Origin of the sequence: Arthrobacter sp. B2a2-09, assembly GCF_027587375.1 — a bacterium.
Classification (GTDB): Bacteria; Actinomycetota; Actinomycetes; order Actinomycetales; family Micrococcaceae; genus Arthrobacter.
In genome coordinates, this window is the sequence record NZ_JAMXIC010000015.1 from 74,174 (window position 1) to 123,196 (window position 49,023).

Below are 49,023 nucleotides of genomic sequence, written 5' to 3' on the forward strand. Positions count from 1 at the left end.
TGAGCTTCCTGTCGATGGCGATCGAGCCCCTTCAGTTCCTGCTGCCGATCGGGCGCTTCGGTGGCTTGCTCTGGCTGGTTGCTGCTGGCTTCCTGCTCCCGCGCACCCGGGCAGCCGCGAACCAAGAGCCCCGGGCGCACGCGCCCGGCGGAAGCCAAATGCACGGCACAAGCCAAATGCACGGCCCAAGCCGGACAGCGCCATGACGACGGCGGATCCTACCCGGCCACTGTCCGGCAGGGTCGCGCTCGTCACGGGAGCGAGCCGCGGAATCGGTGCGGAGATCGCGACTGCGATGGCTGGCGCCGGTGCAGACGTTGTCCTTGCCGCGCGTGACAGTGCGGGGCTGTCCCAGCAGCTCGCCGCCATTACTTCGGGCGGCGGGAATGCCGTGGCCATGGCCGTGGATGTGGGCAACGAGGACTCGGTGAAGTCCCTGATGGCCCAGATCCGGGACCGCTTCGGCCGGCTCGACGCCGCGGTCAACAATGCCGCAGGCGGCGGGCGGGCCCCGGCACCGCTGGCCGAGTGGGCGAGCGCGGAGTTCGACAGCGCAATCTCGGTCAACCTGCGCGGTGTGTTCCTCTGCCTGAAATACGAAATCGAGCTCATGCTGGCAAGCGGAAACGGCGGGGCGATCGTCAACATGTCCTCCACCGCGGGCGAACAAGGCGTCGCGGGCATGAGCGGCTACGTGGCGAGCAAGTTCGGCGTAGGCGGCCTGACACGGGTGGCCGCGCTCGACTACGCCTCCCACGGGATCCGGGTCAACGCGATCGCTCCCGGCCCCATCCTCACCGAGCGACTCGCCGGCGCGGGCCAAGCCGCCCAAGACCATGTGGCTGCCGCCGTGCCGCTGGGGCGGATCGGTTCCACGGCCGAGGTTGCTGCCGCCGCACTCTGGCTCTGCTCGGGCCAGTCCTCGTTCGTCACGGGAACCGTACTCGCCGTCGACGGCGGCCGGCTGGCAGGAACGCCTGCGTTCAACACCAGCAGAAAGGGAACCCAGCCGTGAATGACCTCCATTCCGACATCGAAGAGCTCAGCTTTCTCTGGGCAAGAGCGGAGCGAAACGCTGACGCGGCGGCACTGGACAAGCTACTGGCGGAAGACTTCACCGCCGTCGGCCCCCGCGGATTCCTACTCGCACGGGCCCAGTGGCTCCAGCGTTATCAGGAAGCGGCCCTCGTCAACGAACAGTTCGAGTGGAGCATCAACACCGTCCGCACATACGGCGACTCGGCCGTCCTCATCGGGATCCAAAACCAACGGGCCAGCTATCTTGGCCATCCTTCCAATGGCCAGTTCCGCGTTACGCAGATCATGATCCGGAAGGACGAGCGGTGGCAGCTCGCAGGCCTGCACTTGTCACCCATGGCACAGCCCGAGCCTCCTGCCGCATAAGGGCGGCCGGCATCGCGGTCCCGGCCTAGCCCAATCCGCTCCAGATGCGACGCCACCACGGCCGCTTGCTCGCGAGTTCCTGATTCACCGATTCCTGGGCCGCGGTTGCCTCGGCAGCCGCCGCCCGGCGCTCGTGCCAGCGTTCCAGCTCGACGCCGACGTCGCGGGTCTTCGTGATCACCGGCGGGCCGCCCTGGAGCTGGCGCCGCGCGTCAATGACCCGGGCGTTGAAATCCTCCACCAGCTCGCGCACCTGCTTTTCTGAGTACAAAGCGTCAAGCTTCGCATCCAATTCGGCATCCTCGGTGCGGAGCAGAATGGCTTTCGGGCCGAGGCCGCTGAGATGCTCGCGCTGGATGAGGCCTTTGACCCACCAATCGGGATCGTAGCGCTCCCCCAGCCCAGGGATCGGCTTGCCCGCGTACTTCAGGTTGTCGAACTTCCCTTGTGCCATGGCGTCGCGGATCAGGTATTCCACCCGCGCGGCGTCGCCTACCTTCTTGCGCTTTTGCCGCTCTTTTTCCTCGGCGGCCTCAAGTTCGGCTTCTTCCTCAGCCGTCATGCCCGTTGCGCGGACATTCCGCAGCTCCATGGCTCGCTCCAGCCGGCGCTTGAACACACTGTTTTCACCGTTCACGGTCAATCACCGCCTTCGCTTGCGGAAATCCTGGATCTGCTTCAAGTATTCCGCAAACCCCCGGGGCTGAGTATTTCCCCTGGGCCACTCAGTTTTCCGCCGGAGGCTACTCAATTTTCCGCCGGAGGCTACTCAATTCGGGAACATCCGCCACCTAGCCGTCGATTCCGCACGTAGTCTGCCCACACGCCGGTTCTCTCTCATGTGGTCTTGAGGCCTCATCGGCTGATGCTGGCTCGATGGAGGCCCAGCAGATGTGGAAAGACGTTTCGTATTTCAGATTGAGGAGATTTCAATGAACATTAAGAAAGCATTGGCCGGCATCGCACTCACCGGAGCCCTGTCCTCGGTCGCCGGAACCGCTACCGGGTCTGTTAGCGCCCAACCGCGCCAATCCCGTTGAGGTCCGCCTAGTCGGCTTCGCTCCAAGCCGACTAGGCGGGCTCAATCCCGCTCTCTGAGGACCCATCTCAAATGCTGAAAATCTTGGTGCGAGTCACTTCCTTTGGAATCGCCATATTCCTGTCGGTGCTGGCGGGCATTTACATACAGACCGCCGAAGAAGCGTTCCCTCGCGGCGCTGAGTTCAGGGCAAGCTTCGATTTTTCCCAGGTCCAGTTGCCGAAAGCCCAGGTCATTTCGGAGCTGGACGCCCTCGTGGACGATTCGGGACTCCACTTGGCCAAGATCGTGGCCGATCCCGAAGACTTCTTCAACGCGCGTTCACTCTACGTGTTCGGCAAGGATGCGCCGGTCGCGCCGCAGAAGCTGGAGTGGTTCAAACCCGGCATGCACGGCGAGCTCCGCTCCGCGCACGAACTCGGCACGGCCAACCTCAATGGCGCCTACGTCTATTCAGGACCGCCGGTAGCCACATCACAGCTGACGCAGCGGCTCGAAACCCAGGGAGTAAAGAGCACAATCTCAGCCAAGAGCAACGCCGAGGTTTTAGGGCATGCTCTCTTTACTACCGGGGCATGGTTGACGTTCCTGACCTGCCTCGTCCTGCTCATTGCGCTTGTGATCTCGTGGTACATACTGAGGGCGAGGGCCCGCTCGCTCAAACTCCTCTGCGGAGCCACTGCAGGCAATGTCGTTGGCGAGGACCTACTTTCGCTCGTGCGGGTCGTTGCCCTCCCCGCAATCGGCGGCCTTCTCGCGGTCCTCATGGTGGTGGCGCTCCAAGGCAAGGCGTCCTACCTGCTGCCGTTCGCCCTCACGAGCGCGTCCTTCCTCGCGTCGGCTTTGGGTGGGATGCTGATCTGCGCCCTGATTGTCAGCGCCATGATGTGGACCTCTGTCTCCGAAATCGCTTCCCGCCAACCTCCGGAGAAGCACTTCCAATGGATTAGCGAGATACTCAAGGGCGCGACACTCGTCCTCGTCACAATCACGCTGCCGATCGTCGGGGCATCGATCGCCGAAGCGACGAACCTTTCAAACAGAAACGCCCAGTGGGAAGCCCTGAAGAACAATGTCTCGGTCCGGATCAGCACCGGCTCAGAGACTGAATTCGAACGGCGACTAACGGAAATGCGCGATTTAGCCGTCGCAGCATCCCGTGCCGGCAAGTTAACGTTCTCCTATTCCTTCAAACCCGCGAATATCATTTCGCTGAACGAAGGAGCGTCCACCGACCTTGGCGGATATGACGGCACGGTCCTAGTGAACCCCAGCTACCTGAGGGCGATTTCAACCCTCGTCGATTCAACGCCCGCAGCCGGGAATCCGTTAGGCACTCGGGCAGAACGGATTTCCCCGGTTCAGCTACCGGCCGCCCTCAAAGATCATCTGGAGGGTCATTACCCTCTCTGGACCAGAGTGGGCACTCTTGACGGATTCGCGAGCACGTTCAAGACATACCGCTACACCGGCCAGAAAGACTTTCCCGGGTTGCCACCCAAACTGGGAGAAATGGCGCACTTCCAGAACCCGCTCATCGTTCTCGTCGACGATCCGGCGGAGACCTTCGACGACGGCACGATCGGCAGCTTCCTCACTAGCGGAAACCTAACATTCAGTGATGCCCGCTGGGTACGGGATTACCTCGGCAACCATCCTCTGGGGGACGTCGTCCTTTCGGTGGACCGTATCTCCGACGCGGGTTTGTACAACAGCCAGCTCCAGAATCAATCAGCGGGCATGAAGACCCTCTCCTTCGCGCTCGTTCTGCTCGCCTTGACCATGAGCACGGCAGTCTCGGCACTCGTCTACGCCGTAGCCAATGGCCGCCGTCACTTTGTGCAGCGCATTGCCGGGTGGCCTTGGGCGAAGTCGCTCGCGCGACGGCTCGCTTGGGAGGGGACGCTGGCCATCTCAATTGCCATTGCAATGTTCTTAGCGCTTGGCGGGACGGCCCAGGATGACTCCTGGTGGGCATTGGCAGCCGTCCCGCTCTACGCGCTCATAAGCGGCCTCCTTCACATCACGTCTGCCAACGGAGTCTTCGCACAACTACTCGCCCGCCGAGCGTAGACCAACGAAAGTATTGGGGAAGGAAGTCAGTGGACATCAAAGCAGAGAACATCACAGTGAAAATCGACGGCAAGGACGTCCTCAAAGGACAAAGCGTCCACGCGACACCCGGGGCAACCCTGGCGTTTGTTGGACCCAGCGGGTGCGGAAAGACGACACTCCTGAATGTTCTGGGGCTCCTGCGCCGCATTGATGCCGGGCGGGTGCTCGTAGAGGGCCAGGACGCCACGCGCTGGGATGACCGCCGTCGTCGCCGGTTCTGGCAGCAGCACGCCGCATTTGTCTTCCAGGACTACGGCCTCATCGATGAGGAATCTGTCGAGTACAACGTCGGCCTCTCCCAAATGTCATTGTTCGGCGTCAGGACGCGCCTGAAAGCCAGCATTGAAAGTGGACTCGAGCGGGTGGGCCTCACCGGACGGGGCAGGGAGAAGGTCTCAACCCTGAGCGGTGGCGAGAAGCAACGCGTGAGCCTCGCCCGGTCAATGTTCCGATCCGCCGACGTCATCTTCGCGGATGAGCCCACCGCGTCCCTCGACCTAGACAACCGCAATCTCGTAACCCGATTTCTCCAAGAAGAAGCAGCGCGCGGCGCCGCCGTCATCATAGCCACGCACGACGAGTCACTTATGAAGGCTTGCGACATTTCGCTCCGACTTGGCCCTCCGGTCGAACCGCTCCCCTCCCGCTAGCTCTGTTCACGCCCAGCGCACCTCACTAACCTGACTGGTAACGGCTAGTTCAGGAAGAGGGTCACCATGGACGAACAGGGCATTCTCCACCGCATCCAATCACTCGTGGAGGAGGAACGGGAACTCCGGGAGAAGGCAGAGGCGGCCCCTCCGGGTCCTGCGCACGCCCCCGACGGCGCAAGACTGGAGCGCATTGAACAGGACCTGGATCAGGCCTGGGACCTGCTGCGGCAACGGCGGGCCAAAAGGCAGTACGGGGAGAACCCGAACGAGGCCAAACCACGGCCCCCAAAACAGGTGGAGGGCTACACCGGCTGAAGCCGCAAGGAACACAGGACGACAACGGCGGGACGCTCCCGCCGTCGTCGTCCTGCTTCAAAGAAGCGCCCTACAGCGCCGACCAGCCGCCATCCGAAGCGAGGATGGCGCCGTTGACGTTGGTGCCGTCGTCGCTGAGCAGGAAGGTGATGGACGCCGCCAACTGCGCGGCGGTCGCCGGGGTGGGAACAGTGGCCTGCATCAGCGGACCGAGGCGTTCGGCGGCCAGCTGGGATCCCCACGTCGCCTCGATGTTGGTGATGGTGGGCCCGGGGGCAACGGCGTTGAAGCGGAGCCCCTTCGGCCCGTACATCACGGCCGAGTTCTTGGTCAGGCCGACCACGGCATGCTTCGATGCCGTGTAGGCGGCACCAGCGGCCGAGCCGCGCAGCCCGGCCTCGGAGGCGACATTGACCACGGAGCCCTTGCCAGCGCCCAGCATCAGCGGCACCACAGCGCGGGTCAGGCGCATGAGGGCGGTGACGTTGATCCGGAAAACGCGCTCCCACATGGCGTCGTCCACTTCGTGGATCGGGGTGAAGTTATCCATGATGCCGGCGATGTTGGCGAGGGCGTCCACCCGGCCGCCTGCGGCAACGACGACGGCGGCAATGGTCTCCTCGGTGGAGATGTCTCCGGCAACGGGCACCAGGTCCAGTCCGCCGTTTTCCTCCACCAAGGCGTCCAGGCGCTCCTTGCTGATGTCGGCGGCGATGACCCGGCCGCCTTCCTTCGCGACGCGCAGGGCCGTGGCCTGGCCGATGCCCGAGCCCGCCCCCGTGATGATGACTGTCTTCCCGGCAAAACGGCCATTGATGGCGGCTTCCTGCCATGCAGTTTCGTTGCCCATGTGTTCCTCCCGAACGTGTTGATGGCGTTCCATCCACCTTATGACACTCCGTGTCATTATGTAAGAGTGGATACTGGTGAGATGCTCTCAGACGATGCGAAGCCCGCCGTCGCGCGCTCCACCGGACGCCCGGTGTCGATTGATCCGGACGCCGTGGCCGGCGTCGCGCTCCGGCTTTTTGCCGAGAACGGCTACGAGCGGACGTCAATGGAGGACATCGCCCGCGAGGCGGGAATCGGGCGGAAGAGCCTGTACCGTTACTTCCCCAGCAAGGCTGACCTCGTCTGGGGCGGCATGGAACCGGTGGTCGAAGCCTCGGGTTGGGAGCTGGAAAAGGTTCGCGTTGCGGGCACGTCCGACGGCGGCACTTCCGACGGCGGCATCCTCGCGGGACTGCGGGCGGCCGCCATCGCGGGGGTTTCGGCGATCCCGGACCTCTCGGTCACGCGCGGGCGCCTGCGCCTGATCGCAGAGCACCCCGAGCTGGCGAGCAGAAGCTACGATGCCTTGGCTCCACAGCGGGACCGGGCGCGGCTTTACCTCGTGGCGCAGGGCGTCAGCGAAAGCGCTGCGGGCTATTTGTGTGCCGCCTATCTCGGGGCGACGTTCGAGGCGTGGATGCAGTGGGCCGCGGGGACGGACGCGGATCCGGTGCCGTATTTGCTTGAGTCCATGGCCGTACTGCGGGTTCCGGCCGCCGGACGCGGCGGATAACCTATGCGTGGGAGGGCAAATGACTGTTCGAAGCGCGGGTATTCTGTTGTACCGCCGGAGCTCCGCGGCGGAATTGGAAGTGTGGATAGCCCATATGGGCGGACCTTTCTGGGCCCGTAAGGATGCCCGCGCCTGGTCCATCCCAAAGGGCGAATACCTTGAAGACGAGGATCCCCTGGTGGCCGCCAAACGTGAATTCGCCGAGGAGATGGGCGTTGCAGCGCCCGCCGTCGACTATCACCAGCTGGGCACCTTCCGCCAACCGTCAGGCAAACTCGTGGCGGCTTTCACGGCGGAGTCGGACTTCGACCCCGACAGAATCGTGAGCAACACCTTCGAGCTGGAGTGGCCGAAAGGATCAGGCGTGATCCGGAGCTACCCGGAGATTGACGACGCGGTCTGGGCCACGGAAACCGTAGCCCGCGCCAAACTGGTAGGCGGGCAGGTGCCCATCCTTGACGCGCTGATCCGGCACCTTGGGATTGGGTGAGCCGGACGGCAGGTTCGGCCTCAGATCGACCTGCAGCCGGAGCTGCTCGCCATGCTTGCCTCAAGGAAGGTGAGGACTCCAAACTCTTCGCTGGCCCCGCCGCCTTCGTGGCCGCTGTATTTCCACAGGTTCAAGCTCTTCTCGCCGGCGTACGAGTCGTACGCCGTGTAGACCGTGGGGGCCGGACACACTGCGTCCTTGAGTGCGGCCGAAAACAGAGCCGGCGCCGTCGCCCCCTGAACAAAGTTCACGGCGTCGAAATAGGAAAGGGTGTGCAGTGCTGCCGTCTCCTCCTGGGCATGGATTCTGAGCCAACTGGCGATCTCCGTGTACGGCCCGGATTCCGCGAGATCGATTCCGAGTGGGAAATTGCTCATGAAGGGCACCTTCGCGACGACTGCTGAGAGCCCCTCAACCAATCCGGCCACAGCGAGGGCGATGCCTCCCCCTTGGCTTGCCCCAAAGACCGCGACCCTTGACGGATCGACGCAATCGAAGGTTCGGATCGCGGCAACGGCGCGCACCGCATCCGTGATGACACGACGGTAGTAGTACCCGTTCGGATCACCGATCCCCCGGGTTGCAAATCCGGGCGTTGAAGGTCCGGAACCATGACTGTCTGGCGTGTGCCCGATACTGTGGGAACTCCCCTGTCCGCGAGTATCCATCGTCAAATGGGCATACCCGGCAGAGGACCAGAGCAGGTTTTCAATGTGATGACCTCGGCCACTTCCATATCCCACGTACTCGACGATTGCCTGCAGTCTCGATTCCTTGGTCTTGGGGAGCCGAAGCCAGGCCTTCACTGGTTCTCCGCCGAAGCCCGCAAAAGTCAGATCGTAAACGTCGATTGTCCTCAACGGTGATTCGACGGGTTCAACGCGAAGTTCCAGAGGATGAAGCTCTGAATCGGCGAGTGTCGCCCGCCAGAAGGAATCGAAGTCATCAGGACGGTACGGGGTGTTGGGGTTCACGTGGGGAATCCCAGTTCTCAGCAGAGTGGCCGGGCGCAATTTTGAATCGCTCATTTCCCGTAAATTTCTACTTCGAGTACCCGCGCGTTCGTGTAGCCGGGAGCCACGCAGGCATCTGTGATGTAAAGACGGATCTTGGTCGTTGAGATTGGAGCGAAGGAAAGGTCGTTGTAGCCGCCGTCATATGCGTCCTTTGTATTGTTTGTCACCGACGCGACCGTCTCCCATGCTCCGTCTGCCCACCGTTGAAGATCGTAGGCTCCGATTTGAAAACCTCGATTTGCCATGAATCCTGAGTAGACACACACCCGGGCAATGGTCTTGGCGCTGGACCACGTGAATTCGAGACTGTGTGGTTCGCCCGGCTGCGAAACCCAACGGCTGGAATCGAGGTTCTTGATTCCGTCAACGAGCTTAGCGGTCGCCGTTCCGGCCAATGTGCTGCTCGCAGTGATGGATGCGTCGCGGGCGAGATTCTTTAGCCTGGATGGGGCCGGATGCGAGGCGTAGGCGGAGCGCAGGCTTCCGTTGACCGCAAGGACACGGTAGTAGTTGCTTGCGCTGCTCGTCGCCGTGTCCAAGAAGGTACTACCTGGCGAATCTGAAGCAACGATCGAATATGGTCCGCCAGCTTCTGCTGCTCGCAGGATATCGAACCCGGTCGCAGTGTCGGCCTCTACGTGGAAGCGGTCATAGTTGACGGTGGCTCCGGTCGAGACGATCCCCACCCTCCCGGGCGCTCCCGAAAGCAGGTTTGCGTCAGTCACGCGCAGTACTTCCGTGCCGTCACGGTAGAGGACCAGCACGGATGCGTTGAGTTCGAATCGGTAGGTATATTGTCTGTTCGCCGCGGGCATGGCATAGGCATCCGTGATTGGCTGAGTTTCGGCCAGCACCGATTTCTCACCAGCCACCACCCTGCCAATTGAATGCTTCGCGGTGGCGAAATCAAAGCCGGCGAAATAGTAGTTTGCGCTGTCCACGTAACGCAGAACTAATCCTGCTGATCCCGCGAGGGTGCTCGAGAACGACACCTCGGCGCCGACAAAGTGACTTGCTCGGACATCGGATCCGGCGGTTGCGATTCCTGTTCCGTCGATGGCCAACCGGTTTGACATGCCCCTGCCATCAGTCAATGGCCCGTCCGCCCCAGGGAGATTCACGACGGACCACGGTCCTTGGAGCTCCCAGCCGACAGTTCCGGTTTCGAAAGTAGAGCTCAAGACTCGTTTGTATGAGGGCTTCCACCACACGAGGGTTCCGCTACCTCCCGCGGCCGCGAGGACGGTGTGCGGCGGGTACGGAATGTTGGCGTCCGGCGTAGCGGCGAGGGGAGCGGATGGGGCTGATTCCCCGTACGTGTTGACCGCTTGCACCGTGAAAACATATTCAGAGTTGTTCGTTAGCCCGGCGATTTCTACGCCGATGGAGTTTCCAACTTGCAGCGAAGCCTCTGTGCCCGTGCGACCGTAGCGCACCCTGTAGCTGTCTGCCCCGATGACGGGTTTCCAAGCTAGGACAACTGCGCCGTCGCCCGGTGTCACGGAGTCCAGGGTGGTCGAGGCCGGGACCGCCAGCTGCACGACCACGGGCTTCGATTCCACCCCAGCTCCGACGTGGCTTTGAGGTGCGACTGTTAGCTGGTAGGTGGTTCCGAGCACCAATCCTGCAAACGTGAGCTCAGACTTCTTACTGACCTGTTTGCGGACAATTGTTCCGTCGGTTGTCTTACACAACACAACGTGGGTGTCATCCCCCGGTCCTTTCTTCCAAGAAACCTGAATGCGTCGCCCTGTGGCCTGCACACCGGAGATTTGGGCTCCATTTGAAAGAAGGACTGATGGGGCGAGGCCCGCGCCGGCCCGCGTCCATTTGATTCGCATGACGCTGTACCCAGGCACGAGGACAGGGTTTGGTGACGTTCCTTCCCGCACTTCAACTGTGTTGGGGGCTCCGGCGGTGTTTTCGGCGCGTGGATCGTCTGCGTTGATGAACCTGGTTTCAAACGGACCTGGCAATAAGGCCCCATCCCAGTTGATGGTGACGGAATGGGCAATATTGGATTTGTTGGTGACCACCAAGTAGTCGTAACCGTCAAGGCCGACATAGGCCTGGGTATACACGGCGGGTACTGTTCCACCATATTTTGGTACCGTCACGGTTCCATCGGAGCCGGTTGCCAACGTGTGCGAGCTTCGGTTGATGGCGTCGAGACACACGGAGAGGGCAAGCGCCGAGCCGTGCTTAATGACGCCGAAATCGAATCCTGAAGTGTCCAATGACGCGCCGCGCTCATAGGCGTTCTTCATCGTGTCCACATATGGCTTCGTGAATGTGGTGCCAAATTGAACAAGACCATGCAACATCACGCGGTCGACATTTGGATGGCTGGAGAGTCTCGTGATGAACTCGGCCGCAAAAATGCCATTGTAGAGGGTTCGGATGACCCCTGAAGTGGACAGCTTGGTCATGGTACTCGGAGTGGAATTGAATTCACTCACGGTCACGCGCATATCCGGGCGCCCTTTGGCAAGGTAGTAACTGTCAATATACGTGTTGGTTCGATCTGCTAGACGGGTATTTAGGTCCTTAACTGCGTCGTCAAAAGTGCTGTAGCGGTCCCCTCCGCCGTACATGTGGAAGGAGATGCCGTCCCAGTACTTGTCTGGATAGTCCGCGAGCGCCTGATCCCATGCCGGCGCCTCCCCTTGGGAGAGCATGACGTTCACCTGGGCATGCGGGTCCGCGGCTTTGATGGCTTCGAAGTAGGGCTTCATTCGGGCGGCATAGTCGGTGGAATCCATGAAGAATGTGGGCAGGAGCCATCCTTCGTTGCTTAGTTCATAGGCTGCTACCCGGATGTTGTTGGCGACGCAGTAGGCCGCAACCGCGCCAGCGGATTCCGGCGAATCAGTGAAGCCGTTGATGATTATTACCGTGTCACCGGAGATGTCGTCCAGGAGCTTTTTGAAGCCGGACAATCGGTGCAGGTCCGGTTTCGCACCGATGATCTGTGTATCGTCCAGCGAAGTATCAAAAGCGGTCATCTTGCCGAAAAATTGAGCGGCCCATTCCGGTCTGACGTTTCCTGTGCGGACATCGAAGTAGTCCGAATCAGTCCCTGATGGATATCGCAGCGTTCCTGCGCGAAGGTCGCGTGCAAGGTCCGCGGCCTGGGGATCCAGAAAGTTCATGCCAACAACCTGGAAATCGGGGTTGAAGCCTCCAAAGTTGGAAGGGAGTGGCGCCGCGACGTTCGGGTTGATGTTCACATTCAGTGGTTGGCCGCTGCTGCCTGTGGCATGCGCCGCCACGGGTACCGTGCCCAGCGAGATCAACGCAACGGCGCCTCCGGCTGCCCCATATTTGAGAACGGTTCTTCGTGAGATTTCCATGTCGACCAAGACTTCCTTGTCCCGTGCAGGAATAGAGACCTGCTCCTTTGGCTTTCGAGAGATGACTCGCTGGATTGCTGGCACAGGGGGGTGCGATTCCGCTGAACCACACCCCCGAGCGTCGCTACTTCGCTTTCGCGAAGTTCTCAGCCGAAATCTGTCCTGAGTCCACGGCATCCTTGAACGCCGCATTGTACTTGGCCGCTATCGTATTGAGTCCGCTGTCAACGTCCTCCGTACCGAGTAACAGGCGTGCCATTGCGTCCCTGAAGTTCTCGCCTTGGACGTTTAGCAAGGCCGTGGGGGCAACGAACCAGGCTTGGTCGGTTTCAGACGGCGCATACTGTGCATATTGAGGCCACTTAGCCGATTCGGAAGCCGCTTTAGCTGCATCCGCCCTCAGCGGGAACGTCAGACCGGTCTGGCCGAGTTGCGTGTTGAGTGTCGAGCCGATGAGAACGTTGAGGACTGCGGCGGCGCCGGGGGCATTCTTGCTTGCCGCGTTGATTCCGTACGGGGTACCTGCGTTCATTGCCTGCCGAACAGGTTTTCCAGCAGTCGGAACCGGGACGGCAGCTGCGGCCCAATTCGCCTTGGTTTTGTTGGTCTCGTTGAGCACGCCAACGTCCCACGAGGCAGATACGAACATGGCGATCTCACCCTTTGCGAATGCTGCACGCATGGCGTCGTTTTCGAGCGAGCTTGCCCCCGGGTAGGCCCAGCCCTTGCTGATCAGTTCTCGGTAGAGATCGATGCCCGGCTTGGCTTTGTCTGTCTCATACTTTTGAGTGCTGACGTTGAAGATGCCCTTGCCGGTGAGGTCCGCTTCGGTGTTTGTAATGCTTGGGTCCAGCATCCAGCTGGCCCAACCGACCCATTTAAGAGGAAGACCGAAGCAGTAGATGCCTTGGCCGCTTGCTTCAATGGCCTTGCAATCAGTGACGACGTCGGCGAATGTAGCGGGCGGCTTTTCGGGATCCAAGCCAGCCCTCTTGAAGATGTCCTTGTTGTAGGCCAGCCGTGTTGTATCCGCCGTGGTTGGCACCGCATAGGTGGCGTCGTTGTAGATGTACGGCGAAGGCTTCTGCAATGCCCTTGCATACGCAGACTTGTCTTCCTTGCTCAACACATCGTCGAGCGGCTTCAAGAATCCAGCAGATGCAAGCACCTGTGCGCTCGATGCGTCGAAGACGTCGGGGCCCTTGCCCGTCTTGAGCGCTAGCTGAAGCGCGTTGAGGTATGAGTCGGATGCCTGCACGGTCACCTCGACATTTGTGCCATTCTTCGCACCCCAGGATTCCAGGCTCTTCTGGATCGCAGCCGATTGTGCGCCGTTCTGAATCCAAACACTCACGGTACCTCCCGCCGTCGGGGTTGCCGATGGGGTGCCGGAACCGCAGGCGGCGACGAGGCTAATTGACGCCACTGCCCCTGCTAGTGCTGCCCAACGAGTAAACCTCTTTGTTCTCATTGCCTGATTCCTTTCGATGTGAACTGGGAGAAAGCGTGAATTCCTTGAGGACGAGCGCGGCGTAGCGCCGGCATTCGTTTGGTGTTCAAGACGGCAACGCTGCCGAGAGCCGGAAGGCTTACGGCGACCGAAGCGACGACGAGAATGATCTGGGACGGGCAGATGGCGAACAAGATGGCCATCCCCGCCCAAGGGACTACGGCGAGGAGAGTCCGGAGGGTCCGCGTCATGGCCAGGTACCCGATCCATCGGATGACCGACAGGGGATCCCCAGAAGCTTTGAGGCACGCATAAGGAGCGATGGCCAGGGCTATTGCGGTGACAGCGATCATAGCCATGCCAGCCCCGGCGGCTAGAGGACCCGCGCCGCTGCGGGAAACACTGAGCAAAGCCCATGAAAGTGACGCTGGAAGAGCCACAAAAGCGAGCGCGACCCAAGACGCTCCGGCGCTTTCCTTCATCGTCCGGGCGAACCGCCTCCAAGTGGGAGCCTCGCCGTCCAGGAGACGGGCGGCCGCGTCAAAGAGGGCAACAGTGGCCAACGGAAGAGTAATCAAGAGCGAGGCACCCAGGAGCCAAAGGACGCTGATCCAGGCCAGCGCACTGAAGATGCTGCATGCGCGGTAGATACCGCCGACGAGTCCTGTGTGCTTCATCCCTTCACGCTTCCCTCTGTCATTCCCTGGATGAAGAAGCGCTGGAAGACGAAGAAAAGGATGACGATCGGAACGATGATGATCATCGCTCCCGCCAGCATGAGGTCGTATGCCTGAGTGCCCTCGGAGGTGCTTCGCAAAGCGAAAACTCCAACCACGAGGGTGCGAAGATCCTGGTCGCTGATCGTGAACACATAAGGGATCTGAAAGTTGTTCCACGCTTCTTGGAAGGCCAGGATTCCCGTGGTGGCCAGGATCGGCCGCATGAGCGGAAGGGCCAGGCGGGAGTACACGCCGAACAGGCCCAATCCGTCCAGGCGGCCGGCCTCTTCGAGTTCAAGCGGAAGGCTCTCGCAGAATGCCCGGATGAGGAAGACATGGATGATTCCGATACCCGAGAGCTCCACCAAAATGACGCCGAAGAGATTGTCAATGCCGAGAACCTGGGCGATTTGCAACCGCGGGTAGAGGGTGGCCGTCCCGACGCCGACAAACAAAGTGAAGGACATCACCGCAACGATGACCCCGTGGAAGGGAACCGCCCGCCGCGCCAGAAGGTAGCCGAGCATGGACGAGGCAAAAAGGTCAATTGCGACGACGCCAACCACCACGATGACCGAGTTGGCCAGGTAACGGCTGAAGCCGCCAAGCTCCCACGCTCGTCTGTAATTTTCGAACGTCCAGGTCTCAGGAAGGAGTTGCGATCCGCTGCTCAGGATTTCGGCCGATGGCTTGAAAGAGGCGAAAAACGCGTAGATCAGCGGAACAAGGGTTGCAATGGCCACCGCGGTGAGAATCAGGTAGGCAAGCGCCCTGACCGTGGCTTTCGAAGTACTCCGGCTGTTCATCGTGTTCCTTCTTTCGTGCCTGATGCCTGTGAACGAACTGCTCGATCGCGGGCAAGGGCCATGTAGATCAGTGAAACGATGGCAGCGATAACGCTCGCGCCGACCGCAAGTGCCGATGCGTAGCCGTATTGGCTTCCCCGGTCAGTTCCAAAGAAATAGTCGAACAAGTAGGTGTACATCACGTTTGTCTGACCGGCGGGGCCCCCGTCAGTCAGCGTCTTGACGAGGTCAAATGACCTCAGCGAGAAGACGATGGAAAGCACGACGACGACGCGGGTGATTGGAGCGAGCAGCGGCAGCGTAATGTGGCGGAATTGTTGGAAAGTGCTGGCGCCGTCCAGTTGGGCGCTTTCGAGAAGCTCCTTTGGGACCGTCTGCAGGCCAACGAGGAAAAAGATCAAGTTGATGCCAAATGTGGACCAGACCCCCACAAGGATCAGGCTTGCCAGTGCGGTTCCTTGGCTTCCGAGCCAGTCGACGTCCACGGAGATGATCCTCAAGGCCTGCAGTATTCCGTTGATCACCCCGTTTACCGGCCTGAGCAGGAAGTAGAACACGACGCCAATGACCGCGATGGAGATGACGTAGGGCAGGAAGAAGATGCCCCGGAACACGGCCATCCCTTTCAACCCGCTATTGAGAATCGTGGCCAGGAACAGTGACAGCGGGAGCCCGAGCAGGATCTGACCGAGCGCGAAGATCAATGTAATAAGGACGGACTGCCACCAGGACTCGTCTTTCAGCATGTGCTGGTAGTTGATCAGACCGATCCACTGCGGCGATGTGACTCCGTTGTACCGGGTAAAGCTGAGGAACACTACGTAGGCGACTGGCAGCAACGCGAACAGTACCAGCGGAATCATCGACGGCAGCGCCATCAGCGTGGCAGTGATCCGCTCCTTGGATTTCCAGTTCGTCCGGGCCCGCCCCGATGCGGGTTCCTGTTCCTCCGGCACCCCTACGGGTGTCCTTGCGTTCATGCGTACGCTGCTCACCAGAATTCCACCATTGCACTTTCTGTGACATCGACGAAAGATTTTCGCCGAGCTCTGCGATCTTCGGATCTTCGTGGCGCTCAAGTCGCCGGAGGTTGGGAGTCCAGTCGGCTGCCCTCAAGCAACACCCTGCCCATGCCCCGTTTGATCGTGCCTCATTGCCGGCCCATCGTCGATCTGATGCGTATCAGATAATCATTTGAACAACTCAAAGTCAAGCAATCCGGTAGATTCTGATACGTATTAAGATCGGGGTATGGGAGATCAACGCAAACGCCCGGCAAGACAATCGGACATCGCACGCCTGGCGGGGGTTTCACAGGCCACGGTGTCGTCCGTGATTACGGGCAGCGGCGACCGCTACGGCATAGCGCAGGACACGCGAGACAAGGTAATGGCCGCGGTGGAAGCGCTCGGATATGTCCCTAGCGTTGCGGCCCGGCAAATGAGGGGAACCCGGAACCGGCTACTGGGCGTCCACACCTTTGAGCCAATCTTTCCCATCAGCCAAATGAACTTCTACCACGAGTTTCTCGTGGGGATCGAAGAGCAGGCTGTCATCGACGGGTACAACCTTTTGCTCTTCACAGCCACCGACGCCTCGTCGGGTAAACGCCCCCTCTTCATTGACGGCAGCTCCCAGTTGACCGTGGCCGATGGGACCATCTTGCTAGGCCTCGACCGCGAAAAGAGCGAGCTTGAACGCCTTGCGGCCAGCGGGTACCCGTTCGTTCACATCGGCCGACGAATCATCGACGGCATCGAAATCCCATTCGTGAGCCCGGACTACCAGTCAGGCGTCGCCGCCGCCGTCGACCGCCTTTTCGGGCTGGGGCACACGAAGATTGCCTACCTTCGGGATGACATCAGCTTCGAGGCCACAACAGCCCGTCGCGAAGGATATCGCATCGCCATGGAGGCGCATGGCCTTGCGGCGACAATTGTGGAGGCCTCGGAGGTCTCGGCTTCGGCCACCGATCTAGACGGCACGACGGCCTTCCTGGTAGAGGGCGGCCCGCAACTGCTCTGGGTCGAGGGCTATGCACGAACCCGCGATCTCAGAATCCCCCACGAGCTGTCGGTCGTCGCACTCTCTGACGACGCCGCTGAAGCAGTGCCGGCTCGACAGTGGACAACTCTGTCGGCTCCGCGGAGGCAGCTCGGCTCAGAAGCGGTCCGCTTGTTGGTAAGCATCCTGGACGGCGTCGATAGTCCGAGCCACCGCTATCTTGCTTGCCTGCCATTGGACGAGAGCACGATTTCCTCCCCCCGCAGCACCGCTCGCGCCTAAATCAAACGTACGCACAGATTGCGGTGCTTGAGAATTGCGTTAGTCTGATACGCATCAGATTTGAAGGCAATCATCCCAGGAGGAGTCGAACACAATGAAGTCGACACAGGAATTCGTGGCATGCGCACAAGCTCGTCCGCCTGCAGCCAGCAGCGCCACAGCGGTTTCCACACGATGAGTGAGCGTGAAATCTCAGCCGATTTAGCCATTATCGGAGGCGGGCTCGGAGGTGTTGCGGCGGCGTTGACCGCCACCTCACTCGGGCGAAAAGTCATCCTCACGGAAGAAACGGATTGGCTCGGCGGCCAGATGACGTCCCAAGCGGTTCCGCCGGACGAGCACCCGTGGATCGAAACACATTCAAGTGCCAGCTACCGCGTCCTGCGCAATCGTATTCGCGACTATTACCGTCGCGCGTATCCCTTGAAACCGGGGGTCGCTTCCGCCCCGTTACTGAACCCTGGTCTCGGATTTGTGAGCGATCTTTGCCACGAACCGCGCGTCGGGGTAGCCGCTATCGAAGAGTTGTTGGCGCCTGCCCGCGCCTCGGGTCTACTGACGGTGCTCTTGGACCATTCCCCAACTGCCGTAGAAATGGACTCCGACAACGTCGCGTCCGTGACGGTCACCGGAAGTGACGGGGATCGGGTGCACATCCGTGCGCCCTACTTCGTCGATGCAACGGAGCTCGGGGACCTTCTTGAGCTCGGACAGATTGAACATGTCCTGGGCGCCGAAAGTCGCGAGGAAACTGGTGAACCCAATGCCGCCGCGGAAGCCGACCCACGCAATCAGCAAGCGCCCTCCTGGTGTTTCGCCTTGGAGTATCGTCCGGGAGAAACCCACACAATCGACAAACCGAAGCGTTTCGAGCACTGGCGGGACCATCAAGACTCCTTCTGGCCGGGGTCGCAGCTTTCGTGGACCGACTTGGACCCGCAAACACTCGAACCGAGAACCCGGCAGATCTTCGATGGCGATCCAGCCGACGACTCCCAGAAGGACCTCTGGCGCTACCGCCGTATCCTTGCCAAGAAGCAGTTCGGTCCGACGTTTTTGGGCAACGACGTTACTTTGGTGAATTGGCCCCAGACCGACTATTGGGAAGAACCGCTGATCAACAATGATGCGGGCGCCGATGCCGCCGCTCGGGCGAACGCACGGGAACTGTCGCTGTCATTTCTCTACTGGATGCAAACAGAAGCCCCACGCCACGACGACGGACATGGATACCCCGGGCTTCGGCTCAGGCCGGATCTCATGGGGACTCCAGACGGCTTGGCTAAAGCCATCTACGTTCGTGAAGCGCGGAGAATCAAGGCAGAATTCACCGTCCTCGAGCAACACATAGGAGTCGAAGCAACAGCCGGACGCGGATCAGCATTGTTTCACGACACGGTCGGGATCGGCGGGTATCGCATCGATCTGCACCCCACGGCCAGCGGCGCTTCTTACATCGATATCGCCTGCCATCCGTTCCAAATTCCACTAGGGGCCCTACTCCCCCAGCGTGTTCAGAACCTGCTCGCAGCCAACAAGAACATTGGCACCACCCACATCACCAACGGCGCGTATCGCCTGCATCCTGTCGAATGGAGCATCGGCGAAGCTGTTGGCGCACTGGTTGCCTTTTGCCTCACTGACCGGAAGCCGCCAAGCCAGGTCCGTTCCGAGAGTGAATCTCTGGCCGATTTTCAGCATCTGCTCTCCACCCGCCTTCAGATTCCGCTTGCTTGGCCTGATGACGTCAGGAGGCGAAACACCCGATGACGAAGACTCCGTTGACCGGGCCTTGGACACTCACCCGAGTGAAACCGAGAAACTCGAGTGAAGGCAGCGACGTCGAAACCGTTTCCGCCTCTGTCCCAGGGTGCGTGCACACCGACCTCATGGCCTCGGGGATCATCCCGGACCCTTATCTTGCCGATAACGAGACCCTGACCTCGTGGATCGGACATAGTGGCTGGATCTACCGTTGCGAAATCCCCGGGCTCAATGCTGCCGACGGAAGGACCGACCTTGTTTTCGAAGGGTTGGACACTTTCGCCGAGGTTCGCCTGAATGGAACCCTGATCGGCGGGACGACGTCGATGTTCACAACGCTGAGAATCGATGTCACCGAGCATCTCCCGCTTGAGAGCAATCTGCTTGAGATTCGTTTTGAAGCGCCCTATGCAAAAGCAATGGCGCGTCAAAATGCAATTGGCTCCATGCCGAACCCGTACGACGAGCCATATCCGCATGTGCGCAAGACCGCGAGCAATTTCGGCTGGGACTGGGGGCCGACTCTCGTCACGGCCGGAATCTGGAAACCTGTATACCTCGAGACTTGGGCAGCGGCGCGCATCGCATCGGTCATCCCCACGGTAACCGTCGACGACGGCGCAGGCCGCGTCAGCGCACAGGTGAACCTGCAGCGGCAATCACCCTCCGCCGGAGAGCTTCACGTGGAAATCTCCCTGGATGGGCGCACATTTTCTGCAGCTGTGGCCGGCGAAGAGCAGAGCATTACAATTCCCATCGAGCTCGCGTCCCCGGAACTGTGGTGGCCGCGAGGATATGGGGAACCGAACACGTACAGCCTTGTTGTATCCCTCCTCTCCGCAAACGGGGCGATGCTCGACGGCTGGGAACGCCAAATCGGTTTCCGCACGGTCGAGATCGATGCAACCCCTGATGGCGACGGTTCTCCGTTCACGATCTTGGTCAATGGCGTTCCAATATTCGTCAAGGGCGCCAATTGGATCCCGGACGATTGTTTCCCCGCACGTGTCGGCCAAGCCCGCTACGTTGATCGCCTCGAGCAGGCGGTCGCGGCGAATGTGAATTTCGTCAGGGTGTGGGGAGGCGGCAACTACGAGTCGGACGAGTTTTTCGACATCGCCGACCAGCTCGGGATCCTCGTTGCCCAGGACTTCTTGTTCGCGTGTGCGGCGTATCCAGAAACGGCCGAACTGTTGGCGGAGGTCGAGTCCGAGGTCCGGGAAAACGTCACACGACTCTCATCGCACCCGAGTCTCGTGCTCTGGTTCGGCGGAAACGAGAACATGTGGGGCTACGAGGACTGGGAATGGAAACCCGTCCTCGGAGATCGAAAGTGGGGAAGTAAATACTATCTGGATCTCCTTCCGTCTCTGTTGTCCGAGCTTGATCCGACGCGCCCGTATTGGCCGAACAGCCCATACTCGGGAAGCCCGGACGTCCACCCCAACGATCCGGCACACGGGAGTTCGCATGTGTGGGACGTCTGGAATACCGAAGACTACGGCGCCTACCGGAACTGGCGGCCGCGATTCGTGGCGGAGTTCGGATATCAAGCACCGGCGAGCTACAGCACGCTCCTGGAGGCTGTCGGCGGCGAGGAGTTGCGTCCCGAATCCCCCATTCTGCAACATCACCAGAAGGCACTGGACGGAGAAGCCAAGCTCCAGCGAGGACTGGATGATCACTTTCCGCCGATCGATTCCTTCGACGATTGGCTATTCGCCACCCAACTCAATCAGGCGCGGGCCATTACCACCGGCATTGAGCACTTTCGTGCTCTTCAACCGCTTTGCATGGGAACCGTTTTGTGGCAGCTCAACGACTGCTGGCCGGCCCTCTCCTGGTCGGTCATTGACAGTGCAGCGCGTCTCAAACCTTCCTGGTATGCACTTCGGCGGGCGTATGCGGAGCGGATCATCACTATTCAACCGTTCGAGGGCTCGCTCGCCCTCGTCGCGATCAACGACAGTGATGAGCACTGGCGTTTCGAGACCTTCGTCAGACGAACGGACTTCGCTGGTTCGGTTCTCGCGGAGCAGTTCTTTGAGATACATGTCGGACCCAGATCCAACAGCCGAGTGAAGCTGGATTCCGTGCTCTGCGGTGCGGAAAATCCGACGCGGGAACTCGTGGTCGCCGATACGGGCGGGCTCAGGGCCACTTGGTTCTTCCAGAACGACAAAGATCTGGACTACCCAACGCCCTCATACACGACAACCATGACCCAGGAGGAGACCGGTGTCCGGGTCAACGTGACTGCGAACAGTTTCCTGCGCGATTTAGCGATCTTCGCCGATCGGGTCGATCCAAAGGCCACGGTGGATGACATGCTCGTCACCTTGCTCCCGGGTGAGCACTCGACGTTCTTCATCCATACCGCGAGTAATGAGCCAGAGCGCTTTGGCCGTGCACCCGTTCTTCGAAGCGCCAATGACCTAAAACTAGGAAGTAGGAAGCAATGACGTCAACATTTCGCGATGCCGTCCTCGGCTGCTGGCTCGGCAAGGCGATCGGGGGCACCTTGGGGCAGCCGTTCGAGGGCCTCGACGGCCCTCTTTCCGCGACCTTCTATGATCCCGTGCCCACTGAGATGGTGCCCAACGATGATCTTGACCTCCAGGTTGTTTGGGCCTGCGTTCTATCCGATCAGCCGGTCCCGTCCGTCACCTCGAGCGCGTTGGTTCAAGCGTGGACGACCCATGTGGAGTTCCCCTTCAATGAATACGGCGTGGCGAAGCGCAACCTGAGGGAGGGTATTGCGCCCCCGCACAGCGGGTCTTTCGACAACTGGTTTACGTGCGGTGAGGGCGCAGCCATCCGCAGCGAGCTGTGGGCGTGCATAGCCCCCGGGGATCCGGTGATCGCAGCGGAATACGCCTATCGCGACGCCTGCGTCGATCACGCCGGCGACGGTGTTTTCGCACCGATGTTCCTCGCCGCAATGCAAAGCCAGGCATTCCTCGGCGGCAGCATCGACGCATTGCTGGATGCTGGCCTCAGCGTGATCCCGATTGAATCCGGAGTCGCCGAAGTCGTCACTGCAACCCGTTCCTGGTTCGCGGAAAACCAGGACTGGCGGCACGTTCGCAACAAGATCCTCGAGGGGTTTGAATCACCAGATTTCACAGATGTCCGGATGAACACGGGATTCGTGGTGCTCGGGCTGCTTGCAGGGGCCGGCGATTTCGCACAGTCCATTCTGATCACGTCGAACTGTGGAAAAGACACGGATAGCTCGGCAGCGTCAGTCGGCGCGACCGTTGGCATCCTCTCTCCCGCCTCGATCCCGGAGGAATGGCTCGCCCCGATCGGGAACGATCTGGTGCTGAGCCCCGGGATCATCGGACTCTCCGCGCCGGCCACAATCGATGCCTTCACCGATCTCGTCCTTGAGCTCAGGCACCGGCTTCAGTTCGCGGAGCGGGAAGAGGCACCGGAATGGGACCCCGCAGAGAACACCGTACCGGTGAAACAGAACTGGACGTCCCGCGCTGGCGAGCTCGGGGCCCTCAACGACTGGTTCATGCCGCCGAGCCACAACTCTGAACCCGATCCACACGGACCATCAACGGCCTCCGCTCTCGAGGGAACGTGGGCCAGGTTGGCGGCAGAAGATTTCGAGGATGACCTCCTGATTCTTCGCTATCGCGTTAACACTCACGACGTCGGGCGTGTCCGGATCATGGTAGCCAGCAACCTGATGGTGCGCGTCTGGTTCGACGGCAAGTGGCTCTTCGGGCGGGACGGGGGCAGCGTGTTTCCGAGTCCCCACATGCCCCACATCAATACGTACGAGGATCTAGATGTCTCGGTCGCATTGCACGATCTGACCGTTGTGCTCCACAGGCCGAAAGCAGGGACCGTGGGCGAATGGGTGGTCGGAATCGCGGACGCGGACACCAAAGAGTGGATTCCCGATGCGCTCCGCTAGGCAGCCAGAATGAACACCATTTAGGCGGAGCAACATCCACACCACCTCGGAGCGGGGCCTGAACCGGGCGACGGGTTCGGGCCCCGTACCTGTGACCGGCTCCTGGCTAGGCCTGGACGATCGACTCGATGGGCCGCGGGGAAAGTATGGGATCCGCGTGACGGTGGATGACCTTCCACTGGCCGTCTTCCCAACGGAAAATCGTGGTCACCCGAAGTGGTATCGCCGACACTTCATCAGACCCGCCAACCTTGGCCCGTGCCCATTCAATTTCGACTATGTACGCAAGCTCCGTCCCGGTATACCCGGAGATTCGTTCAAAACTGATGGGCTCGCCCTCCCTCAGCCCGGAAGACGCCCGATCCATGGTCGCCTCGACCGCACTCGAGCCCCGCGCAGGCGGGCCGAGAGGATTAGCGAGCGTGACGTCGTCGCGCTTTGAAAACAGCTTCTTCTGCTGCTCCGGGTCTCCTCTGACGAACGCATCGAGCGCCCGATGGTATTTCTCCACCATCAGATCGAGATCAGAATCCGACATTGGTTCCTCCAGCCTCGCGTTTACGCTGGCGCGGCGCGCCAGACCCGCATTCGGCCATCGTGGCACCGCTCACCAGGGATGTCCATACAACGAATCTCCCGCAACCAGACCGGTCAGGAATGGAGAAGCGCCGCTCACGGGCCGCGCCTAGAATGGCGGTCATGGACAACACCGTCCACGCCAGCTTCGTCCCCTAATGACTTCAGGAGTGATCATGAGCGATTCTTCCAACGAGGGAATCAAGACCGTGCTGCATCCCGTTTCCGACCTCGCCGCGGCCAAGGCGGTGTACACCGCGTTGCTCGGCATACCGCCGCAGGCCGACGGGCCCTATTACGTCGGCTTCGATGTCGCGGGACAGCACATCGGGCTCGTTCCGGGAGGCGGCCCGCAGGCCATGACCTCTCCCGTCGCTTACTGGCACGTTTCGGACATCGAGGCAAAGCTGGCCGAGCTGACTGCCGCTGGCGCCACCGTGAAGGAAGCACCCCGCGACGTCGGCGGCGGACGTCTGGTGGCCACCGTGACCGACCCCGACGGCAACGTCCTCGGGCTGCTTCAGGATCCTCAATAGCAACCAAACTCGCCAACAAAGACCGTAAAGACGGCCCCACGTACCAGATGGAGACACGATGAGCACGGCCACGAGCACGGACACGCAGTCGCCTGAACTGCATACTGCCGACACCCACGATCTGATTCGCGTGCAGGGCGCGCGGGAGAACAACCTCAAGGACATCAGCATCGAGCTGCCGAAGCGCCGGCTGACGGTGTTCACGGGCGTCTCCGGTTCGGGCAAGAGCTCCCTCGTGTTCGCCACGATCGCCGCAGAGTCGCAGCGCATGATCAACGAGACGTACAGCACCTTCGTGCAAGGCTTCATGCCGACCATGGCGCGGCCGGATGTGGACCTGCTCGAAGGACTCACGACGGCGATCATCGTCAACCAGGAGCGGATGGGCGCGAACTCCCGGTCGACTGTCGGTACCGCCACCGATGCGAACGCGATGCTGCGCATGCTTTTCAGCCGGCTTGGCCAACCGCACATCGGATCTCCCCAGGCGTTCTCGTTCAACGTCGCTTCAGTCTCGGGCGCTGGAGCGGTCACCTTCGAGCGCGGCGGCACGACGACGAAGGAGCGGCGGAGTTTCAGCATCACCGGCGGTATGTGTCCGCGCTGCGAGGGGCGGGGCTCGGTCACCGACTTCGACCTCACCGCACTGTACGACGCCAGCAAGTCGCTTGCCGAGGGGGCGCTCACGATCCCCGGCTACAGCATGGACGGATGGTATGGCCGCATCTTCGGCGGCTCCGGCTTCTTCGACATGGACAAGCCGATCAGCAAGTACACCAAGAAGGAGCTCCACGACCTGCTCCATAAGGAGCCGACCAAGATCAAGGTCGAGGGAATCAACCTGACATACGAAGGCCTGATCCCGAAGATACAGAAGTCCATGCTCTCCAAGGATCCGGAGGGAATGCAGCCGCACATCCGTGCCTTCGTGGAGCGCGCGATCACCTTCACAATCTGTCCCGATTGCGAGGGCACCCGGCTCACCGAGGCGGCGCGCTCGTCAAAGATCAAGGGAATCAGCATCGCCGACGCCTGCTCGATGCAGATCAGCGACCTCGCCGAATGGGTGCGCGGGCTCGACGAACCGTCGGTCGCTCCGCTGCTCAAAGGGCTGCAGCACCTCCTCGACTCGTTCGCCGAGATCGGGCTTGGCTATCTCTCGCTCAACCGCCCGGCCGGTACGCTGTCCGGCGGTGAAGCGCAGCGCACCAAGATGATCCGGCACCTGGGCTCCTCGCTCACCGACATCACTTACGTCTTTGACGAACCCACCATCGGATTGCACCCGCACGACATCCAACGCATGAACAAGCTGCTGCTGCAACTGCGGGACAAGGGCAACACCGTGCTCGTCGTGGAGCACAAGCCGGAAGCGATCGCGATCGCCGACCACGTGGTGGACCTCGGCCCTGGCGCGGGCACCGCCGGTGGCGAAGTGGTCTTTGAAGGCACGCTCGAAGGGTTGCGGACCAGCGGCACCCTGACGGGGCGTCACCTTGAGGATCGCTCAACCCTCAAGAAGACGGTGCGGACATCCGCCGGCGCGCTGGAGATCCGTGGCGCAACCGAGAACAACCTGCGCGACGTCGACATCGACATTCCGCTCGGGGTCCTGGTTGTCGTCACGGGCGTCGCCGGTTCGGGGAAGAGTTCGTTGATCCACGGCTCATTGTCCAAGCGGGACGGCGTCGTTTCGATTGATCAAGGGGCTATCAAGGGCTCGCGCCGGAGCAACCCCGCGACCTACACCGGACTGCTCGAGCCCATCCGCAAGGCGTTCGCGAAGGCCAACGGCGTGAAGCCGGCGCTGTTCAGCGCGAATTCCGAGGGCGCCTGCCCCACCTGCAACGGCGCGGGCGTGATCTACACGGACCTCGGGTTCATGGACACCGTCGCCACTCCGTGCGAGGAATGCGAGGGCAAGAGGTTCCAGGCATCGGTGCTCGAGTACCGCCTCGGCGGCCGCAACATCGCGGAGGTGTTGGCGATGTCGGTGAAAGAAGCCGAGGAGTTTTTCTCCGCGGGCGAATCCAGGATCCCGGCAGCCCACGCGATCCTGCAGCGGCTGGCCGACGTCGGACTCGGTTACCTCAGCCTCGGCCAGCCACTCACCACCCTTTCCGGCGGCGAGCGGCAGCGGATCAAGCTGGCCACCCACATGGGCGAAAAGGGCGGCGTGCTCGTTCTCGACGAACCCACTTCGGGCTTGCACCTCGCCGACGTCGAACAGCTGCTCGGCTTGCTGGACCGGCTCGTGGACTCCGGGAAGTCCGTCATTGTCATCGAGCACCACCAGGCGGTCATGGCGCACGCCGACTGGATCATCGACCTCGGCCCGGGCGCCGGTCACGACGGCGGACAGGTCGTTTTCGAGGGCACGCCCGCCGATCTCGTCGCGGCCCGCTCCACCCTCACCGGCGAGCACTTGGCGGCCTACGTCGGCGGGTGACTAGCGGGAGGTTTGGCTCTCCTTGGCAGCGCCCGGCGAGTGGATGAAGAGGCTGGCGAGCGCAGTGAGGAGGAGAAGCGACGCCGCGATGATGAAGCTGGCCTGCATTCCGTGGACGAAGTTGCTGCGGTCGGCGATGAGGGCGCCGAAGACGGCGATGGCGACCGCGCCGCCCACTTGGCGGAAGGTATTGAAGACTGCGCTTGCCGTGCCTGCCTTTTCGCTCGGGACGCTCGCGAGCACGACGGCGGTGACCTGCGGCATCGCGATCGATCCGCCGGAACCCGTGAAAATCAGGAAGGTACCGACGAGTAGCGGCGATCCCAGCGGCGCCGTGAGAAGCATCGCGGTGAGTCCCACCACCATGGACGTCAATCCGACGACCACCGGCACCCGCGTCCCGAACCGGTTCGAAAGGGTTCCGCTGACGATGTTGCCGGCGATGCTGAACGCCGCGGAAGGAAGGAACGTGAAACCGGCCTGAAGCGGTGTCAGCCCGAGGTGTTGTTGGAGGAAAAGACTGACAACAAAGACGGTGCCGAAGTGGCCCACCATGAATGCGAATCCCACTGAGAGGGAGATTCTCATGCCGGTGGAGCGAAACAGCTCGAGCGGCATCATCGGGTGCCGGCCGCGCGCCTGGATGAGGAGGAAGGCCGCGAGGCTGGCTGCTGCGAGCGTCAGGCTGCCGATGACGGGCACCGTGCCGAAGCCCTCGGTTCCTCCAGTGATGAGGCCGTACATCAACGCGGTCAGGGCGACGATCGCCGCGGCCTGACCGGTCCAGTCGAACGGAGTTGGCCGTCGGGGCGATGTGGCAACGGAAGCCAGGAGCACCAGCATCGCGATGCAGACGGGAAGGTTGATGCCGAACACAAGCCGCCAGTCCAACGTGGTGAGCAGGCCGCCGACGAGCGGTCCAACGGCTCCGGCGACGGCCCCTCCGACTGCCCAGATCCCGAGGGCATGTGCGCGACGGCGGGGATCGGGAAAGGCTTGCCGAATGAGCGCCATCGACGCCGGCAGCATGATCGATGCCGCACCTCCTTGGAGGAACCGGGCGGCAATGAGAATTCCCGACGTCGGCGCGAGTGCGCACGCGACGGACGCCACGAGGAACAGCGCGATGCCCCATGCCAGCGCCCTTTTCGCGCCGATCCGATCCGACAGGTTCCCCGCGAACAGCAATAGCGCAGCGAACATCAGCGTGTAGCCGTCGATCACCCATTGCAAGCCGGCTGTTCCGCCCCGGAGTTCCTTGCCGATGCTGGTGAGCGCGACGTTGACGATCAGGATGTCGAGGGTGATCAGGAAGAATCCCAGCGACGCAATCATGAGCGTGAGCCGTGCCCGGGGCGCATCGGCCATGGCTGATGGAGGAACCGGAGCCGGCAATGTGGTTTCGGGACGAGTCATGGTTTAAGGAAACAGCCCACGGAGAACATGAGGGAGTCTCTGTCTTGAGGGGTACTGGCAGTGGCCCCCAAATGAGGGCGCCGTTTCAGCGAAAGTTGAGCGCCGCCGTCGGGCACCCGCCGTCGTCGATGTGCCAGGCCCCAACTGACTGGCAGTTGTTGTCGTTCTGCGGCCTCATAACGACAACAACTGCGAGCTACACTGGCGGCCTAACTGGAACGATAAAAGTAAAGATTCCTGCTTCCCGCGGGTGCGCTCCATCCTTGGGGGAAGATCCATGTTCCTTGGTGTCCCAATAGTCCGCCCCAAGAGAGCGATCCGCCCTTGTTCAGGGCGATCTGGGTAAAGGGTGCATCGGAGTGGTACAGGGCCTGGGCGGCTGCGGGTTGTCCATCCACGTCCCGGTAGAAGAAGTCGAGGACGATGTGACCTTGATTGTCGAACCCGGCCGCTGCACATGCAACCTCGTGCAAGCGGCCCTGCAAAGGAGTGAGGTCCAGATACGGCTGTTCCTCGAAGGTCCAATTGATCAGGTCATCCGAGCGTCCCACCTGGAAAGTTCCGTTGCATCCTTCAGAGAGATACATGAGGAACTCGCCGTTGACCCTGATCGCATTGCCTTCGGGGTCGCGGGGTATGACGGCGCCTTTGCACCAGAGTCTTGAGACATTGTGCGGAACGACGGGTCCGAGCTTCGTCCAGGTCTGGAGATCATCCGAGACAGCCAGATTGAGATCGCAACCGATGCCCTCCAGGGGATATCCGGGGGACGGGTAGGCGCCGGCGTCCTCAGGATCGATAGGGAAGACTCCGTGGTAGAAGAGAAAATACCGGCCTTCCTTCCGATAGATTTTCGGGTCTTCGCAGCCGTACAGTTCGTTGTCCAGTGTGGGGTAGATGATCGGGTTCAACTCGCTGTCTGTCCACTCCCGATCGGCGTCGCGGGTGGCCATGCCGATACGGCTCGCCATGGATTCCATGCTGGGCGAGGCTCGGTAGAAAAGGACAAGGCGATTCCCGTCCGCTATCAGCGAGGGATTGAAGATCGCTGACGACGTCCATCCGGTGCCTGTTGGATCCGGCCACTGTCCTTGTGCGGTGAAGGTGAGGGACGCGTCTTCCGTGAAGGGGCCGATCGCCCACTCGGCTTCCCCTTCATATCGGGCGGAGAAGTACTCCTGCGGAACATGGATTTTCCGCAGATCCGCAGCCTCCTCGAAATTTTCGGCCAGACCGGTCGTCGTGAGGGGTATCACGTGCTATCTCTCCTTACTCCTTGACATTAATGACTGAACCGGTTTAGCTTAGTCATACTGAACCGGTTTTGTGAAGCGGATCACCAATGATGGGCGGGAGGAAAAATGGCAGTCACCATTAGCGACGTCGCCCGGGTAGCCGGCGTTAGTAAGGGAGCCGTCTCTTACGCGCTCAACGGTCAGCCCGGGGTCAGCGAGGGTACCCGTGACCGGATCCTGAAGGTTGCCAAGGAGCTCGGGTGGAAGCCGAACCTTCGTGCCAAGGGCCTGTCTTCAGCCAAGGCCTTCGCCGTCGGGCTCGTGGTGGCAAGGGATCCCCGGCTCTTGGGAACAGACCCCTTCTTCCCCGCGTTCATCGCCGGGATCGAGACCACGTTGGTCGAGCACGAATACGCGCTGGTCCTCACCGTTGCCGCCAGCGCCGACGCCGAAGAACTGGGCTATCGGAAGCTGGCCGCCGATGGCCGCGTGGACGGCGTCATCCTTACGGACATGAGGGTTGAAGACTCCCGGATCGCTTTGTTGGAGAGCCTCAAGATTCCGGCCGTCACGCTGAATCGGCCCGAAACCTCCTCGCCGTTCCCTGCTGTCTGCATGGATGACACCGAAGGCATTGCGGCCGCCGTCGAGCACCTGGTTTCCCTGGGACACACCAAAATTGGACACGTGGGTGGACCGCAGAGTTACATTCACGGCCGAAGCCGGCGGTTGGCTTGGCAGAACGCCATGTCGAAAGCCGGGCTCGAGGCCGGTTCCTTCATTGAGGCGGACTTCACCGCAGCCGGCGGATTGGCGGCCACCGCAGAACTGCTTCGCTCGGCCCAACGGCCCACAGCAATCATCTACGCGAACGACCTCATGGCCACTGCCGGACAGTCCTACGCCCAGTCCCTCGGACTGTCCGTTCCCGATGATCTATCCATCACGGGCTACGACGACACCGAGCTCGCCACGTATCTCAACCCTCCGTTGACCACTGTCCCCGCCGATCCGCTGCTCTGGGGGCGCGTCGCCGCCCAGAAGTTGCTGAGCCTCCTCGGCGGAGCCCCTGCAGAAGACGTCTATCTGCCGTCTCCCAAACTGGTAGTCCGCGCCTCCACCGGGCCGGTCCCCCGCACGCCGAAAAACTAGTCCTTACGAAGACCGATTTACCCGCAATTGGGTGGGGCTATTTGCCATTTCCCCTGGAAGGCAATGTCGCCACCGCATGTTCAATTTTCACCCGCAAAAGGAGTTGCAATGAAGCACGGAAAAGTTAGTTCGAGAATCCTCTCCCTCACCGCCATCGCCGTTATCGGAGCCGGCCTGGCAGCATGCGGTGGGGGCGCCTCCAGCAGCACAGCTTCTGGAGCGAACTCTGCCACCACCGCCAAAGGTCCCATCAAGATCTGGTACTCCAACAACGAGTCCGAGGTGAAGTGGGGCAAGGACATGGTGGCAGCGTGGAATGCTGCCCACCCGGACCAGCAGGTCGATGCGCAGGAAATCCCGGCCGGCAAGAGCTCCGAAGAAGTCATCGGCGCAGCAATTACCGCCGGCAATGCTCCCTGTCTGGTCTTCAACACCTCTCCAGTGTCCGTGCCGCAGTTCCAGAAGCAGGGCGGCCTGGTCCCGTTGGACTCCTTCCCGGACGGCGCCCAGTACATCAAGGACCGCACCGGCGACCTCGCCGATCAGTACAAGTCTTCCGACGGCAAAATGTACCAGCTGCCGTGGAAGTCCAACCCCGTGGTCCTCTTCTATAACAAGGACATCTTCGCGAAGGCAGGCCTGGACCCTGCGAACCCGAAGCTGGCCACGCAGTCGCAGTTCCTGGACACAGCCCGGACCCTTGTGAAGTCAGGCGCCGTTGCCAATGCCGTGTGGCCTTCAACTGCCAGCGACTTCTTCCAGTCCTGGTTCGATTTCTACCCGTTCTATGCTGCCAACACGCAGGGTTCGCAGCTGGTCAAGGATGGCAAGGCCACCTTTAACAACGATCAGGGCAAGCAGGTCGCTACGATGTTCCAGACCCTCTACAAGGAGAACCTGGCATCCAAGGAAGTCTATAAGGGTGACTCCTTTGCGGACGGCAAGGCCGCGATGTCGCTGGCCGGGCCGTGGGCGATCGCTTCCTACAAGGGCAAGGTCAACTGGGGCGAGGTGCCGATCCCGGCCGCCGCGACCCAGGACAAGTCCTACACATTCTCCGACGCCAAGAACGTCGCGATGTATTCCGCCTGCAAGAACCAGGGCACCGCGTGGGATGTCTTGAAATTCGCCACCAGCAAGGAACAGGATGGCAAGCTCCTCTCCCAAACGGGCCAGATGCCGATGCGCAAGGATCTGACGACGGCCTACGCGGATTACTTCACCCAGAACCCGGCTTACAAGAACTTCGCGGACCAGGCCGCACGCACCGTGGAGGTCCCGAACCTCAACAACGCCGTCCAGGTTTGGCAGACCTTCCGTGACGCCTGGAGCAAGTCCGTGATCTTCGGCAACCAGAGCATCGACGACGCCTTCAAGGGTGCTTCCGACAAGATCAACCAACTGGCAGCCCAGAAGTAGCAGGCGAATCCCCATGTCACTACGCTCAGCTGGGGTTCCCGCCACGGGAGACTCTGCGGGGCGGGCTGTGGACCAGCGGCAGGCGCCCAGGAAACGCAAGAACTTCCTGGGCCGCCAGCCACTGGGACTGCTGTTCAGCGCCCCCTACGTCATCTTCGTCCTCGCGGTGCTGGCCTATCCGCTTGGGTACGCCGTATACATCTCCTTCCACCAGTTCTACTTCACCGCTCCGGGCGTCCAGGTTGACCGTCCCTTCGTGGGGTTGGACAACTACATCAGCGTCCTGTCCGATCCTGAAGTACAACGTTCCTTCGCCAATATCGGCGTCTTCCTGATCATCAACGTGCCGCTGACCGTGGGGCTGTCTCTGGTCCTAGCCAACGCCTTGAACCGCGTGACCCGGCTCAAGACCTTCTTCCGGGTCAGCTACTACGTCCCGTACGTCACGGCGAGCGTCGCCGTCGTCGGGGTCTGGCTGTTCCTGTTCCAGCAGAACGGGCTGGTCAACTCCATTCTGGGGCCGCTGGCCCCGAACCCCTCGTGGTTGACGAACTCCTGGCTCGCCATGCCAACAGTGGCCCTGTACGTGACGTGGAAGCAGTTGGGATTCTTCATCCTGCTTTATCTGGCCGCGCTACAGAACATCCCGGACGAGCTCTACGAGTCCGCCTCGGTGGATGGCGGAAACAAATGGGTCCAGTTCTGGAACATCACCGTTCCGGGAGTGCGCTCCGCCAGCGTGCTGGTGACCCTGCTGGCCACCATCACCGGAGCAAATCTGTTCACCGAGCCCTATCTGCTCACCGGCGGAGGCGGGCCGGACGGAGCCTCGACGTCGCCGGTGTTCCTGATGTACCAGAAGGGAATCCTGCAGGGGAATCCCGATGTGGCAGCAGCGCTCGGTGTGGTGCTGGTGATCGGCGTGTTGCTGATCGCCCTGATCCAGAAACGCCTCGTAGGCGGGAAGGAGGACTGACGTGTCTATTTTCAATAAGGCACCTCTCAGGAACGACGACGACGGCGCGCGCCGGCCACGTGCCAGCGCTCCCGAAGGAGCGGCCTCCGAAGCCCCGACACCCGGATCCGTGCCTTCCCGCAAGGGCAGTTCCGTGGCGAAGCGCAAGAACCTGGGCGTGGGCAGCTTCGTGCTGCTGGCGCTGGGAGCCTTCGTCTTCCTCTTCCCGTTCTACTACATGTTCATCGGCTCGCTGCAGACCTCCCCGGACACTTCGGTGGGCGGAGCGTTCCCCAGTCCGGCAAACATCACCGGTGAGAACTACAGCAACATCAACAACTCGATCGACCTGCTGAAAGGCCTGGCCAACTCGGGTATTTTCACCGGTGGCGTCATCTTCTTTACGGTGGTGTTCGGGCTACTGGTGGGCTACGCACTCGCCCAGATGCAATTCCGCGGCAAAGGCTTTGTCTTCGGAATGATGCTGCTGGTGCAGATGATCCCGTTCCAGCTCCTGCTCATCCCGCTGTACGTCATGATTGTGCGGGACTACGGGCTCTCAGACTCTTACTTGGGCATGATCCTGCCATTCGCGATCAATTCCACCGCAGTGTTCGTCTTCCGTCAGTACTTCATGCAGCTGCCCTCCACCTTGTTCGAGGCCGCCCGCATCGACGGAGCCAGCGAGCTGAGGATCCTCTGGCAAATCGCTATCCCCCTGGTCCGGCCCGCCATTGTCACTGCAATTCTGCTGACTTTCATCGGTCCGTGGAATGAGTTCCTGTGGCCGTTCCTCGTCACCAAGGACCAAGCCATGGAACCGCTCGCCGTCTCCCTGGCGAATTACATCTCGAACATTGCCGCCACGGCATCAAACCCGTTCGGCGCCATCCTTGCCGGTGCCTGCGTTCTCGCGGCCCCCGCCGTCGCGCTGTTCATTTTCTTCCAGCGCCAATTCATTTCCACCAATATCGGTTCAAGCGTAAAGGGCTAAGCTCTATGACTTCCTCAACTTCAGCACTCCCCACCGTCCCGTTCACCCTCACCCGCGCCGGCGTCATCATGACCCCGGAGGACGGGAACGAGTTCGAAGCCGAAGGCGTCCTCAACCCGGCAAGCGGCCGCGGGCCCGACGGCGAGCTGTACCTCCTGCCGCGCCTCGTGGCGAAGGGCAATGTCTCCCGCGTCGGGCTCGCCAAAGTGATCATCGGCGACGACGGCGTCCCGTCCGGCGTCGAACGCCAGGGCGTTGTCCTGGCACCGGACGAAGGCTGGGAACGGGGCCTCAACAACGCGGGAACGGAAGATCCCCGCATCACCTGGGTACCGTCCCTCGGCCGCCACCTGATGACCTATGTTGCCTACGGACCGTTGGGCCCCCGCCTGGCCTTCGCCCATTCCGAAGACCTGCGCACATGGGACCGCCTGGGGCCCTGCCATTTCGAGTACCAAGCGGACTTGTCCATGGACTTGAACCTGTTCGCCAACAAGGACGCAGTGTTCTTCCCGGAACCGATCAACGATCCCGACGGCGTCCCCTCCTATGCCTTGCTGCACCGCCCCATGTGGGACCTCGGCTGGATCCGCGAGGGCGAAGGCGAGCACCTGCCGGCCGGCCTCGATGACAACCGCCCGGGTATCTGGATTTCCTACGTCGCAGTTGCCGACGTCGAGAGGGACATCCGCAACCTCGTCCACCTGCGCAAGCACAAGCTCGTGGCCCTGAGCGAGTTCCCCTTCGAAGAACTCAAGATCGGCGGCGGACCGGCACCGATCCGGGTCGACGAGGGCTGGCTCCTGATCTACCACGGTGTCTCCGGATCGATGGAAAAGTCTGCCTTCGACCACCAGCAGAACGTCAACTACACAGCCGCCGCCATGATCCTCGACAGTGACGATCCCTCCATCGTGATCGCCCGCAGCGACAAGCCGCTCCTGGCACCGGAAACGGAAGACGAGATCTCGGGCATCGTCCCCAACGTCGTTTTCCCCACGGCAATAGAGAAGATCGGCGAGCAGTTGTTCGTCTTCTATGGCATGGCTGATTCGAAGATCGGCGTGGCACGCCTGGACCGCGCCTAAAAGCAGTACCGCGGCTAGGACCGGACCGCGCCTCACGGCAGCACCCCCCGCCCCAGCAGTCCAGCCCCTCTTCCACGCCCATAGGAGTTAGACATGACCTCTCCCCTTGTTTATGCACGGCTGAAATCCGCCCCGGTCGCAGTTGTTGCAACGCTGTCGATGCTCCTGGCCGGGGCGGGGGTGGCATCAGCAACACAGCCGGCCCAGGCTACTGCGACGCAGCCCGCTGCGTCGCAGGCACGTGCCGCGGCGTCAGCGCCGTTGACCAACCTGTCCCACCTGAATTTCCTGCTGGACACGGTTCCCCTGAACGCCGTGGATGGCCACACGACGTACCAGATCGGTGAACATCCCGCAGCACAGGCACCGTGGACGTACGCCAACAAGAATGCCGACGGCAGCTACACGCGGGTAGGAGGGGGTTCCAAGGATCCGGCCACAGGCTACTGGAGCCAGGGGGCCTTCAACGCGGACGACATTGCGCGCACCGCCGTCGTCTATTTGCGCCATTGGCAGCAGACCGGTGACGCCTCAAGCCGCACCCGCGCCTTCGACGTGCTGCGCGAGCTGACCTACTTGCAGACAACTTCCGGTCCCAACGCCGGAAACGTGGTCTTGTGGCAGCAAGCCGATGGCACGCTCACACCGAGTGCCAAGCCGGTGGAACTTCCCGACCCCAGCGATTCAGCCGAGTCGTACTGGCTTGCCCGCACCGTGTGGGCGCTTGGCGAAGGGTATGCGGCGTTCAAGTCTGCCGATCCCCAGTTTGCTGCCTTCCTGCAGTCCAGGATGGACCTCGCCGTCGCGTCCCTGAACAAGCAGTCCCTTGCCAAGTACGGAAAGTACGACATTGCCGACGGCGCCAAGGTCCCCGCCTGGTTGATCACCGGAGGGGCAGATGCCTCGGCCGAAGCTGTGCTCGGGCTTTCCGCCTACTCAAAGGCCGCGCCCGACGACGGCGCTGCCGCTACCGCGCTGAGCCGGCTCACCGAGGGTATCGCCGCGATGTCCTCGGGATCTGTTCAGCAATGGCCCTTCGGCGCAATTCTTCCGTCGACCCAGACCCGGACCCTGTGGCACGCATGGGGAGGAATGGCGGCAGCCGCCGTCGCGAACGCGTCCCCGTTGCTGCATCGCCCTGACCTGCTGACCGCTGCTGTGAAGGACTCCGCCCAATTCACTCCGCAGCTCCTCGCCGCGGGCGGACCGGACAATGCCTGGAGCCCGGCCCCGGGTGAGGCACAGATAGCCTACGGCGTGGACTCGCGAGTCGAAGGACTCGTGGCGACCGCCAAGGCCGCGAACGCTCCCGGCCTGCTGGACGTCGCAGCAGTTGCTGCCGGCTGGTACTTCGGTGCCAACCGCAGTGGAAAGCCCGCCTACAACCCGGCAACAGGCACCGCGATCGACGGCATCGAAACCGATGGCCGCGTCAACCCCAACTCCGGGGCGGAATCCACCATCCACACGTTGTTGTCCATGCTCACCTTGGACGCCAATCCGGAACTCAAGGCCAAGGCCCTGGGGATCAGCAGCACCGCGGGGACGGACGGACTCAAGGTAGCCGAAGCCGAATCCGGAACCATCACGGGCGGCGCAGTCGTCAAAGCTGCTTCGGCGTGGACTGGTGAGGCGAACTGGTCCGGCGGCGCATACGTCGCGCTCAACGCGGGCGGCACCCTGAAGATCACGGTCCCGGCTTCGGACCAGGCGCGGAACGCATACCCGATCGTGAACCAGCGCCCCGAAGCCGCCGGAACGACGTCGTGGACATCCGGGGGCACTTTCCTCGGCACCACGCCCAACGGTGGGGCAGGCGAGCAAGGCATCACGGCAACTCCCGGCAAGCTCTTCCCGTTCTCCCTTGACCGGGCCCTGCCGGCGGGCCAGGACAGCTTGACCGCCAAGGCGGGAAGCGACGTGTCGATCGACGCTGTGCTGCTGCAGCCGCAGATTTCCTCGGTTTCGGTCTCGGGCTCCGCAGGCCAATCAACGCTGTACATTAGCGCGGCCCCGGGAAGCACCGACCGAAAAGTGGACATGCCCCAAGGATTCCATCTGAGCCAGCAGGCCTTCGATGCATCCGGCCAGCCCGTCACACCGGGTCCCGACCAGAACGGGGCAGACCATTCCGGCCGCGTCACCGTGGCCCCGGGTGGGTTCACCTGGGTGACCCTGGTCCACAACTAATCCCCACCGGCTCCCAGCCTTCGCAAGCTCAGGCCGGGGCCCTCGCCGATGTGGGCCCCTATCACTACAGGAAGAACCCATGCAGAAAATCACCAAAGAAGCCCTGCTCCACAGCTACGAGGGAGCACTCACGTTCAGCAATCCGCTGACCGACACCATTTCCACCGATCAGTTTTCCGCCGAGTATCCCGAGCACCCGGAATGGGCTGTGGGCCCGTTCCGCAAGGACGATTCCCTGACGTTCCGGCAAGTCCAGGACTGGGCCGATCCGACCGGCATCGGCTGGAACGCGGATTCAATCTTCAACCCCTCGGTCATGGAGCGCGACGGCAAGCTCTACCTCTTCTACCGTGCATCCCCGCGTAAGGAATCGGTCTCGAGCCGTATCGGCGTTGCCGTCTACGATCCAGAAACCGGCTGGCAGGACAACCCCTCCAATCCAGTGATCTACCCCACCCAGGACAATGAGATCCTTGGCTGCGAAGATCCCAAGGTGTACCAGGCCAACGGCCGCTACTACATGTTCTACAACGGGATCTGGACGATCGACCGCAGCGATGAGCCGGCTGGCCAGGACCCGGATGTCTATCCCCTTGGCGATGTCGGGTGCGATATCAATGTTGCGGTGTCCGACGACCTGATCCATTGGGAAAAGCTCGGATTGGCTGTCCCTTACGAGGTTTCGCGGTTCTGGGCCAAGGGGGCCGTCATCCCCCGAAACGCCCAGGGCGAGGCCGTCAAGATCGGTGGCCACTACCTGATGTATCTGTCCGAGGGCTGCGGCGGAACCACCCATGTGGGACGGTCCGCCGACATGGTGAACTGGACGTTTGAGCCGCAGGAGTATCTGGACCTGGGGCCCCTGGGCGGCTCGCTCCACGAAGTGGCCTGCGCCATTGTCGACGACGGCGACGGAACAGAGAGCGACGGCGGCAAGCTCGTGCTGGACTTCTTCTACGGCGACGCAGACGGCCAATTCTCCGCCGCGCAGGCGCTTTACGACGTGAGCCAACCGTTCACCCAGAAAGCGATGCATAGAGGAGGCTCACTGGCTTGGGGCGGCCTGCTTAAGTTCGGCGGAACCTGGATGTTCGCCCAAGGCTGGGATGCCCCTTCGGGATCGCGGGAGATGTACTTCTACCGCGCAGACCAGGGCTAAGCACCTCCAGCCCGATACCGTGTCCGCCCTTGGCAACAGACGTTCGATTGATAAGGCAAACATCATGATTGAAACGAGCAACCTCGCCAAGGGATGGACGTTAAGAGTGACCGCTCCGGCCCCGGACGCCCCGTCCGGGGCCATGGGCTGGAGGCTTGCGGCAGCCGTTCCGTCGGTGGTGCACACGGTCCTCATGGACCACGGGTACATCCCCGACCCCTACATCGGGCAGAACGAGGAATCCCAGCATTGGGTAGGCCAGAGCGAGTGGGAATACTCCACAACCTTCATACACGACGGAAACGAAGACCGGCGGACAGAGCTCGTCTTCGAAGGCCTGGACACCGTCGCCGTCATCCGGGTCAACGGACAAGACCTTGCGCACACGTACAACCAACACCGCAGCTACGTCGTTGACGTTACCGACGTCGTCAGGCCGGGTGCCAATGACCTGGCGATGACCTTCAAGAATGTGCGCGAGTATGCCGAACAAATCCGGGCATCCGTGGGGGAACTACCCAACGGCAATCCGGAGCCATTCCAGTATGTGCGCAAGTCGGCCTGCAATTTCGGCTGGGACTGGGGCCCGAACCTCGTGACGGCCGGACCTTGGAAGCCTGTGGGCATCAGGCGGTACCAGACAGCACGGCTGCAGTCTGTTCGTCCATCGGTCACCACCACCGTTGCTCCCGGACTCGATACCGGCACCGGCACCGCAGAACTCCCCACCAACGGACATGCCCGCGTGGAAGTGGATGTCGAGGTCCTACGGGCGCCAGGCGTTTCGGGCGAGCTCGGACTTAAGATCGCCCTTCTGGGCAAGACCGAATCGATCACCATTCCGGCGGGCTCCCACAAAGCCCGGTTAGTCGTCGATCTCGAAGATGTTGAACTGTGGTGGCCGCACGATATGGGTGCCCAACCACTCTCTCAACTGACGGTGACGTTGGACGCTGATCGGCATGACCTCGACGTCTGGTCCAAAAGCATCGGGTTTCGGCAATTTGAGCTCAAAACCGAACAAGACGAAGCCGGAACCAGCTTTGTCTTTGCAGTCAACGGAACCGACATCTTTGTCAAGGGTGCCAACTGGATCCCCGACGATTGCTTCCCGTCACGTATCACCGAATACCAGCTCCGGGAGCGCCTCTCGCAAGCCACTGCGGCAAACATGAACCTACTCCGAGTGTGGGGCGGCGGGGTGTACGAGTCGGACACTTTCTACGAGATTTGCGACCGCATGGGGATCCTCGTCTGGCAGGATTTCCTCTTTGCTTGCGCCGGATACCCGGAGGATGGACCGCTCTCCGAGGAAGTCGCCGGCGAGGTCCGGGACAACGTGACACGTCTCATGAGCCACCCGAGCCTGGTGCTTTGGAATGGAAACAATGAATGCGTTTGGGGCTTCTGGGATTGGGACTGGAAGACCCAGCTCGACGGTCGAAAATGGGGGTGGGACTACTATTCCGAGCTCTTGCCTGCACTCATAGCCGAGTTGGATCCCACCCGCCCGTACTGGAACGGCAGCCCTTATTCGGGAGATCCTGAACTGCATCCCAATGATCCGAGGCACGGGAACGTGCATATCTGGGATGTCTGGAATCAAAAGGACTATTCGCATTACGCGGAGTGGAATGCACGGTTCGTTTCCGAATTCGGATTCCAAGGTCCGCCCAACTGGTCCACCCTCACCCGCGTCCTGGAGCCAGCGGACCTGGACCTCGAATCCCCGGCGTTCCTCCAACACCAAAAGGCCGAAGACGGAACAGGGAAGCTGCAGAGAGGACTCTCCGCGCATCTTCCCGAACCCGCGAATTTCCGGGAATGGCACTTTCTCACCCAGGTAAACCAAGCCCGCGCGATCCGCTTCGGCATCGAACACTTCCGTGCCGGCTGGCCCGTTTGTGCCGGATCCATTGTCTGGCAACTCAACGACTGTTGGCCCGTCACCTCCTGGGCCGCGATTGATGGATACGGTCAGCTGAAACCGCTATGGTACGCAATCCGTGAGGCCTACCGGCCGCGGCTGGCGACCATACAGCGCCGCGGCGACGGGCTCGCCGTCGTTCTGGTCAACGATTCCGCAGAGGCCTGGAGTGGAACCCTCACCGTGGAACGCCTCGGCACAGCTTCTCCCACGGAGGCTGTCCCGCCGGTGATGCGGCTGGAGGCGTCGCATCAATTCGTGTTCGACGTCGACCCCAGGGGCAAGACCGAAATCTGCCTCCCGCATGATCTGCGCGAGACCGAACGACCCTTGACCGATGTCCTCGTGGCGCGCGGTGAAGGACTCGGGCACCGGGACCGAATCCTCCACTTCTACGCCGAGGACAAGGATCGCATCAAGGAGCCAGCGCGGGTCACCGCCCGGGCATCGAGAGTCCCCGACGGTATTGAAGTGACTGTCACCGCCGAGACCATCGTGCGCGATGTGGTTCTGCAAGCAGACCGGCTCGACCCGAAGGCGACAGTCTCCGAACAATGCGTTTCGCTGCTGCCCGGGGAAAGCCATACCTTCCGGGTCGCATCCACGGTTGATGGTGCTGAGGGGCCGGGACTCGATGCATGGTCGCGGTATCCGGTACTGCAGGGGGTCGGAATCCGACCCGAAAGAATCATGCCGCCCGCCGAGTTTGCACCGTCTATCTCAACGGAAGAAGGAAGATTCCAGTGACACACCCAGGCATCAGCGGCGCAGTCGTAGGTTTGGACATCGGAGGTTCAAAGACACGGGGCATCAAATGGTTGGATGGCGCCGCCGTTGCCGATACTTCCGGCGGCAGCGCCAATGTCCAAAACGTGAGCCGAGCCGAAGCCCGTAGCAACCTGGAGGGCGTCTTCGCCACCCTCCGCGGCGAGTCCGTTGCGCGCGTGGTGGTCGGTTCCGGAGGGATCGACACCGCCGAAGATGCGAACGCACTGACGGAACTGATCCAGCCCTTGGCTCCCGACGCCGTCGTCTCCGTTGTCCATGACACGCGCCTTCTTCTGGCTGCCGCAGGATGCAGCACTGGAATCGCCGTGATCGCCGGCACCGGATCCGCGGCCTGGGGCACCAACGGCGAGGACCAAGCGCGTGCGGGCGGCTGGGGTTACTTGCTTGGCGACGAAGGCAGCGGCTACTGGTTCGGTCGTGAAGCGGTGAGATACAGCCTCGAGCGCATGAACAACGGGCTACGCCCCGACGAACTGACGAAAGCGCTTGTGAAATCTTGTGGACTCCTCGGCCCGGAGGGTTTGATTGCCCTTTTCCATGGCGACGCGGGGCGCGAGTTTTGGGCTTCCAAATCACCGATTGTCTTTGAGTGCGCGGCCTCGGGGCATACAGCCTCATTGGACATGATCCTCCAGGCAGGCGCCGATCTTGCCTCGTTGGCGGCAAAATGCGCTGAGCAACTGAAAATCGAGGGGCCAATCGTCCTCGGCGGTGGCCTCGGCATGAACCAGCCCACCCTGCAGACAGCCATGCGGATAGCCCTTGCCACTCGAGGCCTCGATAATTTGCAGGTCCTCACCCAGGATCCGGTCTTCGGCGCACTGCAACTTGCATCCCACTAGCGCCACCAGCTGTGATGAGACTCACTAGCAACAAACGCCATTCTGGCTTAAGCCGTCATCGCCTCACTGTGCACTATGGAAATGCTGTACGGCGGCTTTCGCATTGGCGCGATAGCCGAATATCCGGATTCATGAATGGAAGCACTGAACAATGACGTTTGAAACTGCCGACTCCGTAACCCTCAAGATTTGGGACCGCTCAACCACCCACCACACGCTTGACGCGCTGGTGCACGACTTCTCGGTCCGCCACAACACCTCCAAGGCCAGCATCGCGGTCACTTGCAGCGGGCCCAACACCTTCACTGTCAGCCTGAACGGCAGCGCGGCCAAGGCCACCGCCTTCGACGCGCACTCCCTGTAACAGCGCCCTTTCGGACGCAACACGACGACGACGGCGGAAGGCAGCTCCCGCCGTCGTTCGCGTATCCGGGCCAGTCCGAAGGGAAGGGTCAGGCGCGGGAGTGCTCGGAAAGGAGCGCGTCGATCTGGCCGGCTGCCTCCTGCATTCCCTCTTCCATTCCCATGTCAATCATCTTCTTCATCTGTTCTTCTGATTCGAAGGTGGACAGGATGGTCATGCGGGTGCGGTCGCCTATCTCCTCAATGGTCACGGTCGCGTGGCCGGCACCGATGTCCTCGACGGGAGCGCCATTTTCGTCGGCAAAACCGTCGTCGAACTCCAGCCTGTTCGGAGCTTGGACGGACGTGATGCGCCACCAGCCGCCGGCCTTCTCGCCGTCGGGACCGGTCATGTAATAGTTGGCCTTCCCGCCCGGCTCGAACTCGAACTGCTCGAACGTGGCTGGCCAGGTGGGTGGACCCCACCAGCGCTCTAGCTGGCGCGGGTCTTCCCAGATTTGCCAGACCTGTTCGGGGCTGGCATCGAACTCAGCGACGAGGGTTAAGGTCAACGCTTCGGGATTCTTCGTGGAACTGATAACCGTCATTGCGGAACCCTTCCTATTTTTCGGCGAGGATGTCTGCGATCCGCTCGACGCGCTGCCGCCAGATCGCCTCGTACTCATCGAGCAGTTGGCGGGCTTTCTGCAAGCCATCATGGTTGCCCCGCACGATCTGCTCCCTTCCACGCTTCTCCTTCGTAATGAGGGACGCGCGCTGCAACACCGCCACGTGCTTCTGAACGGCGGCGAAACTCATGGCGTAGAGGGTAGCCAAGCCGGACACCGAGTACTCCCCGACAGTCACCCGCCGGACGATATCCCGGCGCGTGGCATCGGCAAGTGCCTGGAACAGGCGATCAAGTTCGGTTTCACTGAGCTGATCTACAACCATTTGGTTGTAGGATATGCCGATGGCGGAGGGGTGTCAACGGGCACAGACACTTCGCACTAGTCGAATTTCAGCGGGGTCCAGCCGAACGGAATCGGGCCGCGCACTCTTGCCCGCTCGCGGTCGGATTCGGCGGACCAACCCTGCGCGGAGGTTGCGGCTGGAACACCACACGCGCCGCGTGCCACCCGGAAACCGACATCTTCCAGAACAGCATCGGGCGCGCTGCCCCGCCGTACCGACGCACGCACATTCCAGGATTCGTCAGCCCAACCACCGCCACGGAATGTCCTGTAGTCGCCGTATCTCGCCGGATCAGCGTAGTCCCAGCACCACTCCCAGACATTGCCCAACATGTCGAAGGCGCCAAAGTCGTTGGGTTTCTTGAGTCCGACGTCGGCGGGTGCCGCTGCTCCGTCTGTCGCCGTCCATGCAATCTCGTTGAGCGGACCATAGTGCGGACCACTTGATCCGGCCCGGCAGGCATACTCCCATTCCGCCTCGGTCGGTAGCCTGTAGCCGTTGGCCGCGACGTTCCATTCGACGCTTCGGCCCGATCGCACATACGCCGGGCTGAGACCTTCCGCTTCAGATGCCGCGTTGCACCAGCCAATGGCCTCAAGCCAGGTAATCCCATGTACCGGCGCGTTTGGAGAAAGGTCACAAGCTCCTTCTGCTGTTACCGCGCCAAATTCGGCTCGCGTAACCGCTGTCCGAGCGATTTCAAAGCCCACAAGATCCACTGAGTTGGTACGGCCGCTCCGGGCGTCACGGATGTCAATCCGGCCACCCGGAAGGCTAAGGAGCTCTGGCGGGTTGATGTCCATGGGAACCAACCCTAAATCCATGTCGGGCCATGACGTGTCACGCGAGGCAGGTTTTTGCCCGCTGTCGGCATTCGAACTCCTGGATTTCCGGGCTTCTCCCTGACCCAAGGCCCCAAAAAGTTGCCTGGCGTGACACAGCGCCCTCAGACCTCCGCCACCGGCGCCGCGAACTGGGCTTCGTACAGCCTCGAGTAGGCACCCCCAGCGGCCAGCAGCTCAGCATGCGTGCCCTGCTCCACGATCTGCCCGGACTCCATCACCAGGATGAGGTCGGCGTCGCGGATTGTGGAGAGGCGGTGCGCGATCACAAAGCTCGTCCGGTCAGAACGCAGGGCACTCATGGCTTTCTGCACCAGAACCTCGGTCCGGGTATCCACGGAGCTCGTGGCCTCGTCCAGAATCAAGACTGACGGACGGGCCAGGAAGGCCCGGGCGATGGTGAGCAGCTGCTTCTCACCAGCGGAAACGTTGTTGCCTTCGTCGTCGAGCACTGTGTCGTAGCCCTCAGGGAGGGAGCGCACGAACCGGTCCACGTACGTTGCTTGTGCGGCCTCCAGGATCTCGGCTTCGGTGGCGTCGGGCCGTCCGTAGGCGATGTTGTCCCGAATGGTGCCGCCGAAGAGCCACGTGTCCTGCAGCACCATGCCCATCCTTGAGCGCAGCTCGTAGCGGGACATCGAGGCGATGTCCACGCCGTCGAGCGTGATCCGCCCGGCGTCGAGCTCGTAGAAACGCATCATGAGGTTCACAAGGGTGGTCTTGCCTGCTCCGGTGGGCCCGACAATGGCAACAGACTGGCCGGGCTCGGCCACCAGGCTCAGGTCCTTGATGAGCGGCTTGTCTGCCGAGTAGGAGAAGGAAATGTTCTCGAACACCAGGCGCCCGCGCGTCTTTTCGGGAACAGCCGAGGGCTCAGGATCAGCGCTTTGCTCCTCGGTGTCGAGCAGTGCGAAGACGCGTTCTGCGGATGCCACACCCGACTGGAGCAGATTGGCCATTGAGCCGAGCTGGGCCAGCGGCTGCGTGAACTGCCGAGAGTACTGGATGAAGGCTTGGACATCGCCCAGCTGCATGGCACCGGAGGCTACTTGAAGGCCACCCACCACGGCGATCCCGACATAGACCAGGTTGCCGATGAATGTCAGTGCCGGCATGATCAGGCCACTGATGAACTGGGCGCCGAAGCTGGCCGAGAACAACTCCGCGTTCTTCTCGCGGAAGCGCTGCTCCACTTCGCGCTGGCGGCCGAACACCTTCACGAGCGCGTGACCGGTGTAGGTTTCTTCGATCTGCCCGTTCAGCTCGCCGGTGTTCTTCCACTGGGCCACGAACAGCTTCTGCGAGCGCTTGGCAATCAGCACTGTGGTCACCAGCGTCAACGGCACGGTGACCAGGGTGATAAACGCCAGAACCGGCGAGAGCAGGAACATCATGAAGATGACGCCGGCCACCGTGAGCAGGGACGTGACTGCCTGGCTGATGGATTGTTGGAGGCTCTGCGAAATGTTGTCGACGTCGTTGGTCACGCGGCTGAGTAGCTCGCCGCGCTGCACCGAATCGAAATAGCGCAGCGGAAGCCGGTTGATTTTCGCTTCGATCTCCTCGCGGAGCCGGTACACCGTCCGCTGCACGACGCCGTTGAGCACGTAGGCCTGAATCCAGCCGAACGCTGAGGCCAGGACATACAAGACGAGCACCCACAGCAGGATCGAGGACAACGCCCCGAAGTCGATTCCGATGCCGGGAGTGAGGTCCATGCCCTTCAACATGTCGGCTTTGGACCCCTGGCCGGAAGCGCGCAGTCCCTCGATGATCTGTTCCTTGCTCACCCCGGCGGGAAGTTGCTTGGAGACAACGCCGGCGAAGATCAGGTTGGTGCCCTGGCCCAGAAGCCGCGGGCCGATCACGGACAGGGTCACGCTTGCGACGGCGAGGAAAAGAACCAGGGTCAGCCACATGCGCTCGGGCCGCAGCGTGCCCAGGAGCCGCTTTGCGGAGGGCAGGAAGTTCATGGCCTTTTCGGCCGGGATACTCATTCCTGCGAAGGGTCCGCCGCGGCCTGGTCCCATCGGGGGACGCTGCGGGCGGTTGGCGGTTCCGGTTGCGCCAGGGTTGGAAGCCGCGCTGCTCATGCCGCCTCCTCCGCTGCCAGTTGCGAGGAAACTATCTCGCGGTACGTTTCTGAGGTCTCCAACAACTCTTCGTGGGTTCCGCGCCCCACCAGCCGCCCGTCGTCGAGCACTAGAATCTGCTCGGCATCCGCGATGCTGGACACCCGCTGCGCAATGATGACCATGGTGGCGCCCGAGGTGTGGCGTTTGAGCGCCTGGCGCAGCCTGGCGTCGGTGGCGGTGTCCAGGGATGAGAAGGAGTCGTCGAAGATGTAGAGCTCGGGTTGCTTCACGAGTGCGCGGGCGATGGCGAGGCGCTGCCGTTGTCCGCCGGAAACGTTGGTGCCACCCTGCGAGATCGGAGCGTCAAGCCCACCCTCCATCTCCTCGACGAAGTCCTGGGCCTGTGCAATGGCGAGCGCCCGCCAGAGTTCTTCCTCCGTGGCGTCGGGCTTGCCGTAGAGCAGGTTGCTTCGGACGGTGCCTGAGAACAGATAGGGCTTTTGCGGGACCAGTCCGATGTGCCCCCACAGGAGGTCCGGGTGCAGTTCGCGGACGTCGACGTCGTCGATCCGCACCGAACCGCTGCTCGCGTCGAAGAGCCGTGGCAGCAAATTCACCAAGGTGGTCTTGCCCGCGCCCGTGCTGCCGATGATCGCCGTCGTCTGGCCTGCGCGTGCCCGAAAGCTGATGCCGCTCAGGACAGGCTGCTCGGCACCCGGGTAGGCGAATCCGACGTCGAGCAATTCCAGCTCGCCGCGGCCGGCGGTTTCCGTCACCGGGTTCTCGGGAGGCCGCACGCTCGATTCGGTTTCGAGCACTTGTCCAATGCGGTCGGCCGAAACAGCCGCGCGCGGGATCATGACGGCCATGAACGTGGCCATCATGACGGACATGAGGATCTGCATGAGGTAGCTCAGGAAGGCGATCAACGTGCCTACCTGCATGGATCCGTCGTCGATCCGGAACGATCCGAACCAGATCACGGCCACGCTGGAGATGTTGAGCACCAGCATCACGACCGGGAACATGAGGGCCATGAGCCGCCCGGCGCGCAGCGCCATCTCCGTGACGTCCTGGTTGGCCGAGGCGAAGCGTTCCGTCTCCATGTCCTCGCGCACGAACGCGCGCACCACGCGGATGCCGGTCAGCTGTTCGCGGAGCACCCGGTTCACGGTGTCGATCCGGACCTGCATCTTGCGGAACAGCGGCACCATCCGGCTGACAATGAGGCCCACCGCAACGAGCAGCACGGGGACGCTCACGGCAATCAGCCAGGACAACTGGGCATCCTGCCGGACGGCCATGATCACCCCGCCGATACTGAGCATGGGCGCCGCAACCATGAGGGTGCAGGACATCAGGACGAGCTGCTGGACCTGCTGCACGTCGTTGGTTGAACGCGTGATCAGCGAGGGCGCACCGAAGCGGGTGACCTCCTGCTCGGAGAACTCCCCCACCCTGGTGAAAATAGCGCCGCGCAGGTCCCGCCCCAAGCCCATGGCCGCTTTCGCGCCGAAGTACACGGCCGTGATCGAACAGGCGATCTGCAGGAGGGTGATGAGCAACATGAGGCTGCCTGTGCCCAGGATGTAGCCGGTATCCCCCTTGGCCACGCCTTCGTCAATGATGTCGGCATTCAGTGTGGGCAAGTACAGCGACGCTATGGACTGCGCCAACTGGAAAATGACGACGGCGATCAGCAGCCGCCGATGTGGCCGCAGGTACTGAACGAGAAGTTTCCAGAGCATCGGTCTCCAACTCACGTAGTGATTCGAAGGCCAGTCTACGACTGGTTGCTGGGGGCAACTAGGGTGTTCCCTCAGGGCGAAGCGTGGCGGGGTGAGCAGGCGCGTACCCTCGCTCACCTATCAGGCCATTTCCCCCAACCCTCGCTCACCTATCAGGCCATTTCCCCCAACCCTCGCTCACATCACTGGGGATTACCGCGCAAGAGCGACGCCGATCTCACGGTTCACTGCAGGAATGATTTCGGTAGCCAGAAGCTCGATGGACCGCGCCGTCTCAACCAAGGGCAAGCCGCCGAGACCGACCTGAGCCAGATACCGCGTGTTACCGAGGACGCTATGGATTTCCAGTAGTTTTTCGACGATCTGTTGAGGGCTTCCCACAAGCAGGCCGCCACCGGGTTCGGTCCATTCGTCGAAGGTGCTCCGCGGGAAATGGTCAACTGGCCGGGGCATGTTCTGCTCAAAGTAGGCGCGATAGTAGGGGTAGAAGGTGTCCCCGGCTTTCTGCGACGTCGGCGCCACGTAGAAATGGCCACCAGCACCGACTGGCAGGGCGGCAGCGTCGTGTCCTGCGTTTTCAGCCGTCTCCCGGTACAGATCCACGAGCCGGCGGAATCGTGCCGGTCCGGACAACAGAGCAATGAACAACGGCAGGCCCAACCGCCCCGCCCGGACGAAACTCTGCGGAGTACCGCCCACGCCCACCCAGATGGGCAACTTTTCCTGGACCGGGCGGGGCGCTATGTCCATCCCGGAGACGCTTTGGGTCAGGTTTCCCTCCCAGCGAAGATTGCCGTTGTCACGCAGCGCGAGCAGCATGTTCAGCTTCTCTTCGAACAGCTCGTCATAGTCCTCCAATCTGTGGCCAAACAAGGAGTACGACTCCACAAATGCGCCACGGCCAGCGATGATCTCTGCCCGCCCTCCCGAAATGAGATCCAGCGTGGAGAACTGCTCAAAGAGCCGGACAGGGTCCTGTGTGGAGAGAACCGTGACGGCGGTGCCCAGCCGAAGGTTGGTGGTTTCCCGAGCGATGGCCGCGAGCACCATTTCCGGGGCAGAGAGGGCGAAATCGTGCCGATGATGCTCTCCCAGGCTCAGGGACGAAAGCCCTGCCTGCTCGGCAAGCTTCGCGAGCTCAATGATGTCCTTGAGCCGCTGCTGCGGTGACAGAGAGACGCCGGTCCTGATGTCGCGGGATAGCTCTCCGAAAGTGAAGATTCCAAAGTCCATAATTCATTGAACATTCAAGTATTTAGATTCATTCCCGAGGGCTGCTTATGAGCGAGCGTCCGCCGAAACGGCACCAAAGGTGAGCGAGCGTCCGCCGAACGGTATATATCAAGCTGTTTGTGACAGCTGGGTGGTTTGTTTGTTGTTGATCCCGGCGACCGGAGGGGCTCCCGGCG

The 49,023-nt window shown here is 61.8% G+C and carries 41 protein-coding genes (1 of these 41 running past the window's edge); 24 read left to right on the forward strand and 17 right to left on the reverse strand.

What is annotated here, in order from left to right:
• The 3 genes in view from NFJ07_RS16070 to NFJ07_RS16080 are tightly spaced (each overlapping or abutting the next) and all read left to right on the forward strand, a layout consistent with a single transcriptional unit that may run on beyond the window.
• Positions 1-206, forward strand: the 3' end of a protein-coding gene (locus NFJ07_RS16070; protein WP_269995823.1) for a hypothetical protein. It extends 574 nt beyond the left edge of the window; 206 of the gene's 780 nt are visible here — the last part of the coding sequence; its start codon lies beyond the left edge, outside the window; it ends in the stop codon at positions 204-206.
• Positions 203-1,015, forward strand: a complete 813-nt coding sequence (locus tag NFJ07_RS16075; protein ID WP_269995824.1) for an SDR family NAD(P)-dependent oxidoreductase — start codon at positions 203-205, stop codon at positions 1,013-1,015. The genes NFJ07_RS16070 and NFJ07_RS16075 overlap by 4 nt, the downstream gene beginning before the upstream one ends.
• Complete coding sequence (locus NFJ07_RS16080; protein WP_269995826.1) at positions 1,012-1,404, forward strand: nuclear transport factor 2 family protein; 393 nt, start codon at positions 1,012-1,014, stop codon at positions 1,402-1,404. Before NFJ07_RS16075 ends, NFJ07_RS16080 begins: the two co-directional genes overlap by 4 nt.
• 25 nt (positions 1,405-1,429) lie before the next feature.
• Here NFJ07_RS16080 and NFJ07_RS16085 read toward each other — a convergent pair whose 3' ends face one another.
• Positions 1,430-2,041, reverse strand: a complete 612-nt coding sequence (locus NFJ07_RS16085) for a J-domain-containing protein (protein WP_269995827.1) — start codon at positions 2,039-2,041, stop codon at positions 1,430-1,432.
• A gap of 474 nt (positions 2,042-2,515) precedes the next feature.
• On the opposite strand from NFJ07_RS16085, the gene NFJ07_RS16090 reads away from it, so the two are divergent.
• From NFJ07_RS16090 to NFJ07_RS16100, 3 genes are all read left to right on the forward strand, one after another.
• Positions 2,516-4,516 (forward strand): hypothetical protein, encoded by a 2,001-nt coding sequence (locus NFJ07_RS16090; RefSeq protein WP_269995828.1) that lies wholly within the window; start codon positions 2,516-2,518, stop codon positions 4,514-4,516.
• A gap of 29 nt (positions 4,517-4,545) precedes the next feature.
• Complete coding sequence (locus NFJ07_RS16095) at positions 4,546-5,208, forward strand: ATP-binding cassette domain-containing protein (protein WP_269995830.1); 663 nt, start codon at positions 4,546-4,548, stop codon at positions 5,206-5,208.
• A gap of 66 nt (positions 5,209-5,274) precedes the next feature.
• The gene (locus tag NFJ07_RS16100) at positions 5,275-5,526 is read left to right on the forward strand and encodes a DUF2630 family protein (protein ID WP_269995831.1); all 252 of its coding nucleotides are present in this window, start codon (positions 5,275-5,277) and stop codon (positions 5,524-5,526) included.
• Between the two features lie 70 nt (positions 5,527-5,596).
• Here the strand turns inward: NFJ07_RS16100 and NFJ07_RS16105 are convergent, their stop codons facing one another.
• Positions 5,597-6,376, reverse strand: a complete 780-nt coding sequence (locus NFJ07_RS16105) for an SDR family NAD(P)-dependent oxidoreductase (RefSeq protein WP_269995832.1) — start codon at positions 6,374-6,376, stop codon at positions 5,597-5,599.
• 66 nt (positions 6,377-6,442) lie between these two features.
• Here NFJ07_RS16105 and NFJ07_RS16110 point away from each other — a divergent pair, with 66 nt between their 5' ends.
• Both NFJ07_RS16110 and NFJ07_RS16115 read left to right on the forward strand, forming a co-directional pair.
• Positions 6,443-7,090, forward strand: coding sequence for a TetR family transcriptional regulator (locus NFJ07_RS16110; RefSeq protein WP_269995833.1), 648 nt, complete (start codon positions 6,443-6,445; stop codon positions 7,088-7,090).
• Positions 7,091-7,109: 19 nt separating this feature from the next.
• Complete coding sequence (locus tag NFJ07_RS16115) at positions 7,110-7,580, forward strand: NUDIX domain-containing protein (RefSeq protein WP_269995834.1); 471 nt, start codon at positions 7,110-7,112, stop codon at positions 7,578-7,580.
• Between the two features lie 20 nt (positions 7,581-7,600).
• Here NFJ07_RS16115 and NFJ07_RS16120 read toward each other — a convergent pair whose 3' ends face one another.
• From NFJ07_RS16120 to NFJ07_RS16145, 6 genes are all read right to left on the reverse strand, one after another.
• Positions 7,601-8,554, reverse strand: a complete 954-nt coding sequence (locus tag NFJ07_RS16120; RefSeq protein WP_269995835.1) for an acetylxylan esterase — start codon at positions 8,552-8,554, stop codon at positions 7,601-7,603.
• 50 nt (positions 8,555-8,604) lie between these two features.
• Entirely contained in the window at positions 8,605-11,949 is a 3,345-nt protein-coding gene (locus NFJ07_RS16125) for a fibronectin type III domain-containing protein (protein ID WP_269995836.1), read from the reverse strand.
• Between the two features lie 124 nt (positions 11,950-12,073).
• Positions 12,074-13,303 (reverse strand): ABC transporter substrate-binding protein, encoded by a 1,230-nt coding sequence (locus NFJ07_RS16130; RefSeq protein ID WP_269995837.1) that lies wholly within the window; start codon positions 13,301-13,303, stop codon positions 12,074-12,076.
• 113 nt (positions 13,304-13,416) lie between these two features.
• Positions 13,417-14,076, reverse strand: coding sequence for a hypothetical protein (locus NFJ07_RS16135; RefSeq protein ID WP_269995838.1), 660 nt, complete (start codon positions 14,074-14,076; stop codon positions 13,417-13,419).
• On the reverse strand, positions 14,073-14,924 hold the full coding sequence (locus NFJ07_RS16140) for a carbohydrate ABC transporter permease (protein ID WP_269995839.1): 852 nt from the start codon (positions 14,922-14,924) through the stop codon (positions 14,073-14,075). The genes NFJ07_RS16135 and NFJ07_RS16140 overlap by 4 nt, the downstream gene beginning before the upstream one ends.
• Entirely contained in the window at positions 14,921-15,919 is a 999-nt protein-coding gene (locus NFJ07_RS16145; protein WP_269995841.1) for a carbohydrate ABC transporter permease, read from the reverse strand. The genes NFJ07_RS16140 and NFJ07_RS16145 overlap by 4 nt, the downstream gene beginning before the upstream one ends.
• A gap of 256 nt (positions 15,920-16,175) precedes the next feature.
• Between NFJ07_RS16145 and NFJ07_RS16150 the strand changes: the two genes are divergently transcribed.
• The 4 genes from NFJ07_RS16150 (at position 16,176) to NFJ07_RS16165 (ending at position 22,905) form a co-directional block, all read left to right on the forward strand.
• Positions 16,176-17,210 (forward strand): LacI family DNA-binding transcriptional regulator, encoded by a 1,035-nt coding sequence (locus NFJ07_RS16150; protein ID WP_269995842.1) that lies wholly within the window; start codon positions 16,176-16,178, stop codon positions 17,208-17,210.
• A 120-nt stretch (positions 17,211-17,330) separates the two neighbouring features.
• Entirely contained in the window at positions 17,331-18,980 is a 1,650-nt protein-coding gene (locus tag NFJ07_RS16155) for an FAD-dependent oxidoreductase (RefSeq protein ID WP_269995843.1), read from the forward strand.
• Positions 18,981-19,018: 38 nt separating this feature from the next.
• Complete coding sequence (locus NFJ07_RS16160) at positions 19,019-21,436, forward strand: glycoside hydrolase family 2 protein (RefSeq protein WP_269995844.1); 2,418 nt, start codon at positions 19,019-19,021, stop codon at positions 21,434-21,436.
• Positions 21,433-22,905 carry an ADP-ribosylglycohydrolase family protein gene (locus NFJ07_RS16165; RefSeq protein WP_269995845.1) on the forward strand — a complete coding sequence of 491 codons (1,473 nt, stop codon included), beginning with the start codon at positions 21,433-21,435 and terminating at the stop codon, positions 22,903-22,905. Before NFJ07_RS16160 ends, NFJ07_RS16165 begins: the two co-directional genes overlap by 4 nt.
• A 106-nt stretch (positions 22,906-23,011) precedes the next feature.
• Here the strand turns inward: NFJ07_RS16165 and NFJ07_RS16170 are convergent, their stop codons facing one another.
• Positions 23,012-23,443, reverse strand: a complete 432-nt coding sequence (locus tag NFJ07_RS16170; protein ID WP_269995847.1) for a YybH family protein — start codon at positions 23,441-23,443, stop codon at positions 23,012-23,014.
• A 214-nt stretch (positions 23,444-23,657) separates the two neighbouring features.
• On the opposite strand from NFJ07_RS16170, the gene NFJ07_RS16175 reads away from it, so the two are divergent.
• Positions 23,658-24,017: a VOC family protein gene (locus NFJ07_RS16175; RefSeq protein ID WP_269995848.1), complete on the forward strand. Its 360-nt coding sequence runs from the start codon at positions 23,658-23,660 to the stop codon at positions 24,015-24,017.
• Positions 24,018-24,075: 58 nt separating this feature from the next.
• Positions 24,076-26,466 carry an excinuclease ABC subunit UvrA gene (locus NFJ07_RS16180; RefSeq protein WP_269995849.1) on the forward strand — a complete coding sequence of 797 codons (2,391 nt, stop codon included), beginning with the start codon at positions 24,076-24,078 and terminating at the stop codon, positions 26,464-26,466.
• Here NFJ07_RS16180 and NFJ07_RS16185 read toward each other — a convergent pair whose 3' ends face one another.
• A complete protein-coding gene (locus tag NFJ07_RS16185) occupies positions 26,467-27,882 on the reverse strand; it encodes an MFS transporter (protein ID WP_269995850.1) in 1,416 nt (471 codons plus the stop codon). It abuts the gene before it with no gap.
• A 209-nt stretch (positions 27,883-28,091) separates the two neighbouring features.
• On the reverse strand, positions 28,092-29,138 hold the full coding sequence (locus tag NFJ07_RS16190) for a hypothetical protein (RefSeq protein WP_269995851.1): 1,047 nt from the start codon (positions 29,136-29,138) through the stop codon (positions 28,092-28,094).
• A 105-nt stretch (positions 29,139-29,243) separates the two neighbouring features.
• Between NFJ07_RS16190 and NFJ07_RS16195 the strand changes: the two genes are divergently transcribed.
• From NFJ07_RS16195 to NFJ07_RS16240, 10 genes are all read left to right on the forward strand, one after another.
• A complete protein-coding gene (locus NFJ07_RS16195) occupies positions 29,244-30,269 on the forward strand; it encodes a LacI family DNA-binding transcriptional regulator (protein ID WP_269995852.1) in 1,026 nt (341 codons plus the stop codon).
• Between the two features lie 108 nt (positions 30,270-30,377).
• Positions 30,378-31,688: an ABC transporter substrate-binding protein gene (locus NFJ07_RS16200; RefSeq protein WP_269995853.1), complete on the forward strand. Its 1,311-nt coding sequence runs from the start codon at positions 30,378-30,380 to the stop codon at positions 31,686-31,688.
• Positions 31,689-31,701: 13 nt separating this feature from the next.
• On the forward strand, positions 31,702-32,664 hold the full coding sequence (locus NFJ07_RS16205; RefSeq protein WP_269995854.1) for a carbohydrate ABC transporter permease: 963 nt from the start codon (positions 31,702-31,704) through the stop codon (positions 32,662-32,664).
• Positions 32,665-32,881: 217 nt separating this feature from the next.
• Entirely contained in the window at positions 32,882-33,637 is a 756-nt protein-coding gene (locus NFJ07_RS16210; protein WP_269995871.1) for a carbohydrate ABC transporter permease, read from the forward strand.
• Positions 33,638-33,642: 5 nt separating this feature from the next.
• Positions 33,643-34,725: a glycoside hydrolase family 130 protein gene (locus NFJ07_RS16215; RefSeq protein WP_269995855.1), complete on the forward strand. Its 1,083-nt coding sequence runs from the start codon at positions 33,643-33,645 to the stop codon at positions 34,723-34,725.
• Between the two features lie 93 nt (positions 34,726-34,818).
• The gene (locus tag NFJ07_RS16220) at positions 34,819-36,915 is read left to right on the forward strand and encodes a hypothetical protein (RefSeq protein WP_269995856.1); all 2,097 of its coding nucleotides are present in this window, start codon (positions 34,819-34,821) and stop codon (positions 36,913-36,915) included.
• Positions 36,916-36,994: 79 nt separating this feature from the next.
• Complete coding sequence (locus tag NFJ07_RS16225) at positions 36,995-38,074, forward strand: hypothetical protein (RefSeq protein ID WP_269995858.1); 1,080 nt, start codon at positions 36,995-36,997, stop codon at positions 38,072-38,074.
• Between the two features lie 64 nt (positions 38,075-38,138).
• Entirely contained in the window at positions 38,139-40,748 is a 2,610-nt protein-coding gene (locus NFJ07_RS16230) for a glycoside hydrolase family 2 protein (protein WP_269995859.1), read from the forward strand.
• Positions 40,745-41,632 carry an N-acetylglucosamine kinase gene (locus NFJ07_RS16235; RefSeq protein WP_269995860.1) on the forward strand — a complete coding sequence of 296 codons (888 nt, stop codon included), beginning with the start codon at positions 40,745-40,747 and terminating at the stop codon, positions 41,630-41,632. Before NFJ07_RS16230 ends, NFJ07_RS16235 begins: the two co-directional genes overlap by 4 nt.
• 151 nt (positions 41,633-41,783) lie before the next feature.
• A complete protein-coding gene (locus NFJ07_RS16240; RefSeq protein WP_184741564.1) occupies positions 41,784-41,996 on the forward strand; it encodes a hypothetical protein in 213 nt (70 codons plus the stop codon).
• Between the two features lie 88 nt (positions 41,997-42,084).
• Here NFJ07_RS16240 and NFJ07_RS16245 read toward each other — a convergent pair whose 3' ends face one another.
• From NFJ07_RS16245 to NFJ07_RS16270, 6 genes are all read right to left on the reverse strand, one after another.
• Positions 42,085-42,582: an SRPBCC family protein gene (locus tag NFJ07_RS16245; RefSeq protein WP_269995862.1), complete on the reverse strand. Its 498-nt coding sequence runs from the start codon at positions 42,580-42,582 to the stop codon at positions 42,085-42,087.
• A gap of 13 nt (positions 42,583-42,595) precedes the next feature.
• The gene (locus NFJ07_RS16250) at positions 42,596-42,928 is read right to left on the reverse strand and encodes an ArsR/SmtB family transcription factor (protein ID WP_269995863.1); all 333 of its coding nucleotides are present in this window, start codon (positions 42,926-42,928) and stop codon (positions 42,596-42,598) included.
• Positions 42,929-42,984: 56 nt separating this feature from the next.
• Positions 42,985-43,752, reverse strand: a complete 768-nt coding sequence (locus tag NFJ07_RS16255; protein WP_269995864.1) for a formylglycine-generating enzyme family protein — start codon at positions 43,750-43,752, stop codon at positions 42,985-42,987.
• A gap of 143 nt (positions 43,753-43,895) precedes the next feature.
• Positions 43,896-45,884 carry an ABC transporter ATP-binding protein gene (locus tag NFJ07_RS16260; protein ID WP_269995865.1) on the reverse strand — a complete coding sequence of 663 codons (1,989 nt, stop codon included), beginning with the start codon at positions 45,882-45,884 and terminating at the stop codon, positions 43,896-43,898.
• Positions 45,881-47,614 carry an ABC transporter ATP-binding protein gene (locus NFJ07_RS16265; RefSeq protein ID WP_269995867.1) on the reverse strand — a complete coding sequence of 578 codons (1,734 nt, stop codon included), beginning with the start codon at positions 47,612-47,614 and terminating at the stop codon, positions 45,881-45,883. Before NFJ07_RS16265 ends, NFJ07_RS16260 begins: the two co-directional genes overlap by 4 nt.
• 192 nt (positions 47,615-47,806) lie before the next feature.
• The gene (locus NFJ07_RS16270; protein WP_269995869.1) at positions 47,807-48,847 is read right to left on the reverse strand and encodes an LLM class flavin-dependent oxidoreductase; all 1,041 of its coding nucleotides are present in this window, start codon (positions 48,845-48,847) and stop codon (positions 47,807-47,809) included.
• Between the last annotated feature and the right edge of the window lie 176 nt (positions 48,848-49,023).

Coding starts and splice junctions, on each gene's coding strand:
- NFJ07_RS16150 (WP_269995842.1), top strand. CDS start 16,176: ATGGGAGATCAACGCAAACGCCCGGCAAGACAATCGGACATCGCACGC.
- NFJ07_RS16265 (WP_269995867.1), bottom strand. CDS start 47,614: ATGCTCTGGAAACTTCTCGTTCAGTACCTGCGGCCACATCGGCGGCTG.
- NFJ07_RS16215 (WP_269995855.1), top strand. CDS start 33,643: ATGACTTCCTCAACTTCAGCACTCCCCACCGTCCCGTTCACCCTCACC.
- NFJ07_RS16175 (WP_269995848.1), top strand. CDS start 23,658: ATGAGCGATTCTTCCAACGAGGGAATCAAGACCGTGCTGCATCCCGTT.
- NFJ07_RS16100 (WP_269995831.1), top strand. CDS start 5,275: ATGGACGAACAGGGCATTCTCCACCGCATCCAATCACTCGTGGAGGAG.
- NFJ07_RS16170 (WP_269995847.1), bottom strand. CDS start 23,443: ATGTCGGATTCTGATCTCGATCTGATGGTGGAGAAATACCATCGGGCG.
- NFJ07_RS16155 (WP_269995843.1), top strand. CDS start 17,331: ATGCGCACAAGCTCGTCCGCCTGCAGCCAGCAGCGCCACAGCGGTTTC.
- NFJ07_RS16165 (WP_269995845.1), top strand. CDS start 21,433: ATGACGTCAACATTTCGCGATGCCGTCCTCGGCTGCTGGCTCGGCAAG.
- NFJ07_RS16245 (WP_269995862.1), bottom strand. CDS start 42,582: ATGACGGTTATCAGTTCCACGAAGAATCCCGAAGCGTTGACCTTAACC.
- NFJ07_RS16210 (WP_269995871.1), top strand. CDS start 32,882: ATGTTCATCGGCTCGCTGCAGACCTCCCCGGACACTTCGGTGGGCGGA.
- NFJ07_RS16270 (WP_269995869.1), bottom strand. CDS start 48,847: ATGGACTTTGGAATCTTCACTTTCGGAGAGCTATCCCGCGACATCAGG.
- NFJ07_RS16260 (WP_269995865.1), bottom strand. CDS start 45,884: ATGAGCAGCGCGGCTTCCAACCCTGGCGCAACCGGAACCGCCAACCGC.
- NFJ07_RS16135 (WP_269995838.1), bottom strand. CDS start 14,076: ATGAAGCACACAGGACTCGTCGGCGGTATCTACCGCGCATGCAGCATC.
- NFJ07_RS16250 (WP_269995863.1), bottom strand. CDS start 42,928: ATGGTTGTAGATCAGCTCAGTGAAACCGAACTTGATCGCCTGTTCCAG.
- NFJ07_RS16230 (WP_269995859.1), top strand. CDS start 38,139: ATGATTGAAACGAGCAACCTCGCCAAGGGATGGACGTTAAGAGTGACC.
- NFJ07_RS16125 (WP_269995836.1), bottom strand. CDS start 11,949: ATGGAAATCTCACGAAGAACCGTTCTCAAATATGGGGCAGCCGGAGGC.
- NFJ07_RS16140 (WP_269995839.1), bottom strand. CDS start 14,924: ATGAACAGCCGGAGTACTTCGAAAGCCACGGTCAGGGCGCTTGCCTAC.
- NFJ07_RS16255 (WP_269995864.1), bottom strand. CDS start 43,752: ATGGACATCAACCCGCCAGAGCTCCTTAGCCTTCCGGGTGGCCGGATT.
- NFJ07_RS16090 (WP_269995828.1), top strand. CDS start 2,516: ATGCTGAAAATCTTGGTGCGAGTCACTTCCTTTGGAATCGCCATATTC.
- NFJ07_RS16240 (WP_184741564.1), top strand. CDS start 41,784: ATGACGTTTGAAACTGCCGACTCCGTAACCCTCAAGATTTGGGACCGC.
- NFJ07_RS16220 (WP_269995856.1), top strand. CDS start 34,819: ATGACCTCTCCCCTTGTTTATGCACGGCTGAAATCCGCCCCGGTCGCA.
- NFJ07_RS16225 (WP_269995858.1), top strand. CDS start 36,995: ATGCAGAAAATCACCAAAGAAGCCCTGCTCCACAGCTACGAGGGAGCA.
- NFJ07_RS16195 (WP_269995852.1), top strand. CDS start 29,244: ATGGCAGTCACCATTAGCGACGTCGCCCGGGTAGCCGGCGTTAGTAAG.
- NFJ07_RS16205 (WP_269995854.1), top strand. CDS start 31,702: ATGTCACTACGCTCAGCTGGGGTTCCCGCCACGGGAGACTCTGCGGGG.
- NFJ07_RS16200 (WP_269995853.1), top strand. CDS start 30,378: ATGAAGCACGGAAAAGTTAGTTCGAGAATCCTCTCCCTCACCGCCATC.
- NFJ07_RS16115 (WP_269995834.1), top strand. CDS start 7,110: ATGACTGTTCGAAGCGCGGGTATTCTGTTGTACCGCCGGAGCTCCGCG.
- NFJ07_RS16185 (WP_269995850.1), bottom strand. CDS start 27,882: ATGACTCGTCCCGAAACCACATTGCCGGCTCCGGTTCCTCCATCAGCC.
- NFJ07_RS16075 (WP_269995824.1), top strand. CDS start 203: ATGACGACGGCGGATCCTACCCGGCCACTGTCCGGCAGGGTCGCGCTC.
- NFJ07_RS16180 (WP_269995849.1), top strand. CDS start 24,076: ATGAGCACGGCCACGAGCACGGACACGCAGTCGCCTGAACTGCATACT.
- NFJ07_RS16105 (WP_269995832.1), bottom strand. CDS start 6,376: ATGGGCAACGAAACTGCATGGCAGGAAGCCGCCATCAATGGCCGTTTT.